At 52.4% G+C, this 57,671-nt stretch carries 45 protein-coding genes and 2 tRNA genes (1 of these 47 running past the window's edge); 31 read left to right on the top strand and 16 right to left on the bottom strand.

Annotated elements, in window-relative coordinates:
* From topA to HOL66_16035, 5 genes are all read left to right on the top strand, one after another.
* On the top strand, window positions 1-439 hold the 3' portion of the coding sequence (gene topA, locus HOL66_16055; protein MBT5245748.1) for a type I DNA topoisomerase. Its footprint begins 2,183 nt before the window's first position; only the last 439 of its 2,622 coding nucleotides appear in the window; the start codon falls outside the window, past its left edge; its stop codon occupies window positions 437-439.
* A gap of 81 nt (window positions 440-520) precedes the next feature.
* The gene (gene rnr, locus HOL66_16050) at window positions 521-2,752 is read left to right on the top strand and encodes a ribonuclease R (GenBank protein MBT5245747.1); all 2,232 of its coding nucleotides are present in this window, start codon (window positions 521-523) and stop codon (window positions 2,750-2,752) included.
* Window positions 2,753-2,791: 39 nt separating this feature from the next.
* Window positions 2,792-4,363 (top strand): PDZ domain-containing protein, encoded by a 1,572-nt coding sequence (locus tag HOL66_16045; GenBank protein ID MBT5245746.1) that lies wholly within the window; start codon window positions 2,792-2,794, stop codon window positions 4,361-4,363.
* A 75-nt stretch (window positions 4,364-4,438) separates the two neighbouring features.
* Complete coding sequence (gene rpmG / locus HOL66_16040) at window positions 4,439-4,606, top strand: 50S ribosomal protein L33 (protein MBT5245745.1); 168 nt, start codon at window positions 4,439-4,441, stop codon at window positions 4,604-4,606.
* A gap of 172 nt (window positions 4,607-4,778) precedes the next feature.
* Window positions 4,779-5,144: a response regulator gene (locus HOL66_16035; protein MBT5245744.1), complete on the top strand. Its 366-nt coding sequence runs from the start codon at window positions 4,779-4,781 to the stop codon at window positions 5,142-5,144.
* A 5-nt stretch (window positions 5,145-5,149) separates the two neighbouring features.
* Here HOL66_16035 and HOL66_16030 read toward each other — a convergent pair whose 3' ends face one another.
* On the bottom strand, window positions 5,150-5,896 hold the full coding sequence (locus HOL66_16030) for a Crp/Fnr family transcriptional regulator (GenBank protein ID MBT5245743.1): 747 nt from the start codon (window positions 5,894-5,896) through the stop codon (window positions 5,150-5,152).
* A 141-nt stretch (window positions 5,897-6,037) separates the two neighbouring features.
* Here HOL66_16030 and HOL66_16025 point away from each other — a divergent pair, with 141 nt between their 5' ends.
* On the top strand, window positions 6,038-7,006 hold the full coding sequence (locus HOL66_16025; protein MBT5245742.1) for a glycosyltransferase family 2 protein: 969 nt from the start codon (window positions 6,038-6,040) through the stop codon (window positions 7,004-7,006).
* A gap of 78 nt (window positions 7,007-7,084) precedes the next feature.
* Here the strand turns inward: HOL66_16025 and ggt are convergent, their stop codons facing one another.
* Together ggt and HOL66_16015 are read right to left on the bottom strand one after the other, a co-directional pair.
* Window positions 7,085-8,644 carry a gamma-glutamyltransferase gene (gene ggt, locus HOL66_16020; GenBank protein ID MBT5245741.1) on the bottom strand — a complete coding sequence of 520 codons (1,560 nt, stop codon included), beginning with the start codon at window positions 8,642-8,644 and terminating at the stop codon, window positions 7,085-7,087.
* Window positions 8,641-11,439, bottom strand: coding sequence for a PAS domain S-box protein (locus tag HOL66_16015; GenBank protein MBT5245740.1), 2,799 nt, complete (start codon window positions 11,437-11,439; stop codon window positions 8,641-8,643). The genes ggt and HOL66_16015 overlap by 4 nt, the downstream gene beginning before the upstream one ends.
* A gap of 239 nt (window positions 11,440-11,678) precedes the next feature.
* On the opposite strand from HOL66_16015, the gene HOL66_16010 reads away from it, so the two are divergent.
* The 7 genes from HOL66_16010 (at window position 11,679) to HOL66_15980 (ending at window position 21,325) form a co-directional block, all read left to right on the top strand.
* Window positions 11,679-12,842, top strand: a complete 1,164-nt coding sequence (locus tag HOL66_16010) for a PDZ domain-containing protein (GenBank protein MBT5245739.1) — start codon at window positions 11,679-11,681, stop codon at window positions 12,840-12,842.
* Window positions 12,839-14,830: a M1 family peptidase gene (locus tag HOL66_16005; protein MBT5245738.1), complete on the top strand. Its 1,992-nt coding sequence runs from the start codon at window positions 12,839-12,841 to the stop codon at window positions 14,828-14,830. The genes HOL66_16010 and HOL66_16005 overlap by 4 nt, the downstream gene beginning before the upstream one ends.
* Before the next feature lie 399 nt (window positions 14,831-15,229).
* A complete protein-coding gene (locus HOL66_16000) occupies window positions 15,230-15,847 on the top strand; it encodes a hypothetical protein (GenBank protein ID MBT5245737.1) in 618 nt (205 codons plus the stop codon).
* Between the two features lie 100 nt (window positions 15,848-15,947).
* On the top strand, window positions 15,948-17,099 hold the full coding sequence (locus HOL66_15995) for an ATP phosphoribosyltransferase regulatory subunit (GenBank protein MBT5245736.1): 1,152 nt from the start codon (window positions 15,948-15,950) through the stop codon (window positions 17,097-17,099).
* A 30-nt stretch (window positions 17,100-17,129) separates the two neighbouring features.
* A complete protein-coding gene (locus tag HOL66_15990; GenBank protein MBT5245735.1) occupies window positions 17,130-18,422 on the top strand; it encodes an adenylosuccinate synthase in 1,293 nt (430 codons plus the stop codon).
* Between the two features lie 168 nt (window positions 18,423-18,590).
* A complete protein-coding gene (locus HOL66_15985) occupies window positions 18,591-20,639 on the top strand; it encodes a hypothetical protein (protein ID MBT5245734.1) in 2,049 nt (682 codons plus the stop codon).
* Window positions 20,640-20,644: 5 nt separating this feature from the next.
* Complete coding sequence (locus tag HOL66_15980; GenBank protein MBT5245733.1) at window positions 20,645-21,325, top strand: hypothetical protein; 681 nt, start codon at window positions 20,645-20,647, stop codon at window positions 21,323-21,325.
* Window positions 21,326-21,351: 26 nt separating this feature from the next.
* On the opposite strand, the gene rpoH is transcribed toward HOL66_15980, so the two are convergent.
* Both rpoH and HOL66_15970 read right to left on the bottom strand, forming a co-directional pair.
* Entirely contained in the window at window positions 21,352-22,242 is an 891-nt protein-coding gene (gene rpoH / locus HOL66_15975) for an RNA polymerase sigma factor RpoH (GenBank protein MBT5245732.1), read from the bottom strand.
* Between the two features lie 121 nt (window positions 22,243-22,363).
* Window positions 22,364-23,359, bottom strand: a complete 996-nt coding sequence (locus HOL66_15970) for an RluA family pseudouridine synthase (protein MBT5245731.1) — start codon at window positions 23,357-23,359, stop codon at window positions 22,364-22,366.
* A 19-nt stretch (window positions 23,360-23,378) separates the two neighbouring features.
* On the opposite strand from HOL66_15970, the gene HOL66_15965 reads away from it, so the two are divergent.
* The 7 genes from HOL66_15965 (at window position 23,379) to HOL66_15935 (ending at window position 26,862) form a co-directional block, all read left to right on the top strand.
* The gene (locus tag HOL66_15965) at window positions 23,379-23,753 is read left to right on the top strand and encodes a hypothetical protein (GenBank protein MBT5245730.1); all 375 of its coding nucleotides are present in this window, start codon (window positions 23,379-23,381) and stop codon (window positions 23,751-23,753) included.
* Window positions 23,750-24,190 carry a M67 family metallopeptidase gene (locus HOL66_15960; GenBank protein MBT5245729.1) on the top strand — a complete coding sequence of 147 codons (441 nt, stop codon included), beginning with the start codon at window positions 23,750-23,752 and terminating at the stop codon, window positions 24,188-24,190. The genes HOL66_15965 and HOL66_15960 overlap by 4 nt, the downstream gene beginning before the upstream one ends.
* Window positions 24,187-25,221: a low specificity L-threonine aldolase gene (locus HOL66_15955; GenBank protein MBT5245728.1), complete on the top strand. Its 1,035-nt coding sequence runs from the start codon at window positions 24,187-24,189 to the stop codon at window positions 25,219-25,221. The genes HOL66_15960 and HOL66_15955 overlap by 4 nt, the downstream gene beginning before the upstream one ends.
* Before the next feature lie 73 nt (window positions 25,222-25,294).
* A tRNA-Glu gene (locus HOL66_15950) sits at window positions 25,295-25,370 on the top strand.
* A gap of 84 nt (window positions 25,371-25,454) precedes the next feature.
* Complete coding sequence (locus HOL66_15945) at window positions 25,455-25,976, top strand: hypothetical protein (protein ID MBT5245727.1); 522 nt, start codon at window positions 25,455-25,457, stop codon at window positions 25,974-25,976.
* Between the two features lie 173 nt (window positions 25,977-26,149).
* A complete protein-coding gene (locus HOL66_15940; GenBank protein ID MBT5245726.1) occupies window positions 26,150-26,650 on the top strand; it encodes a hypothetical protein in 501 nt (166 codons plus the stop codon).
* Between the two features lie 144 nt (window positions 26,651-26,794).
* Window positions 26,795-26,862 (top strand) — tRNA-Glu (locus HOL66_15935).
* A 142-nt stretch (window positions 26,863-27,004) separates the two neighbouring features.
* On the opposite strand, the gene HOL66_15930 is transcribed toward HOL66_15935, so the two are convergent.
* On the bottom strand, window positions 27,005-27,817 hold the full coding sequence (locus HOL66_15930; protein MBT5245725.1) for an MBL fold metallo-hydrolase: 813 nt from the start codon (window positions 27,815-27,817) through the stop codon (window positions 27,005-27,007).
* A gap of 494 nt (window positions 27,818-28,311) precedes the next feature.
* Here HOL66_15930 and HOL66_15925 point away from each other — a divergent pair, with 494 nt between their 5' ends.
* Complete coding sequence (locus tag HOL66_15925; GenBank protein ID MBT5245724.1) at window positions 28,312-28,701, top strand: hypothetical protein; 390 nt, start codon at window positions 28,312-28,314, stop codon at window positions 28,699-28,701.
* A gap of 563 nt (window positions 28,702-29,264) precedes the next feature.
* Here the strand turns inward: HOL66_15925 and glpB are convergent.
* The 6 genes from glpB to HOL66_15895 all read right to left on the bottom strand — a co-directional run bounded on the left by glpB (window position 29,265) and on the right by HOL66_15895 (window position 37,370).
* Entirely contained in the window at window positions 29,265-30,551 is a 1,287-nt protein-coding gene (gene glpB / locus HOL66_15920; GenBank protein ID MBT5245723.1) for a glycerol-3-phosphate dehydrogenase subunit GlpB, read from the bottom strand.
* A complete protein-coding gene (gene glpA, locus HOL66_15915) occupies window positions 30,548-32,149 on the bottom strand; it encodes an anaerobic glycerol-3-phosphate dehydrogenase subunit A (protein MBT5245722.1) in 1,602 nt (533 codons plus the stop codon). Before glpA ends, glpB begins: the two co-directional genes overlap by 4 nt.
* Window positions 32,146-33,438 carry a (Fe-S)-binding protein gene (locus HOL66_15910; GenBank protein ID MBT5245721.1) on the bottom strand — a complete coding sequence of 431 codons (1,293 nt, stop codon included), beginning with the start codon at window positions 33,436-33,438 and terminating at the stop codon, window positions 32,146-32,148. Before HOL66_15910 ends, glpA begins: the two co-directional genes overlap by 4 nt.
* A gap of 16 nt (window positions 33,439-33,454) precedes the next feature.
* A complete protein-coding gene (gene glpK / locus HOL66_15905) occupies window positions 33,455-34,948 on the bottom strand; it encodes a glycerol kinase GlpK (GenBank protein ID MBT5245720.1) in 1,494 nt (497 codons plus the stop codon).
* 43 nt (window positions 34,949-34,991) lie between these two features.
* Complete coding sequence (glpD, locus tag HOL66_15900) at window positions 34,992-36,497, bottom strand: glycerol-3-phosphate dehydrogenase (protein MBT5245719.1); 1,506 nt, start codon at window positions 36,495-36,497, stop codon at window positions 34,992-34,994.
* Between the two features lie 102 nt (window positions 36,498-36,599).
* Window positions 36,600-37,370 (bottom strand): DeoR/GlpR transcriptional regulator, encoded by a 771-nt coding sequence (locus tag HOL66_15895; protein MBT5245718.1) that lies wholly within the window; start codon window positions 37,368-37,370, stop codon window positions 36,600-36,602.
* A 163-nt stretch (window positions 37,371-37,533) separates the two neighbouring features.
* On the opposite strand from HOL66_15895, the gene HOL66_15890 reads away from it, so the two are divergent.
* From HOL66_15890 to HOL66_15860, 7 genes are all read left to right on the top strand, one after another.
* Window positions 37,534-39,270 (top strand): carbohydrate ABC transporter substrate-binding protein, encoded by a 1,737-nt coding sequence (locus tag HOL66_15890; protein ID MBT5245717.1) that lies wholly within the window; start codon window positions 37,534-37,536, stop codon window positions 39,268-39,270.
* Between the two features lie 162 nt (window positions 39,271-39,432).
* On the top strand, window positions 39,433-40,494 hold the full coding sequence (locus HOL66_15885) for an ABC transporter ATP-binding protein (GenBank protein MBT5245716.1): 1,062 nt from the start codon (window positions 39,433-39,435) through the stop codon (window positions 40,492-40,494).
* 11 nt (window positions 40,495-40,505) lie between these two features.
* A complete protein-coding gene (locus HOL66_15880) occupies window positions 40,506-41,573 on the top strand; it encodes an ABC transporter ATP-binding protein (protein MBT5245715.1) in 1,068 nt (355 codons plus the stop codon).
* 7 nt (window positions 41,574-41,580) lie between these two features.
* Window positions 41,581-42,447, top strand: a complete 867-nt coding sequence (locus HOL66_15875; protein ID MBT5245714.1) for a sugar ABC transporter permease — start codon at window positions 41,581-41,583, stop codon at window positions 42,445-42,447.
* A complete protein-coding gene (locus HOL66_15870) occupies window positions 42,447-43,244 on the top strand; it encodes a carbohydrate ABC transporter permease (protein ID MBT5245713.1) in 798 nt (265 codons plus the stop codon). The genes HOL66_15875 and HOL66_15870 overlap by 1 nt, the downstream gene beginning before the upstream one ends.
* Before the next feature lie 16 nt (window positions 43,245-43,260).
* The gene (locus tag HOL66_15865) at window positions 43,261-43,542 is read left to right on the top strand and encodes a DUF2160 domain-containing protein (GenBank protein ID MBT5245712.1); all 282 of its coding nucleotides are present in this window, start codon (window positions 43,261-43,263) and stop codon (window positions 43,540-43,542) included.
* Window positions 43,543-43,664: 122 nt separating this feature from the next.
* Window positions 43,665-44,342 (top strand): glutathione S-transferase, encoded by a 678-nt coding sequence (locus HOL66_15860; protein ID MBT5245711.1) that lies wholly within the window; start codon window positions 43,665-43,667, stop codon window positions 44,340-44,342.
* A gap of 430 nt (window positions 44,343-44,772) precedes the next feature.
* On the opposite strand, the gene HOL66_15855 is transcribed toward HOL66_15860, so the two are convergent.
* Window positions 44,773-45,591 carry a sel1 repeat family protein gene (locus HOL66_15855; protein MBT5245710.1) on the bottom strand — a complete coding sequence of 273 codons (819 nt, stop codon included), beginning with the start codon at window positions 45,589-45,591 and terminating at the stop codon, window positions 44,773-44,775.
* A 312-nt stretch (window positions 45,592-45,903) separates the two neighbouring features.
* Between HOL66_15855 and HOL66_15850 the strand changes: the two genes are divergently transcribed.
* On the top strand, window positions 45,904-47,052 hold the full coding sequence (locus tag HOL66_15850) for an aminopeptidase P family protein (protein MBT5245709.1): 1,149 nt from the start codon (window positions 45,904-45,906) through the stop codon (window positions 47,050-47,052).
* 3 nt (window positions 47,053-47,055) lie between these two features.
* Here the strand turns inward: HOL66_15850 and HOL66_15845 are convergent, their stop codons facing one another.
* Genes HOL66_15845 through HOL66_15835 form a run of 3 tightly spaced genes read right to left on the bottom strand, consistent with a single transcriptional unit; the run spans window position 47,056 to window position 55,694 of the window.
* A complete protein-coding gene (locus tag HOL66_15845) occupies window positions 47,056-48,102 on the bottom strand; it encodes a response regulator (GenBank protein MBT5245708.1) in 1,047 nt (348 codons plus the stop codon).
* A 2-nt stretch (window positions 48,103-48,104) separates the two neighbouring features.
* The gene (locus tag HOL66_15840; GenBank protein MBT5245707.1) at window positions 48,105-48,539 is read right to left on the bottom strand and encodes a response regulator; all 435 of its coding nucleotides are present in this window, start codon (window positions 48,537-48,539) and stop codon (window positions 48,105-48,107) included.
* A 45-nt stretch (window positions 48,540-48,584) separates the two neighbouring features.
* Window positions 48,585-55,694 carry a transporter substrate-binding domain-containing protein gene (locus HOL66_15835; protein MBT5245706.1) on the bottom strand — a complete coding sequence of 2,370 codons (7,110 nt, stop codon included), beginning with the start codon at window positions 55,692-55,694 and terminating at the stop codon, window positions 48,585-48,587.
* A 342-nt stretch (window positions 55,695-56,036) separates the two neighbouring features.
* Here HOL66_15835 and HOL66_15830 point away from each other — a divergent pair, with 342 nt between their 5' ends.
* On the top strand, window positions 56,037-57,110 hold the full coding sequence (locus HOL66_15830) for a sugar ABC transporter substrate-binding protein (GenBank protein ID MBT5245705.1): 1,074 nt from the start codon (window positions 56,037-56,039) through the stop codon (window positions 57,108-57,110).
* Between the two features lie 9 nt (window positions 57,111-57,119).
* Entirely contained in the window at window positions 57,120-57,524 is a 405-nt protein-coding gene (locus HOL66_15825) for a hypothetical protein (GenBank protein ID MBT5245704.1), read from the top strand.
* The last annotated feature ends 147 nt before the right edge of the window (window positions 57,525-57,671 follow it).

Here is a 57,671-nt window from a genome sequence, read left to right as displayed (position 1 = left end):
AACCGGCGACATGATCCAGGCCGGACTCGGGCGTTTTGGGCCTTATCTGAAATACAGCGGGCTTTTCCTGTCTCTTAAAGGCGATGATGACGTCCTCACCATCGGCATCAACCGGGCCATTGACCTGATTGAGGCTGCGCCGAAGAAAGACCCGCCCAAGGTGCTTGGCGATCATCCAAAAAGTAAAAAACCGGTGAGCATCAAAAGTGGGCGCTGGGGACCGTTTGTCTCCCACGGTATGGTCCGCGCTAATATTCCCAAGGGCACCGATGCCGATACCTTAAGCCTTGAGGACGCCATCGCCCTTGTTGATGCCAAGGCCGCAAACGGCAAAGGCGGCAAGAAGAAGGCGGCAGCAAAAAAGAAACCTGCCAAAAAGAAGGCTGCGAAAAAGAAAGCTCCTGAAAAAGACGCCGCCGCCAGATCGGATCAGGTTTGATCAATCCGGAACTGCCCTGAAGGCTGAGCAACGTTGACCAAAAAACCAAAAACGCAATCGCCCTTTCCGAGCCGCGAAGAGATCCTGAAATTTATCGAGGAAACACCGGGCCGGGTTGGCAAACGCGAAATTGCCCGTGCCTTCCGGCTCGACACCGCCCAAAAAATGCAACTTAAAAAGCTGCTCAAGGAAATGAAAGAAGACGGCCAGGTTCAGCGCAATCCGGGCCGCCGCTACACCGAACCGGGAAGCCTGCCGCCGGTCACCGTCGTTGTTATTATTGGCCCTGACACGGATGGCGAAATTCGCGCCAAACCCATGACCTGGGATGAAGAGACCCCACCACCGGCCATCTACATGGCCCCCGAACGTCGTGGCAGCCCTGCCCTTGCCCCCGGTGACCGGGTTCTCGCCCGGCTCGCCCGCGGTGAGGATAAATCCTATGAAGGCCGGACAATTCGCCGCATTGGTGCAGCTGCTGAAAAAATTCTGGGTATCTACACCCTCGTCGAAGGACAGGGCCGGTTGAAATCAACCAGCCGCAAAGCCAAGGGCGATTATTTTATCGCCAGGGGTGATAGCCTGGACGCCCGGGAGGGTGATCTGGTGCGTTGCGAAATCCTGCCCGGTCGCCGCACCGGACTGCGGCTGGCCAAGGTGCTGGAACGACTGGACACCGAAGGCAAAGCCACATCCATTAGCCTGATCGCCATCCATGACCATGACATTCCCTATGACTTTTCCAGCCAGGCGCTTGATCTTGCCGACGCCGCCAAGGCCGCGCCGCTAGGCAAACGCGAAGACTTGCGTGATATCCCGCTCGTCACCATTGACGGGGCCGACGCCCGCGACTTCGACGACGCCGTCTTTGCCGAGCCCGACACGGACAAAAAGAATGCCGACGGCTGGCACCTGATTGTCGCCATCGCCGATGTCGCCTGGTACGTCAGACCCGGTGATGCATTAGACATTGGTGCTTACGAGCGCAGCAATTCGGTCTACTTCCCGGACCGGGTCGTTCCCATGCTGCCAGAGGCCTTGTCCAATGGCTGGTGCTCACTGGTCCCGGGTGAAGATCGCCCGTGCATGGCAGCCCACATGTGGATCAACGCCGCAGGCGAACTGACCAAACACCGCTTTGTTCGCGCCTTGATGCGTTCACATGCGCGACTGACCTATGAACAGGTCCAGGCAGCCCGTGACGGTCATGCCGATGACAACACGGCTCCCTTGGCACAGAATGTCATAGCGCCCCTGTACGGGGCTTATGAGGTCCTGAACAAGGCCCGACACAAGCGTGGCGTCCTGGAACTGGACTTGCCCGAACGGCGCATCGTCATCGGCACGGACGGCAAGGTCGAACGGGTCGACATGCGTGAACGCTTTGACAGCCACAAGCTGATTGAGGAATTCATGGTCACCGCCAATGTCGCGGCAGCCGAAACGCTGGAGAAAAAACGCCAACCCTGCATGTACCGAATTCACGACGAACCTTCCATGGAGAAAATGGAAAGTCTGCGCCAGTTCCTGGACAGCCTGTCTATTCGCCTGGCCAAGGGACAGGTGATCAGGGCCGAGGTTTTCAACCGGATTCTGGAAAAGGTCAAAGACACGCCCAATGCCTCGCTGGTCAACGATGTGGTCTTAAGAAGCCAGAGTCAGGCCGAATACAATCCAGAAAACATTGGCCATTTCGGGTTAGCGCTCAGGCGTTACTGTCACTTCACCTCGCCAATCAGGCGCTACGCTGATCTGTTGGTGCATCGGGCGCTGATCAGTGGTCTGGCTCTGGGCGATGGCGGTCTTGCAGATGACACCCGCGACTTCGCACGAATGGGTGAAAGCCTTTCTAAAAATGAACGCCGGGCGGCCGCGGCGGAACGTAGTTCCGTCGACAGGTTCTGCGCCTTGTTTCTGGCCGAAAAAGTCGGCTCTATTTTTCCCGGCAGGGTCAATGGCGTTACCCGCTTCGGTCTTTTTATCACCCTTGATGATAGCGGCGCAGATGGGCTTGTGCCCATGCGCTCCTTACCCGACGATTATTATATTCATGACGAAACCCGGCATCTGTTACGGGGACGGCGCTCCAAAAGGGTTTTCCGTCTTGGCGACAAAGTCGATGTCATGTTGATGGAAGCCGATCCGGTGACCGGTTCGATGATCATGCAGGTCATCGATGGAGAAGCCCTGCAAAGCCCTAAAAGGGCGACGGCACGCGCCAGGGGCCCGTCTTCAAAAAAACCAAAAAAAACCGTAAAAAAATCAAAATCAAAATCCCGGGCCGGGCGCAGAAAAGCACGAACAAAACATTGAACCTTGGTATAACGGTCAGAATCGGGGAAACTTGATGCTATGAACGTAGATAAGCGCAATCTGCCGGGTGTTCTCATTGTTCTGGTGACATTGCTTGTCGCCGCTTGTGCGCCTCAACGTCCACCACTTACATCCGACGATGACTACCCCTTACCGGCCGCGAAAGAGGTTTTCACCGCCGGTTATGAGAGCATCAGGGAACGTTACATCGAGGTCGTAGCCGTGAGCCAGTTTGCCATGGAGGGCCTGCACGGGTTGGGATCGATTGATCCGGCCATCACCGTCGAAACGGATGATGGTGAAGTCATCGTCAAGTTTTCCGGCAACCTTACCAAGCGGATTGCGGCCCCCGCCGGTGATGATGCTGAAGGGTGGGCCGAATTAACTGTTCACATTACGGCCCTTGGCCGTCAGCAATCGACGGAAATGAGAAAGGCCAGTGCGGAAAAAATATACGAAGCTGTCTTCGATGGCATTCTTTCAAACCTGGACATCTATTCACGCTACGCCGGCTCAAGGGAAGCTAAAAGGAATCGCGCCAAGCGCAGCGGTTTTGGCGGCATTGGCGTGCGTTTTCGCATTATTAAAAACCTCCCACAAGTTATCTTTGTGATGCCCGATACACCGGCCCTGAAAGCTGGCATCTTGAAAGGCGACCGCATCACCCACGCCGATGGCAAGGTGTTAGACGGCCTGAAACAGGCACAGGTTTCTGAACAATTGCGTGGCCCTATTCATTCGGAAATCACCCTTCAAATTGAGCGCAAAGGGGAAAACGCGCCACTTATTGTTAAACTTGATCGCGCCCACATTGTCCCCGACACCGTGTCTTACGGCCATAAGAACGGCATCGTTTATCTTAAAATCAGTACCTTTAACCAACGCACGGCGCGGAACCTTTTGAACAAACTGAAGAAAGCCCGCACCAATTTAGGCGACGACATCAAGGGAATTGTTCTCGACATGCGCGGCAATCCGGGCGGATTGTTGAAGCAGTCAATTCAAGTCGCCGATTTGTTCCTGGCCCAGGGTCGTATATCGGAAACCCGTGGCCGCCATCCTGACAGCCTGCAATCCTATGACGCAGGCGGCCGTGACATGGCATACGGTCGCCCGGTTGTCGTTCTGGTCGATGGGAAATCCGCTTCGGCGGCAGAGGTTGCGGCGGCAGCCTTGCAAGACAGGGGTCGCGCCGTCGTCATTGGCACGTCATCATTCGGCAAAGGTACCGTGCAGACGGTTATCAGGTTACCCAATGAGGGGGAGATTACCCTGACCTGGTCCCGCCTTATTGCCCCTTCCGGATTCGTCCTGCATGGTCTTGGCGTCTATCCAACCATCTGCACCAGCAGCATTGATGGCAACAGGATTGACGGTGAGGCCATTATCGCCCGGGCTTTAAGTGAAAGAATCAAAACCGCCGCCGTCATGGAAGGCTGGCGCAGGACGAGCTTCCAGGAGAAAGAGCAGCGTCAGGAATTGCGTGCTTTCTGCCCGCCTGAACGCCGTAAATTACAACTTGATAGCAAGGTCGCTGAAGCACTGTTAAACAGTAAGGCCCTGTACGCCCGGACCTTGAATTTATCAGCATCCGCAGCGGCGGCGCGCTAGACCTTGACAAGGTTCATGCGCACTGTATTGTGCGCCGCCTGATAACACCTTGATTTATCTGTTCGGAACAAAACGATGGCAAAGCCCAATACTATCCTGATCAAATTGGTTAGCACCGCTGATACCGGGTTCTATTACGTGACCAAAAAGAACCCCCGCAACCAGACTGAAAAGATGGAATTTCGTAAATACGATCCCGTCGTGCGCAAGCATGTGATTTTCAAAGAAGCCAAGATTAAATAATCTGCATTAATACCTTTGATGTAGGGGGTTTTGCCGCTTTTCGCAGGGTTTGACACGGCTATTGGAATCATCCATCATAAAATTGTGCTCTTTCGTTAAAGTACACGTTTGAAGATGTTTTCGTTCATTAACAACGAAAAAAAATCGCCTGAAATCAGGAAACTTTGCTGATATGTCCAAGACCATTCTTATCGTTGAAGATAACGAATTGAATATGAAGCTCTTCAATGATCTTCTTCAAGCTCATGGATATGGAACGGTACAAACAACGGATGGTCGCGAAGCAATTGGACTTGCCCGTGAACATCATCCTGACCTGATTTTGATGGATATTCAGTTACCTGAAATTTCCGGCCTGGAAATCACCAAAATGCTAAAAGCCGATGATGACCTGAAAAACATCCCGGTTGTCGCCGTTACCGCCTTCGCCATGAAAGGTGATGAAGAAAAAATACTTGAGGGCGGCTGTGAGGGCTACATCGCCAAGCCGATTTCAGTTCCCAAATTCCTGGAAACCATTTCTTCCTTCCTGGGCTGAGTTTCTTACTCGCCGCGAACCTCTTCGACCATATCACGCAAACGATGAACGTCCTTGATATGAAGGGCTGTACCCTTTTTCTCGACGATTCCCCGACGCGCCAAGTCGTTCATCACCCGGGCAACGGTTTCACGGGTCGTACTGACCCGGCTGGCGATATCGTTATGTACCGGCACCGGATCAATAATTGCTAACGGTATATCCTCATCAATGTCGCCAACCAGTCGCAACAAATCGGCATGAACCCGGTTATTGGCGCCGAGGGTGCTCAGGTCCATGATTCGCTGGTTGGCGCCACGCAGTAATTTCGACAAATGCGCCATCACCAGTAGAGCCAGCTTTGGATGGGTTTCCAGTGTCTCCAGGAAAAACTTTTGTGGCAGGGAGCCGATCAGGGATTCCGATATTGAAATCACCCTGGCCGAGCGCGGCTCGCTGTCAATTGCGGACAATTCACCGAAGTAACTACCTTCATACAATTCATCAAGGGTGATACCGCGTCCGGAAAAGGAATAATTAACAATACGGACTTTCCCCCGGACAACGAAGAAGACATCTCGTGAAGGGCTTTCCCTGTCAATAATCTGTTGATGGGGTGCGAATAAACGCCAGCGGCAACGTTGTTCAACGCTCGCCAGTTCATCCTTGCTCAAGGCAGCAAAAAGCTCGACGCCCCTGAGACTCTGTTCATTGGCTTCATCCACGTCGCTGTTCCCACTCGAAAATCCAACAATTTTACGTGTTTGGCCCATATTACAGATATTTCCACCCTTCAACGGATATTCTTGTTATTCGTTTATAAGGACACATACTGTCAACTCCCTGACCGACTTGCACCCGGCTGGTCCGGCGTCTATCTTGAGCGCGAGAATATTTAAACGATGGGCGCCTCCATGAGCGATATAAACGAAACCAACATTGCCGTTGTCATCCCCTGCTTCCGGGAAACCAGGCGAATTCTTGATGTCATCAAGTCACTTGGTGCAGAAGTCAGCCGGATTATCGTTATTGACGACGCCTGCCCCGAAAACACCGGGGAGTACGTCAAAAACAATTGCAAGGACCCCCGAGTGGAAGTCCTGATCCACGACGTCAATACAGGTGTCGGCGGGGCAACCATGAGCGGCTACAGGCGGGCCATTGAGGCAGGGGCTGAAATCATCGTCAAGGTTGATGGCGATGGGCAAATGGACCCTTCTCTAATTTCCGATCTGGTCGCCCCGCTGCTTGATGGTGTTGCCGACTACGCCAAAGGCAACCGGTTTTATAACCTGGATGGCCTGTCTGATATGCCGCGAGTGCGAATTTTTGGCAATCTGGTGCTATCCTTTGCCTCGAAAGTTTCAAGCGGTTACTGGAATGTGTTCGATCCGACAAATGGATTTACCGCCATTCATATCGACGCTGCCCGGCGTTTGCCCTTCGATAAGATCGATAACGGATTTTTCTTTGAGTCCGATATGCTGTTTCGCCTGAACATGATGCGGGGTGTTGTCATCGATATCCCCATGCCTGCCAGATACGGCGATGAAGAAAGCAGCCTTAAAATACACAACGTTATCGTGAGTTTTGCGGCAAGACATTACGTCAATGCGGTCAAAAGAATTTTCTATAATTACTTCATTCGCGATTTCGGGATCGCCTCGATCGAACTTGTGCTTGGCAAGTTACTGTTGTTATTTGGTGTGGTTTACGGGATTTACTCATGGACTGAGAGCGCCGAAACCGGAATTCCGGCCACTGCCGGCACTGTTATTCTGGCTGCCCTGCCTATCATATTGGGCTCTCAGATGTTGATCGCGTTTCTTAATTTCGACACCAAAAACGTTCCCTCAAAACCGCTTAACCACCGGGCTCCTTAATCGTTCTTTAGAAAAATCGGGTATTTCCAACAGCCTGTGACAGAGGTCACAGATCGTATTAAATGCCACTTCAAAAAATTAAGCCCTAAGACAGATACCGCCGCGACGAGGATCACCTGCGCCCTCCAGGTGACCCGCTACGGGTTCATAATGGGCAGCATGCACGCCACCAAAAAACATGTTGCGTTCACCCCAGGCTTTGACGTTGCTTACTTGCCCCTGCAAGGAGGCCAGTTCGGCTTCGTCAAAACCGTCCTCAACGCTCAACAGTCCCTTCTCAAAATGAAGTCTCGGGCTTTCAATGGCCTCGCACAATGGCATTCTGAAATCGATCAGGTTGATGATCACCTGTAAAATGGCGGTACGGATACGATTTGAACCACCTGAGCCCAGCGCCGTTATTTCGCCGTTCCTGCCTTCAATCAGGCTTGGCGTCATCATTGAACACATGCGGATATCCTCCGGCCACTGATTGAAACCATGGGGATTGATATCTTCTTCGCCCAGCATGTTGTTCATCATGATGCCGGTATCCGGCACGATATAGGCTGAACCTTCACCATTGGACAAGGTCAGGGAAGCCGCATTTCCAGCGTTGTCGATAACACTGATTTGGGTGGTGCCGCGATGTGCTTTTGGCCGGCCAAGGATGCGTTTGCGATAGCTTTCCAAAAAGCCGGGGTCAAGCAGGGTATCGGCCGCCCCTTGCCCCAAATTCTGATGCAGGTTGCTTTCGATCCTGGCTTCATTCGTTAGCATCATGGCGCTGATTAATTTTTGAAGATGGTGCTGACTGCCAAACTTTTCATTCCTAAAGGCGTCTTCACCTAACAAGGCCAAGGCGAAGGCGATCAGAATCCCCCCCGTTGAGGGTGGTGGATTGGTCAAGATTCTGGCATCAGCGTAAGATAATTCAAGAGGTTGGCGGCGCTCTAACTGATAACACTCCATATCATCGCGGCGAAGGTATCCGCCGCCCTGGGCGCTATCAGTCGCCAGGGCAGCGGCTATTTCACCCCGGTAAAACAGGTCTTCACCTTCGCGCGCAAGGCTATCAAGGGTATCGGCAAAATCCGGGAATGCCAGCGTATCGCCTTCCCGGGCCAATTCTCCCGGTTGGTTCGGTGAGCCATAGGCGTTCAAACAGGTTTCATTGGAAATATAAATTTTTTCAACAACAGTAGAAATATAAGCCTGAAGACGATTGATGCGGACACCACCCTTTGCCAGTTCAATGGCCGGCTCGACGATTTTGGCGATCGGCATTTTGCCAAGGTCTTTATGAACCTCAAACAGCCCCTTGACGACACCGGGAGTGGCCAAAGTGCCCATGCCAATGTGGAATTCCTGCTCGGCCTGACCGAAGTCGGCAATGATCGGGAAGAAATCAATCTCCCCCCCGGTGTCACGATGGCGTGGGGTTTGGGCAAAAAAATCATAAAGCAGCGGCTTGCCACCGCAAGGGTGAGCAAGTAAAAATCCACCGCCGCCCAGGGAAGCCAAAACCGGCTCTGCTACACAAGCCGTACAAAGCGCCGCCAGAACCGCATCGAAGGCATTGCCGCCTTCTTTCAGCACGACCTGCCCCGCCTTCGCCGTTGCCTCGTGGCCAGCGGCAATAACGCCCTTTGATGTCATCCCTTGCCAACCCGGTGGGCAGGAAACCGCAAAGTGGCAACGGTTCCGACCTTGATTTTGCTTTCAAGGCTGAGCGTTCCCCCATGCATTTCCATCAAGCCCTTGCTCAAGGGTAAACCCAAGCCGGTGCCTTCTTTCGGTTTTGCCAGACTGTTGTTTATCTGACCAAATTCGGTCATCACTTTTTTAATATCCGCCTTCTTGATGCCCATTCCGTTATCGCTGATACGGATCGCCATATCGCCATTTTTTTCCACTTTTGCGGAAATTTTCACATCACCACCCTTAGGCGTGAACTTGATGGCGTTTGATAAAATATTCAGGACAACCTGTAAAAAGCGTCTCTCATCGCCATAAAGTGACGGCAATGTTCCGGGGATGATCTTGGTAAGGCTGACCCCGCCCTCCACTGCCCGGTTTTTAACGAGACGCAGGGCGCGGTCCATGACGGGGCTAACACTAAACCGGCTTTCATTCATTTCGGAGGCGCCCGCCTCGATCTTGGAAATATCGAGAATATCATTAATCAACTGCAGCAAATGAATACCCGAATCGTGAATGTTGCCCAGGTATTCGATGTAACGGGGTTGTTCAATAGGGCCGAACAACTGTGTACGCATGGCGTCTGAAAACCCGATGATGGCATTTAAGGGGGTCCGTAATTCGTGGCTCATACCAGCAAGGAAATCCGATTTCGCCCGATTGGCAACTTCCGCCTGATCACGGGCTCTGCGTAATTCTTCCTCACTTTGACGCAGTTCCGTAATATCGGTCAGCAAAATCAGGATGCCGCCGTCGCTGGTCGGGTATTCAATAACATTCACCCAACGTCCATTATTCAGGGGCTGCTCATATCGCATATTTTCTTTTTTGTGACCCGCCAATCTTTCATTCAGCCACTTTTCGGACGAATCATCGGCGAATATGAATATCCGGCTTCTTGAAACAAGGCGACAAAGTTCCTTAAACCTCAAGCCTGGCACAAGTTTGTCTGCGATGGGTGAGAATATTTCCCGATAACGGCTGTTACACATCACCATCTGATCATCGTTATCAAAAAGAATAAGGGCATCGGATATCCCTTCGATGGCATCGTTCAATTGCCGTTGTGCACTGGCCGCACTTGTTTCGGCATCGACCTGGGTTGTGATGTTAGAACCGGTGCCCCGGTAACCGGTAAACTTCCCCTTCTCATCGAAGGCTGGTTTGCCACTGACGCGTATATGCAAGACGTGTCCATCGGGATGTTTGTGGGCGTACTCAAAATCCCTGAAGGGGCGATGGTTTTCCAGATCATCGACATGTTGCAGCCATTTTTCGCCGTCCAAGTTCTCGACCCCATCAACAACAACGGCCAGCCGGGTTTTCCCAAGTAATTTTTTTGGGTCAATATTAAGCACAGAGAGAATTGTGTCGGAAAAGCGCGTGTAGCGAAAATTTTCATCCGTTTCCCACTGCCAGTCCGTAGCGGCATCAGCCATGTCGCGCAGACGTTGCTCACTGACCTTAAGGGCCGCCATTGTCCGCTTGCGTTCCTCTACCTCCTCGCGAAGTTGCCGGGTTCTTTCGTGGATACGCAGTTCGAGTTCATCATGGGATTTGCGAAGACTTTCCTCGACCCGTTTCAAATCGGTAATATCGGTCTGGATACCTACAATGCCGCCATCAGAGGTCCGGCGTTCACGGACGCTTATCCATTTGCCGTTACTCAACTTGAATTCATACGATCTTTTTAAACTCCTGCGATATGCCGTCCGCTCCTTGAGATAAACTTCACCCGGCCTCCAATCCTCATCGATGACCTTTTGTTTGACGTCAAACCTGTTGAGGGCCTCGTATTCCATTCCCGGCTTTATCATTTCAGGAGAATATTGATAAATTTCCATCCAGGTCTGATTCCAGCTGACCAGCCGGTCTTCGGAATCATAAATCGAAAAGCCTTCGGAAATGTTATCCAAAGCGTCAGAAATAACTTTCTCTGCCGCACGTGCGCGCTCTTCACTTTGCTTAATCTGGATTTCTGCCTGCTTGCGCTCTGTAATATCAAAGGCGACCAGCAACAAATGCGGCTGGCCACCAATTTCAATCATTTCACCGGCGATCTGCAAATCCAGGAGGCTGCCTTTCTTGGTCCGTAATTGGGTTTCAAATTGCCGCACCGAGCCTTTCTCGGCCATCTCGTTGAGCAGGCGTTTGCGGTCCTTCGGGTAAGGCCATAAATTCAGTTCACGGGCGGTTTTACCAATAACCTCACGTCGCCTGTATCCCAATGCCTTTAGCCAGGCTTCGTTGACGTTGACGTGACGACCATTTTTCGGCGTCGAAATGGCATACATCCCCGGGGCTGATCGGAAAGCCCGGGAAAACCTGTCTTCGCTTTCACGCAGGGCTAATCCTTCCTGATGAATGGAAACAACTGACGAAATAGTAGCCGTCAAAAGCGCCCCATCGACGTGGTCCCAGGACAGATAGCGGGCATCAACACCGAATGCCCTGATTGATGCTGCCGTCCCTTCGATACCCGCCGGCAAGACGATGACGGGCCAGCCTGCAGCCGCCTTGATGATTTTCCGGCCCTGACTCTTACGACCGGCTTGCCACGGTGCCGAATCAAGAATAATCGCATCAAAGGTCTTCATTTGCAGATGTTCAATGGCGCTTTGCATATCAGGGGCGTACGACAGGCGATAATGATCAACAGCCAGCATCGCCCGAATGGCGCGCCCGTGAGCAGCACTGGCCATCGCCACCAGTATGTGTTGTTTGGTTTTTTCAGGAGCTTTACGCGATTTCAACCGAGTTCTCTCCAGAAGATATAAAACAAGCCCTGATGGAGCCTGAATGAGGATATCTTCATAGAATATGGCTGTCCGTGTCTTTTCGCAACTACACTGAAATATTGACCATTGAAATCCTTATTGTCGCCGCACTTTACGGGTTATGATTGAAGACCATGCATTCAAAGATATTTTCCCTCGCCCAATCTCTCAAATGGCTTTCATTTGTTATATTGCTCATTCAGTCAGGGCACGTCATGGCTGCCGGGCAAAATAAGGGCGGCACGGCCTGTGTTGCACCCGGACACTGGCAATCACCGAAAAACGGTTCAGAAATCAAACAGACAGCCTTACTTAAGGCTATGGCCAAGCGTCCCATTGTGTTGTTAGGGGAAGCCCATACCAGTGCTGAGCATCACCGCTGGCAGCTTCATACTCTGGCTGGTCTGTATGGCCGCAATCCCAATATGGTGCTTGGTTTTGAAGCTTTCCCACGGGCTGTGCAACCGGTTCTTGACCGCTGGATCAGGGGCGAGCTGGACGAGAAAAAATTCATTGAACTCAGCCGCTGGAACGAAGTCTGGCGCTATGACCCGGACATCTACATGCCACTTTTTCACTTTGCCCGTATGCACCGCATTCCTATGCGCGCCCTGAATGTGGAACGAGACCTGATCCGGGCCGTAAGACATCAAGGCTGGGCATCAATTGACACGAAACAGCGCGAAGGCGTCGGCGACCCCTTACCCCCATCGAAGGCTTACAGGGAAAGCCTGGCCGAGGTGTTCCAAATGCATGGCGATGAAAATAACAAGAAGGAAACACCCTTAAGCCCGGCCGATCAAAAAAGGTTTGAAAGCTTTATCGAAGTTCAGACCCTTTGGGACCGGGCAATGGCCGAATCCCTGGCCCATGTCAGAATGGCCGGTGGCGAACCCCTTGTCGTCGCCATTGTCGGGCGCGGCCATGTGGAGTACGGCTTTGGCATTTCCCATCAACTGTCCGATTTGGGGATCGACAATGCGGCCATCCTGCTGCCCTGGGACAAGGAGTTATCTTGCGACCAGTTAAAAAGCCGTGATGGCCTGGCCATTGCTGATGCCGTGTTTGGCGTGGATGGACCCGCAAGGGCTTCAGGGCCTGCCCATCCCTTGCTTGGCGTGCAGATCGAAAACAGCGACAAAGGGATCCGCATCATCAAGGTCGTTGAGGCCAGCGTCGCTGCCGCTGCCGGGCTTGAAGGGGATGATATTATCGTTCAGGCAGCCGGGATGAAAATGACGAAGACGGTGGAACTGGTGACCACGATTCGCGCCATGAACCCGGGCACGTGGCTGCCGCTTGTTATCCTGCGCGATGGCAAACAGCTCGATATTGTCGCCAAATTTCCCCTTCAGAAGAAACTCCCGAAACATCCATGAACTTCCCAGCCGTTTTCTCAACTGCCCTCTTGATGATCTGGCTTTTCGCCGACTTTGCCCAGGCAGGCATCAATACCATTGACCACCAGATGACCCTTCGATTTGACCCCGGGGCACGAGCATTGGAGGTCCGTGACCGTCTGCATATTCAGGGAACCGGCAAAGTTGATTTTCGTCTTGCCGCAAGCATGGTCATCACCGGCGTCAAAGTTGATGAACGCAAGATTGCCCAGATCAGACACGGAAACATCCTGCGTGTTGACCTGGGAGAAGGGTCCAGTCATGTGGTCGACATTGAATATAAGGGGCTTCTTTCAAGAATGACCGAACGATCCGGAGAGAGCGGCCCTGCCCCCCTGATGGCTTCAAAAAATGGCAGCTATCTGGATTCAGGTTCGGGTTGGCATCCGATGGTCCCGGGTATCGCTGCGACTTATCAGCTGACCATGACCCTGCCTGCGCCGCAAAAGGCTATTGTCCCCGGACGTCTGATCAAGGAAGAAACCACAGCCGGCCAATACCGCGCCGTCTTCAAGTCTGAAGTTCCAAGCGAAGGCATCGTTTTGATTGCCGGGCCATTCAGCGTTGAGGAACGTCGCCACGGTGAAATTGTTCTGAGAACCTATTTTGCGCCAGGTCTGGAAAACCTGTCCGCGGGTTACCTGGACTCCACAGCGAATTACATTGATCACTACACAAGGCTAATTGGAGACTATCCCTTTTCATCCTTTTCTATCGTTTCTGGCCCCTTGCCTGTTGGTTTGGGATTTGTCGGCATGACCTATATAGGGGAGCGGGTGTTGCGTCTGCCCTTCATTCGCTTCACCTCGTTAGGTCACGAAGTCCTGCACAACTGGTGGGGAAATGGCGTCCGTGTTGATTACAAAAACGGCAACTGGGCCGAAGGCCTGACCACCTTCATGGCCGATTACGCCTTTTCAGAAAAACGCGAACAGGACAAAGGCAAACAAATGCGAACCGGCTGGTTGCGTGATTATGCAGCCCTGCCGCCAAGGCGCGATCACGCGGTCAGATCATTCATCTCTCGCCGGCACGATGCTGCCCAGATCATTGGCTACAACAAGGTTGCCTTCATTTTCCATATGCTTGAAAGAACAATCGGCAAGCAGAGCTTCTCCCAGGGCATTCGGGATTTCTGGACACGGTACAAATTCAACACCGCAGGCTGGGCCGAAATCCAGGCCATTTTCGAGCAAACATCCGGCCAGAACTTAAGCGCTTTCTTTGCTCAATGGATTGATCGCAGTGGGGCAGCCAGGATCGTTCTTTCAGACATCATCCAATCTGTGGACAGAATATCCTTCACCCTTTCCCAACCTGATCTACCGTACTCTCTGGAAGTGCCAATCCGGCTGCAAACAACAAAGGGTGAAGAAATGTTTCAGGCCGGAATCGATGGAGAAGCCTCGCGCGTTGAACTGCCTTTGTCGGCCCGTCCGCTTTCCATAACCGTTGATCCGGATTTTGATATTTTCCGCAGATTGGGCGCCAGCGAGGCGCCGCCGATCCTGCGTGATACAACTTTGAATACGGATACCACGGTCGTTTTTGCCGGCTCAAACCCGGATATGGAACAAACCGCAAGACAACTTGCGGGCAAAATGCTCGATGGACCGGCCCACTTCGCCGATTATTCCATGACGGCACCCCTTCAGGGGCCGCTGTTGATTATCGGGCCCACTGAAACGGTTACGCAATTTCTGCATGAAAGAAACCTTCCTTCCACCCCCAAAACCCTGCTTGGACGAGGAAGCGCCAGGGCTTGGGCCTGGCGATGGACCGATAGTAATGGAATGGTCAACCCCCTGCTGGTTGTCGAGGCCGCCGATAACAAGGCATTGCAATCCCTGCTCAGACCCCTGCCCCATTACGGGCGACGCGGTTATCTGATCTTTAATGGAGCCAATGTTATTGATGATGGTGTCTGGCCGAGTTCAAGCGGACCGCTTGCCGTTACTTTCGACTAGTGTCCTGCACCAGTCATTCATATCATGAATTACTGGTATCAGCAGGCCACGTATATATTGAATCTCGTGTGATTCAGGCTCTGAAGTATGGCTCAATTAATGAGCCATACTTCAGAACCATCACACTAGGCAGCAATAATCAAGATCGCGAAACCGGCGACAAGACCGGCGACAAGGCCAATGCCAAAGACACCGCCGGGGCGGAAGAATGATATGTTTTGTGTTTTCATTGTCTCTAAAACCATGGTTTTCACCCCAATAGGCTAAGCCGTGAGTGTGACCGGTACTGTTTAACAATTTATTACGCATATTCTGAGTTGACACAGAACCCAAGAGAGCCGGATAATTGAGTCTGCTGCTGGGTTTTTCCACATTTTATGGGTACTTTAGGGCTCTAACATGAGGCGCTTTTCCATTCTTTCGGCTGTCGTTTTTGTTCTCGGCCTGTTCGTTCAGTCCGCCGGGCCCGCCATTGCTCAAGGCTATGGGGAAGGCTTGTTGAACGCCATCGCCTACAAGCCCCTGCCGCAGGGATCCGCTTTCAGTGTCCAGCCACTGGATAATTCGGATCAAAACATGCGGCTGAAAAAAGAATTCGAGCAGATTCTCACCCGCCAAGGGTTTTCGGTCAGCGCCGATGCCCAATTGATTATCACTTTTGAGACTCGCGATGAGCTTGGCGCATACAAAACCCGCGACAGACGCGCGATTCTTGAACTTGACGCCCATGGCGGCCGCGAGGGTGGCGAAGATGCCAGAATGCGGTTCAACCTGTATGACAGCAATAGTGGTGGCATCTTCAACCAGGGTAAGGGCGAAACCTCCGTCATGACCCCCTCGCAGTACCGTTTGGAAGTTTCAATCGACAACCGGACAAACGGCAAACGACACTGGCAGGCATGGTCTGTGGCTAATCTCGGTCAATCAGATGGCGCATCGCTGATCCGGGCGATGATTCCTGAAATGGTTGGAAATATGGGAAAAACAATCACCAGCCGGACCTTTGAGCTTTTTTGATCAATCCCCTCTTTTCTTTTATAATTGCCGTCATCAAGGATTCCGGGTACTAAACCCCGGAGTTTAGCCTTCACATCAATGGCCTCCACAGATCCCGATTATGAATGATTTTTCAGATAAAGCCCTGCTGCCAGCCGGTATGTGCGATGTGCTCCCCCCAGACGCCGAATGTGAGGCGGCGGCGACGGAGCGTCTGATCGCCTGTTTTTCGGCCCATGGCTATGATCGGGTCAAACCGCCTTTAATTGAATTTGAGGAAAGCTTGCTGGACGGAAGCGGGGCGGCAATGTCCGGCCAAACTTTCCGGCTGATGGATCCGGTTTCACAGCGGATGATGGGCGTTCGCGCCGATATGACCCTGCAGGTTGCGCGTATCGCCACCACCCGAATGAAAAATTCACCGCGCCCATTAAGGCTGTGTTACGGGGGGCAGGTCCTCAGAATTAGGGGCACCCAAATGCGACCCGAACGTCAGTTTGGGCAGGTCGGATCGGAGTTGCTCGGCAGCCAGGACCCGCAGGCCGATGCCGAGGTGATTTTGATGGCCGTTGAAGCGTTAAGCGATGTGGGGGTCAAGGACCTGTCCATTGATCTGGCCCTGCCAACACTGGTGCCGGCGCTTTTGGGAAAAATTGATCTTGATGATGAAAGCAGAGACACCTTACGCGTCGCCCTCGACCGAAAGGACGAAGCCGCCGTGGGCGCTTTGTCAAAAAAACTTGGCAAGGCGACAACAGACCAGTTAACAGCCATGCTGAAGGCCACAGGGCCTGCTGATGACGCCCTGGCGGCACTGACCAAACTCAAGTTGCCGAAAGCCGCAGCCAATGAACTCGCGTCGCTGGCACAGGTCGTCGAGAAAATTCGCAGCGCCGCTGCCGATTTAAGCCTGACGGTCGATCCCGTCGAAAGCCGTGGTCTGGAATATCACTCGGGCGTCACTTTCACCATTTTTTCGACTGGTGTTCGTGGTGAACTTGGCGGTGGCGGTCGTTATCTGGCCGGAAGTGAGGATGAACCGGCGACCGGCATGACCCTGTTCATGGACTCCGTTTTGCGCGCCATCGCACCGGCGGAGGCAAAAAAACGCTTATACCTTGCCAGCGGGACCGATAACGCCGAGGGACGCAAATTGCGGGCCGAGGGCTGGATCACAATCGACGGACTGGAAAACGGCGACGATGCAAAGAAAGAGGCAAAGCGCCTTGGCTGTTCTCACTATTTATCTAACGGCAAAGTTCATGCCTGTTAAGCGTCAAAATCTAAAAAGGAATTTCACGACATGGCTAATGTAGTCGTCGTCGGCTCGCAATGGGGCGACGAAGGTAAAGGAAAAATCGTAGACTGGTTGTCGGAGCGCGCCGATGTCGTGGTTCGTTTTCAAGGCGGCCACAATGCCGGTCACACCCTGGTGATCGATGGTGTTACCTACAAGCTGAATATGCTGCCTTCGGGCGTCGTTCGCGGTGGTAAATTATCGATCATTGGCAATGGCGTTGTCATCGATCCGTGGGCCCTGCTTTCGGAAATCGATAATATCAGGAAACAGGGGATCGTCATCGCACCCGAAAACCTTCGCATTGCCGATAATGCGCCTTTGATCCTGCCCTTGCATGGTAATCTGGACAGGGCCCGTGAAGAAGCCCTGGGCAAGGCCAAGATCGGAACCACTGGACGCGGTATTGGACCAGCATATGAAGACAAAGTGGCCAGGCGCGCCATTCGGGTCGGGGATCTTGCCGACCTGGACGTGCTGGGCGATAAAGTCGACAAACTTCTTTTCCATCACAATGCCCTGTTGCGCGGATTGGGACTGACTGAAATTGATCGTGACGAATTGATTGGCAAACTCGAAGCACTGGCCCCCGAACTGCTGATCTATGCCCAGCCTGTATGGAAAGAGCTCGATGAGGCCAGACGATCAGGCAAACGTATTCTTTACGAGGGTGCACAAGGAACGATGCTCGATATCGATCATGGCACCTATCCGTTTGTGACCTCCTCCAATGTCGTCGCAGGGCAAGCCGCCGCCGGTTCCGGACAGGGACCGGGAGCAATCGATTACGTGCTGGGTATAACCAAGGCCTATACGACTCGCGTCGGCAGTGGACCGTTTCCCACCGAACTGGAAGATGAAGTCGGCCAGGGCCTTGGCGAACGCGGTCATGAATTCGGCACCGTCACCGGGCGGCCCCGACGTTGTGGCTGGTTTGACGCCGTGCTTGTCCGCCAGGCGGTCAAGGTTAACGGCATCAATGGTATCGCCCTGACCAAGATCGACGTGCTTGATGGCATGGACGAGTTAAAAGTCTGCACCGGCTACCTGATCGATGGTGAAGTCTATGATCACATGCCCGCCTCGACTGTTAAGCAGCATAAGGTCGAAGCCATCTATGAAAGCATGGAAGGATGGTTCGAAAGCACGGAAGGTGCCCGCTCATGGGCTGAACTTCCGGCCACGGCGATTAAATATGTCCGCCGAATCGAAGAATTGATCGGCGCCCCGGTCGCCCTGCTTTCAACAAGTCCCGAACGTGAAGATTCCATCCTTGTTCATGATCCGTTCGCAGACTAGGGCATCGTAACCGATTCCAAATACTGCAATTTTGCCAACATGGTTAACAAATTGGCTAAAATTTTAATATTTCATTGTAAATCAAGGGCATAATCGCTAAAATCCATGTCTGAAATTGGAATGGTCAACCAGAAGGTTTGACCCCCGGTTTCTTGTTTGGAAAAAACGATGGCTATCTCGCCCCAAGAAAATGGTGCAGGTGACCAGTCGGCCGGAGGAACCGGCCCGGTCCTTATCAACGACCAGTTTTTGGTCGATGTGAACACCCCGATCAGTGAACTCGATATGCCTTCGGCAAAGGCGTATGCGGTTCGTGATCGTCGAAATCAGGAAATTGAGCTGTTTGCCTTGATAGCCACACCGGGAATGCCAACCCGTATGGATGTCCTGCAAAAGTTAAACAACGAGAGCCATCACGGGCTCATGACAGCCGTCGCCTGGGATACTGCCTTTTGGCCACCGATCAATCAGCATACCAGCATTATTATATATGAACGTCCGCTCGGTGGCAGTGTCGCACTTGCGATCGAAAGAGGAGAGTTCAAGGCAAATGAATATGAAATTCAGGACACCTTTATTGAGCCCATCTACAAAGCCATAAAAGACATGGAGTTGAAGGAAATCAATCATCGTGAAATTCGCGTTGAAAACCTGTTCTTCATGGACAAGGGACGTACAGAGGTTGTCCTTGGCGATTGTGTTACCTGTCCACCCGGATTCGACCAGCCATTAATTTACGAACCGATCGAGCGCGGCATGGCTTCCCCCGGTGGCCGGGGAAGTGGTTCCTTAAGTGACGACCTGTATGCCATGGGAGTGACGATTGTCTCTCTTATACTTGGCAAAAACATCATCGAACACAAGACACCTGATGATCTGTTTAAGGAAAAAATTGAGCACGGCTCCTATAGCGCATTGTGCGGCAAGCGGCGCATTCCGGTTACCGTTATTGAACCCCTGCGTGGTGTCCTTAGCGACGATCCGGGCGACCGCTGGGGTGTTGAAGAAATGAACCTGTGGATGGAAGGCAAGCGACAAACACCGATGCAGCGCAAGCCGGCGCTAAAATCCGAAACACCCTACATATTCATGGAAATTGAATACCGTAACGCAAAGAGCCTCGCACATTCCTTTACCCAGAACGTCAAGGAAGGCGCGGCAGCGATCAAGGATGAAAAGCTTGAAACCTGGTTGAGACGTAATCTCGAAGAAGGCGATCTCGCCGATTCCATCAATGCCATTGCCGCGGCCGCAGAACTTCATGAAAATACTTTCAGGGGTATGGACGACTATGTCGTTACCAAAGCCTCCATCCTTATGGATCCCGAAGGGCCCATTCGCTACAAGGGTTTAGCTTTCATGCCCGAAGGCTACGGGCCGGCCCTGGCGGTAGAACTGCTTCGCCGTAACTCCATGCAAACAGCGGCCGAGGTCATCAACCATGGCATTACCGAAATCTGGTATAGCGCACCTTGCGAAAAAATTCGCGACGAGGCTTCAATAGAATTTCAGAGCGTTTTCGCCAGATTGAAAACAATCCTGCAAATCGAGGGCCCCGGTTTCGGGATTGAAAGATGCCTGTACGACTTAAACGCTTCGCTGGCCTGTCAAAGCCCACTGATAGCAGAGCTTGGTATTATCAACATTGAAGACTTACTGCCCGCCCTTGATGACATCGCTGATCGTACGGACAAAAAATTACGTCCCCTGGACCGGCATGTAACCGCCTTTATCGCAGCCCGCTTCAAGGAACGCATTGAGCCCCACCTTAGTGCGCTGGCCGAACCAAAAGATTCTTCATTTATGATCGGCCTGCTGAGCTTGTTGGCTTACTTGCAATGGAAGCTGAAGGCAGAGCCCGTGTACGCCCTGACCAGTTGGATCGGTAGCCTTCTTGGCCCCGCCATTAACACTTATTTCAGTCGCTCGACACGTCATGATATTGAACAGGAAATGCCGCGAGTCGTCCGTCAGGGAAGCCTGCCGGAACTTTTTGATCTGATCGACAACGCCGAAAAGCGGCGTCAGGACATGTTCAAGTATGACGAAGCCCGCTTTGAATACAGCACCGCTGAAGAAGAAATTCAGGAGATCGAAGCCGGAGAGTTATCATCCCCCGAAGCGGCCCAGGAAGTCGGCCAGAAATATGCTTCTATAACGTCGATCGTTCTGACGATGATCTTTATTTCAATCATGGTCTTAGGCGAGTTTTGGTAAAACCCATGGCCAATAAACCACAACCAGCGCCTCAGAAGGGCAATTTTAAACAAGGACAGTTAACCCTATGGCTATCTGTCGGATTTGTTGTGCTTGTGATTATGTCGCTGCCGACGGTGATGATCATATTCTTTGGATTACTGCCGACGATCGTCTCAGCCATTATCGACAGAACGCCCAAAAAGAACGCCACCTTCTGCATCGGCAGCATCAATCTTTGTGGTGTTTTCCCTTACATGATGGACCTGTGGCTTGGCGACAACACCATGGAAGGGGCAATGCGTATTCTTACCGACGTGTTCTCCCTGATTGTCATGTATGGTGCGGCTGCCTTTGGCTGGATGATCTTTCAATCATTACCGCCCGTCGTTGCCACGTTTGTTACGGTGATTGCCCAAAGCCGGGTTTCCAGTCTTCGTTCAACCCAACGGCAGCTGATTGACGAATGGGGTGATGATGTGGGGACGCCACAGGAAGTCCTGGATATGCGCGATCAACTTGGCGAAGAAGCGATTGAAGCCGCTGCCAACGCTGATCCAAACGCTGCCCCGGCCAGCACCGGCAATGCCGATACCGATGCCCTGCTAGATGGCATCGACAGTTTGCTTGGAGGCAATGGGAAACCGTCAAGTGCGCCACCCAGCTCGCCACCGGCTGCGGCGGGGACACCGCCAAAGACGGTTTAACCCGGATATGCTCTAACTTCCCCTTATCAACAGTTATATTGCTGATGGATAACGGCGCTTCTAACCGATTTCTTGACCTTCTCAAAAGCCCGCACTTCGATCTGGCGAACCCGCTCTCTGGAAATTCCATACTGCTGGCTTAATTCTTCGAGCGTTGTCGGATTGTCTTTGAGACGGCGTTCTTCAAGAATATGGGATTCCCGACCACTCAATCCTTCAAGGGCGCCGGCAAGCAATTCGCGGCGCTGGCCAAGAATCTCGTTTTCGGCGTAAACCTCTTCCTGGCTGTCGTTATCATCTTTCAGCCAATCCTGCCATTGTCCTTCACCATCGCCATCAAGGCTTAGTGGCGCGTTCAGTGAATGATCTGCCCCGGCCATACGTCGGTTCATGTTTATCACTTCGGTTTCTGAAACTTTCAAACGGGTGGCGATTTCGGTGGTGTGCTCGGGCGTCATGTCGCCTTCTTCAAATGCCTGAATCCGGCCTTTAAGCTTACGCAGGTTAAAGAATAATTTCTTCTGTGCCGCTGTCGTTCCCATTTTCACCAGTGACCATGAATGCAGGATGTATTCCTGAATGGCCGCCCGGATCCACCACATGGCGTAGGTAGAAAGGCGAAAACCCTTTTCAGGGTCAAAACGGTTGATGGCCTGCATCATGCCGACGTTGCCTTCAGAAATCAGCTCGCCAACCGGCAATCCGTATCCGCGATAACCCATGGCAATTTTCGCGACAAGCCTGAGATGGCTGGTGACAAGCCGATGGGCGGCGTCATTGTCGGCGAAGTCGCGCCATTTTCTGGACAGGCGACCTTCCTCTTCAAACTCGAGCATCGGGAATTGTCTGATTTCCTGAAGATAGCGGCTTAAATTGCCTTCGGGGGTGGTATCAAAATTGAGTGATAAAGAACCCATTTTTCTTCTCCTTAAACTTTTTTATTCCCTCAAGTTCAAGGCAAAAATAACCTGAACCGCACATCATCCCCATAATGTGCGATCACAATACCCGACGAATTTGCTCAAGTATAGAAAAAAATTAAATGGCCTTCAATTTTTCTATCAATCTATTGAAATACTTTGGTAATTCTCCTTCAAAGCGAAGGGGGTCTTCCCCCTGTTTAGGGATAAAACCAAGTAATTTAGCATGTAATATTTGATGATCTATGGCGTCTATTTCCGCCAGCAATTCGGTGCTCAGACCGCGCCGCCCGGCCTTGCCCCCACCCCCGTATAATGGATCGGCCACAACCGGGTGGCCAAGCCAGGCCATGTGAACCCTGATCTGGTGGGTGCGCCCGGTAGCCAGGCGACATTCAACCAGGCTGATGGCCCCGCCGTAGGATTTAAGAACCTTAAAGCGGGTCAGCGCCGTTTTGCCGCCGCTCTTTACGACAGCCATTTTCTTGCGATTGGCCGAACTGCGCCCGATATTTCCCGAAATCTCGCCTTGCGTGGGCTTTGGTATCCCCCAGACCAGGGCATAGTAGGCGCGTTCAACAGACCTGTCGGAGAATTGCTCGCTTAACAGATGATGGGCGGCGTCATTCTTGGCGACAACCATCAAGCCGCTGGTTCCCTTATCCAGCCGGTGGACGATGCCTGGCCTTTCTACACCGCCAATCCCCGACAAGCCGCCACCCCCGGTGTCACGGGCATGACCAAGCAGGGCGTTAACAAGAGTGCCGTCAGGACTGCCCGGGGCCGGATGAACGACAAGGCCCGCCGGTTTGTCGATGACGATGACGTCTTCGTCCTCGTAGACAATGTCCAGCGGGATAGACTGGGGCCGGGGAATGGCGGCGATGGCAGGGGGCACATGGACGCTCACAACCTGCGCCTCCTGCACTTTCACGGACGGATCCAGGAGCGTTTTTTCACCCAGGCCGACCCGGCCTTCTTCGATTAAGGCCTTGATGCGGGTGCGCGATAAATCCGGCAACTCATTTGCAAGAAATTTATCAAGACGGCAGCCGGTCTTGCCGGGAGGCACCGTAACGGTGTAAGTGGTTGCTGGATTTTCTTCTGTCATCATTGGAAGACTGTACAGGATTATGCAGGCACTCAAGGGTTTAGTCGTCGGATTGACCATTCTTATTATCGTCGCCATGACGGTCATCGCTTACGGACTCTATCGTAAAGCGGATGAACCGGACTTCAAGTTCTTCTCCTTTGGCGGCGAAAAAGCCCCGCAGGAGGCCGGCCAGCCCGCCATTGTTCCAGGCCCGGCAGCCCAGCCCGGGGGCCTGCCAAAGGCCTTCGGCGAGGTCATGCTCTCCCTGCCCGAAGGCTGCGTTATTGCCAGTGTCACGGGTGACGGTGCCCGCATGTTCCTGAAAATCGGCCCCGTCGGGGGTACCTGCGAGCGCGTCATCGTCGTTGACGCCAGCAACGGCGCTTTGCTGGGAACCCTTAAGGTCACCCCATGATTTCAATCGCCAACGCCTTGATGGCCGAAATCACCACGGCAGCCGAAGCGGCCTATCCCGATGAATGTTGCGGCCTGTTATCAGGATTTGGCGAAGCCGATAAAACCCTGACCATTACCGGAGTCCATACCAGTGACAACGTTACCGATGGAACAGCGCGGGACCGCTTCGAGGTTGACCCGAAAATCCGTTTCGATGTGATGCGTGAACTGGAAGGCGGTCCAGAGCGGATTGTCGGCCATTATCATTCCCATCCCGATCACCCGGCGCAGCCATCCGAATACGACTTGAAAATGGCCTTCGAGCCTGATCTGCTGTGGTTTATTGTCGCCGTTGACGAGGGCCGGGCGACCGAAACGACGGCCCACAGGGTTGACGCGGACGCTACTGCCTTCCATGAAATACCGATAACCACCGACCTTAAGGACCCGTCATGAACTTCTGTAGCGATAACGTCACCTGCGCCTGCCCGGAAATTGCCGCCGCCGTTATGGCCGCCAATGATGGTGCGGCCATGCCTTACGGCGCAGATGCCACCACCGGCACGGTCGAGCAAACCATCGCTGATCTGTTCGAGACCACGGCTGATGTTTTCCTGGTCGCTACCGGAACCGCCGCCAACGTTCTTGCCCTGTCCGTACTGGCCCCGCCATACGGCAGTATCTATTGCCACCCCGAAGCCCATATTGAAGTCGATGAATGCGGCGGGCCTGAATTTTATACCGGCGGTGCTAAACTGGTGCAGCTGCCCGACAGGAACGGCAAAATCACTGCGTCCGATTTGGCCGATGCCTTAAAGGACGAGCACGGCGATGTGCACCACGTCAAACCCACCGCCGTCAGCCTGTCGCAAACGTCAGAAACTGGTGCCGTCTACACCCTTGATGAAATCACGGCGATCACAGCCGTTGCCCACGAACACGGCCTGAAAGTCCACATGGACGGGGCGCGTCTGGCCAATTCCGTCGCCGCCCTGGGCTGTACCCCTGCAGAAATGACCGTCAAGGCGGGCATCGATGTGTTGTCATTCGGGGCGTCCAAAAACGGCGCTTTTGCGGCAGAGGCCGTCGTCATGTTCACACCCGGTCTGGCCGATGAATTCGCCTACCGGCGCAAGCGCGGCGGCCACCTGTTTTCAAAAATGCGCTTTCTGGCCATCCAGTTCGAAACCTATCTGAAAGACGGCCTGTGGCTGAAAATGGCGGGCCACGCCAATGACTGCATGAAAACCCTGGCCCAGGGCTTAAGCGAGATCGGCGATGTGGAATTGCTGTTTCCAACCAATGCCAACATGCTTTTCGCCCGCCTGCCCAACACCATGATCGAAGGCCTGCGAAGCGCCGGCTTCGCTTTCTATGACTGGCCGGCCGAGGAGCGCTCGATCATTCGCCTGATCACCGCCTTCAACACGGACAAGGCCGACACCGAAGCCTTCGTCGCCGAAGCCCGCAGACTTTCCAACCAGTAAGCCATAAGACCTAAAAGACCTTGCCCGACTTCCGGCAAGCCTGATATTGATAAACCCATTGCCACAGCCCATGGTCCCCTTCGTCTAGAGGCCTAGGACACCGGCCTCTCACGCCGGCAACACGGGTTCGAATCCCGTAGGGGACGCCAATTTGGGAACTTTGGGAATTTTTTGGGAACTTTTTAATAATGGGATTAGCCATATTAAATTTACCTAAGCTGTGAATATAATTAATGGCAAGTGACGCTCCTTTTCAACTCGGCGCTCAAATGGTCTTGGAAGACTGTCGAGAAGCCTTGCGCCTTTTGGAGGAGCAGCCCTCAGGAACCACTTGGCGAGTCCAGTGGTCTGCATGCTGCACCCTTCTCCGAACTGTTCGAAATGTCCTTTTTGAAGTGGATATTAAGGATGACACTCATCCGCCCGAGTTAGTAAAAGAAGTTCAATCATTTCGAGATGGAATGAAGGCCAGCGAGCCTGAGCCCAAAATCTATTGGGGCTTTATCGCTGAGAGCGCGAATATCATTCTTCATGAATACGATCTACATGCAGGGCAGGGCATTACAATCCATGTTGGTGCAAACATAGAGGCCGGAGAAGCTCCGCACACTCGATCCTATCCCATTCACGACGGTCCTTTCGAAGGCCAAGATCAACGAGATGTTGTTCGAGAAGCCATTGATTGGTGGGAAAAGCAACTTGAAGAAATAATCATTAAAGCCGCTGCCAGGTCTATTGCTACACTTTTGGATTGAAGGCGTTGATGCTGCATCACTTCCAGGATAATGGCGCCCGTACATGAGCCCCTGCCAAACGAAGCCGGACAAGAAAATAAATATGTATGAATGAGGGCTTTGCCTCTACTTTCAGGAGTGAATTTATGGCAATTTACTGCCGTTAAAATAGCAGCACTGAAAGGAGAGTTCGAATGGCACATAAGCCAGCAAAAAAAGCTTGGGAGTTTTCTATTTCCGCCTTGGTTATAGCCGAATTGACTGCCTTTACCGGCATTTCCATCGACTTGACAAATCACGCGTTGACCTCGAGCGCATATGAATGGAGTGCATTTCAGCGCTCGGGATCACTTATCGTTATTATCGCAATTCTTTTCGCCTATGCTTCTATCCACAATTGGCTCCTCTCGTACAAGGCGCAGATTAATGACTATTTCGAAAGCAACCTCTCCATACTTGGAGAAATCGTCCGGGAGAAAATACATATACCAGAAGATAAATTTGATAAAGTTGTTGAGGATACGGAAAACAAACTCAGAGATGAGTGGAAAGATTTCCAACCATATCTTGGAGATATGCTGAATGCGAGCAAGCGGCTTTTCTATCGGATCGAATTCTTGCTCCTAATCGCCGGAACATTCATTTGGGGATTTGGAGATCTCACACCTTGTCTCTTGAGAATTATTTCTAGTTAGGTCGTCGGTGGGGGTCAATTTATTGCGGCAACAAAGGGAAGTTGATATATACGCCGCGCGCGGCGGGAAAACGCAACGGGAACAATTATTAAATCCGTATGAATTTACGTGAATTCACATGAATTTTGAAGTTCCCAACACCGCAGAATTCTGGGAATTTCCCCCGGCCTCTCACGCCGGCAACACGGGTTCGAATCCCGTAGGGGACGCCAATATTTTCAATGCATTAGCCGCCTATCCGAGCGGCCTCTGTGGTTTTTGTCCAATAATTGTCCAATAAGCACCCCTGAGCAGGGATGAACAGGCGCGTACATAATTCAACCACCCGGCTCGGTTACGTGAACATGGAAACCATTACTCGGAACTAATTTTGTAGCTTTCGCCAATTTTTAGGATGTGAAGTCGGTGGTCGGGGATACCCGCCTCACGCCCAGCTTTAGCGAAGCGAATGGGCGGTTCTTCTATCGGTTCCTTCGTCATCACGATGTTGCCCCAATGCATGGCAACTAGATGATGGATTCTCATATCCTGGGAAATTTGAACTGCCTCTTCCGGATTGATGTGGACGCGTTGGAAAAAATAGTCGGGGTGATATGCCCCTATGGGTAAAAGTCCCACATCAAATGGCCCGTAGATTTGCCCCAGTTCGGCGAAAACCTCTCCGTAAGCGGTATCTCCGGCAAAGAACAATTTGGTTTTTTCCGATTTGATCTTGAATCCACACCAGAGCGATTGGTTGCTGTCCTTCAAGCCGCGCCCCGAACCGTGCACAACGGGCAGTGCACGAACCTCGACGTTGCCGAACACAGAGGTCTGATGCCAATCAAGTTCCTTGACGATTGAAAACCCCAAACCCCGTAGAAGGTCTCCTACTCCCAACGGCACCAGAACCTGCATTTTGTCCTTATTTTGCAATCGGCGGAGGGTCCGCTCGTCAAGATGGTCATAGTGATTGTGAGAAATTAAAAGAATATCGATCGGCGGCAACTGATCTATGCGCAATGCTGGTCCCGAATGCCGCTTCGGTCCAAAAGGTGGGTACGGAGATGCGTATTTGGTCAGAAAGGGGTCGGTCAGAATGGTCAGTCCGCCCTGGCGAACAAGAAATGTGGAATGCCCCAGCCAGGTCACTCCCTCGCCCTCACCCAGAGCATGAAAGCCACTCATTGTTTCTCCTGGGCTTAGAGTCAGTTTGTTCGAGGGCTTCGGCCCGGGCAAGAATGAAGAAATCATCAAACGCCAGATAAATAGTTTCCATTCCCATTGCGTTCCACCCGGCGGGCGCGGGGCTGATCCAGGGGGATTTCTGTATTTTTTCTCTACTGTCCTGTCCGGTGCTGGCAAAGATGTATCCTTGAAAAATAGGGGTGTGATGCCCGTCACTGATAAATATTGGGAACTGTGCTCTTATAATCGAGTCAGGGGCAACCCCCTCCCCATGCGCTTCATGCGCGCCTCTGACATCCCTGTTAAACTCGCCGGGCCTTCGGGTCCGGTTTTTTATATCCCGTGACAGTAGCGCCAATAGCGTCAATAGGTCGTTAAAAACCACCTGGAGCGAATACATCCAGTTGACGAGGCGCTACAACGGGCATAAATCATAAGAAAGGCATTAGTTGTGTTTGGCCCCCCTCTTCTCCTGCCAAAGGAGCCGTTGAGCCATGATCAATATCGCTCCCCTCGATTACGAACGATACCTAGCCTTGGTCGGGCCGTTTCCGCTCACCCAGACGGTGGCGAAGGCCGCGCCTTCGACGACCCATATTGAGGAGCTACCCCAAATAAGCAAGCGGATGGATCTTTGGCATGAGTTTTCAGCGGAAGGAGAACTTGAGAGAGCTAGGCTCGCACAGCAGGGAAGACAAAGGACGATACGACCGCCGGTACACACCGGGCCGGAGGCCGAAGTGGCGTGGAACATGGCGATAGAAACCGCCAGCGACATGAGCATTGGCGGTGAAACGCTAAACACTCCTTCTCTGAGGGTTGCTGCAAACCTCTACCGGCCCGTTATCGATACCCAACCGCCTGCTATCATTGAAACTGCCTGAGAAGGTGGGGATTCGAATGAGGGGAGATTCGACTATATTCACCATGTCAGCCCATGCTGAATATTGGAACAAACAATTGGACATATCTAGCATCATTGGCCGTCTGTTATGTCGGCTTGGGTTTCATGATTTCCAAATTGTTGGGGCCAATTTTGGCTTCAGTAACGATGATAATGTTGAAAAAATTCAATGCCGCCGCTACGAAGTACTCTACTCTCGTCAAGTTTAAGCCACAGAAGTCGCCCGACGTTCACACCGACGAGGCTGTGTAGGAGGCGTTGGTTGTTCTCCATGCCCCGTGACAATAGCGCCAATAGCGTCAATGGACCCGATGTCGGAATGCCCGAGGGAGGCTTTGGCGCACAAATACTAATCCGGAATCAATGTCCACTATCCGGCAGTAAGTAGACATCATTTGGTGTCTGGTTAATAGTCTGCTTATGACCCGAAGCGGACATTTCAGGGAGTAAATTGAATCAATAATGTGGGTTTAAATTTGGAGAATTATCTGGTCACCATTTGACTATGATATGTCGATAAATTTCATTTATTAAATTTTCCGGTCAAGGTTTCCGATTCAGGATATTCGTCACCGCTTCTACCGCTTTATAGGCGCTGGTGATGGCGACGCTGGCGCCGCAACGCTGCCGGACCCAGTCCTGATGCGCCAGTACGACACCGGCGGCGAACAGGCGTTCGCTGACAGGGCGCCCTTCTGCCTTTAGCGGTCGATAGTGGTCATCAACTTCAATGCCTGAGCGATTGATCGGGTGCCCGTTCGGATCGAAATAATCGGGGCTGTGCCAGGCGTTGCGGCATTCCGGTTGGGTTACCGGAATGCCCACCAGAGGTTCGCGAACACAATTGCGATCGGCAGAAAGTCCACCGGACAGGAACCGGCCGGTGGCGAGTATGGCGGCCTGTGAACGAATGACAATCTCGCCAAAACTGTCTTCCAGATAAACAACGACGCCGTCTTCATCGAGGTCAATCCGGTTGGTTTTATGTTGCGGCACCAGCATCAGGCCCTTTGTTGGCAGTATTCCTTCAAACAATTCCCGAAGACGAATGCCCGGCACGGCCGGCGGCATGGTCGGAATTTCGAACAACGTCACATCGATGAGTTCCTCCATATGCGCGTGCACGGCGCTGGAGGCATGAATACCCAGAATAGCTGGAAGACCAACGGCTTTGGCATTGCCGAGAACCGCCTTGAGGCGTTCTGCCAAAAGCTTTCGGTTCGCCGCGACTTCAAGGGCGCGGGCCATGACCTCAGCATAAATCGGCGCACCGCTTTCCATGTCCGGAAAGGTCAGGGTCTCAGCACGAATATCCGGCCAGGAGGGAGAAAGGTTCGCCACCATCTCTTTTGCACTGAAGCCCTGCAAACCCGTGAAATCGACAATCAAAGTTGGTGTTTTGTTTTGCGCGGCTTCGACACCCGCAAGCATGGTTTTCGGGATCGAGAACGTCGGCTTGACGACGCCACCCGGCAATAAGGCCTTCACGTTGGTATCGCCGGGTTGGCTGTAGTCGAGGCCCATATCGCTGAGTGTCTTAATGAACAAAGAATAAGCCTCACGGATTGTCTCATCGCCAATTCGAGACAACGGATGGTTAGGTTCGTTCCGGCGCAACGCCGCCAGACCCTGCCAAGGATCATCCAAAATACTGCCTGCCTCACAACCGAGCAGATCGAGGTAACCGCTGGTGTAGGCAACCGCCCCGGTATTTCCGATCTGCGCCGTCGCAAGGCCACGATCGAGCGCGAATATGCTGGCGGCGAACCCTGCAAGTCCCGAACCGATCACCGTCAACTGGGTGCTGTGATCTCTTAATTGCCGTTTCATGTTGCTGACCCGGACTCGTCGTCCTTTTCAAGGTCGAGTCCCAGAAGCCCACAATGGATGGCCTCCGCCAGTTCCATCTGCGGCATCTGTTTGTCCCACAAGACTGGGCGCACACCCTTAAACCTTTCGGCCACGAAATCGCGCATGTGCTCGTGTCCTTCAATTCCCTCATAGACGCCCCGGTCATAAAGGTATGAAGAAACCCGCGCGGCACAGAACGAGCCCTGACAAGCACCTTTGCCGACGCGTGAACGCAGTGCGATGGCGCGCAGGGTCATATGACTTTCTGCTCCGGGCGCCGTTTCGACTATTTCATCAATCGCCGAGCGCGGCACCATTTCACATTCACACAAGATGGCGTCGCTAGGGTCGTTGCGCTGATACCAGTAGCGTGGCGCATATCCGGGTTCGGTCCAGCGCACGCTGTCACCCGCAGGCAGAGGCTCGCTCGCCGTCTTGCATGGGACATCCTTGCCCATGCGGAACGCCACAAGGTCGCCGGTTTTTTCCGCCATCAGCCGATATGTCGTCAGCTTGCCGCCGACAAGAGAGGCGAAATTGCTCAAGCCCTGATCCTCGTGATTAAAAAGCCTGAAACCGCGGCTCGCTTTGCGGCCGTCGGCTCCCGCCTCCGATGATTGCAGCAGTGGGCGCACGCCGCAAAAGGCGCGGATGAAACGCGTATTTTGCAGACCGGGCAACATGGGAATGCCTTCATTCAGGATATGATCAACCTCATCCACGGTTGGCCGCAATCCTTCAGGGCTATCGACCCTGTCAGATGTCGTCCCCAAAATAGAGACGGTGCCGCCGGGCACCAGAATGTCGCCATCTCCCGGTGAGCGCAGGCGGTTGACGACGCCGTTGGTGATTCGCGAATTGCTGATGATCAGGGTGCCTTTGGCGTACAGAAGATCAACATCCGTGCAGCCTGCCAGTCGAGCCACATTCTTCGCCCAGGCCCCTGTCGCATTGACCACCTGTTTGGCGCGAATGCGCACTCTCTCACCTGAACGAATATCGCGACACAAGGCGCTCTGGATCAATCCATCTTCTATTTCAAATTCAGCGGCCTCTGTGTGAGGCAGGTACTGACTATCTGTCAGTTGTTGAGCATGATTGACGTTTCCAAGTGTGATGTGGAACGGATCAACGGTGGCGTCCGGCACACTGTAGGCGGCGAATATTTTTTCTGACAGGCCGGGTTCCTTTTCCCTGGCTTCGGCGGGGCTTAGCGAGTGACAATCGATGCCCGCCTTGGCGCAGTGTTCGGGGAAATGCTCAGCAAAGTCCGGGTCGTCACCCTCGACGGCGACGAACAGCCCGCCACAATCATCAATACATTCCGGAGCCAGTTTTTTGAGTATGTTACTTTCGATCCGGCATTCGGCGGCGGTCTCCCAGTCCGTCGAGGCGTAACGCCCACCGCTGTGCAGAAGGCCATGATTGCCGCCCGACGCTCCGGCATTCAGGTCTTTGCGTTCAATCAGCAGGCAGTGGAAACCACGCAACGCCAAATCGCGCATGATGCCCGTTCCGGTGACACCACCACCGATGATCAGGACCGCGGTCTCGTATTCTTTATCGAACGTGCTCATGGCAACCCTATTTCCATTAGCTCTGGGCCCAGATACTTGCGTTCGTTTTCACCAAGAATACCGAGCGACAGGCAAATCAGGGTCCAAAAATGGATGACCCGATAGTCGCCACCGTAGACCTCGCCAATGTCGGTAATCTGGGAATGGCAGTTGTGACAGGGGGTGAGAACGTACTCGGCCTGCGTCACCGCAATCTGATCGAACTTGCGTTTGCCATAGGCACGGCGCTGATCGTTCATGCCCGCTTGCAGGAAACCGCCGCCGCCGCCACAACAGTAGTTGGCGCTGCGGCAAGGCTGCATATCGATGACATTGTCCGCCCCAACCAGTGCCCTTGCGACATAACGCAGATCATCGGCCACAGGGTCGCCAATGGATTTGCGAACCAGTTGGCATGGATCCTGGATTGTGAATTTGATATTGCCGGTGTTCCAGTCAGCGTTGACGGGAAGCTTTCCTTCCCTGATCCATTGGGCGTAGTAGCTAATCAGGCTGGCGGCCTCGAAGTTGGCTTCCAAGCCAAAGCGCTCAACCCCGGCCCACATGGTGTAAAAGGAATGACCGCATTCGGTATTGATCCAGACCTTGCAGTCGAGTTCGTTGACGGCATCAACCCGCTGTTTGACCATTTCCTTCCAGGTTTTCTCGTCGCCCGTAAACATGCAAAAGTTTTCCGCCGCCCAGCCTTTTGAGGCATAGGTCCAGTCCGCGCCGACATAGTCGAAAATTTTCCACAAGGGCCCCAGTTCCTCAGGCTCGACAGCCGGTTCCCTTGAATTCTGGTTGACGAAAAAGGTTGCGCCTTTTTTGTCCATAGGGACTTGCAGGTCCTTGAAGCGCGGATCTTCCTGCTGCAATTCTTCAACGGTTTCTTCGATAATTTCGACGAAATCGTCCGGCATCACCCCCATGGCGCTGGTGCTTTGCGACATCATTTGGGCCTCGCAGGATCGCACAATACCTTGTGGCTTCTTTTCCTTCGGCCAAGCCCCGCGGGCGTAGCCGACCAGAATGGAAACGTCGATGTTCATCGGACAGACGTAGGCACAGCGCCGACACATGGTGCAGGTCCAAATCCAAGGTGTGTTGGAAAGTTCCTCGTTCATGCCGAGCATGGCCATTCGGATGAAGCGTCTGGGGTCTATGCCATACAAGCCAGAGGCAGGGCAACCGGACGAACATAATCCGCAGGCGAGACAAGAATCATAGCTGGCGTTGCCGGGAAGAAGCTCATGAGCCTTCGCCATGAAGTCGATCGTCGGGGTCCTGATGTCTTCTTGTGCGCCCATAGTAATTCTTCCGTGGTTAGGTATCACTCAACGTTCGACGAACGGCATCTTTCCATCCGCTGTAACGTTGTTCGCGTTTTCCGGCATCGAGTTCAGGGAGGAAGCGTTGTTCAAGTGCCCAGGTCTTGGCGAAACCCTCAAGGTCGGGGTAGACACCCGCGTGCATCCCGGCAAGGTACGCCGCCCCGAGCGCGGTGGTTTCCTGAACTTGCGGACGGTCGACCGGTGCGCCGAGGATGTCGGAAAGAAATTGCATGGTCCAGTCAGAAGCGGTCATTCCGCCATCGACCCTAAGCACGGTATCAGAACCCGCCCCCGACCAATCGCCTTTCATGGCCTCCAGCAAATCACGGGTTTGAAAGCCCACACTTTCCAAAGCGGCGCGGGCCAATTCCTCAGGGCCTGTACCGCGGGTAATGCCGTAAAGCGCGCCGCGCGCCTCCGCATCCCAATAAGGCGCTCCCATGCCGACGAAAGCGGGCACCAGGAAAACCTCCTGATTGTCGTCAGCTTGCTGGGCCAGTTCACCCGATTGCGCTGCATTATCGATAACCTTCAAACCATCGCGAAGCCACTGCACGGCGGCCCCGGCGATGAAGATAGAACCTTCCAACGCATACGTCGGTTTGCCATTCAGTTGATAGGCAATGGTAGTTAAAAGCCGGTTGGTGGAAGCGACCGGGGTCACGCCGGTATTGAGAACTGCGAAACATCCCGTTCCATAAGTGGACTTCATCATTCCTGGTTTGAAGCAGGCCTGACCAATTGTCGCCGCCTGCTGGTCACCGGCAATGCCGCAAACGGCTATAGGACCGCCGAACAAGTCGGGATCCGTGACGCCGTAGTCGTCCGCACTGTTTTTGACCTCTGGCAACATCGACATCGGCACCCGAATCAGGTCGCACATTTCCTGCGACCAACACCCTTCATGGATATCATAGAGCAAGGTCCGGCTGGCGTTGGTCGCGTCCGTCGCATGGATCTTGCTGCCGCTTAAGCGCCACAGAAGAAAACAATCGATTGTACCGAAGGCCAGTTTGCCGGCCTCCGCTGCAGCGCGAGCGCCATCGACCTTATCGAGTACCCAGGCAGCTTTGGTTCCCGAGAAATAGGGGTCGAGCAAGAGCCCTGTACGGGCGGATGCCATAACCTCGTTTCCCCCGGCTTTTAATTCCTGGCACATTTCTGCGGTGCGCCGGTCCTGCCAGACGATGGCTCGATGCAGAGGTTCACCTGTTTCGCGGTCCCAGATCACCGTCGTTTCACGTTGGTTGGTGATCCCGATGGCGGCGATATCCGCCGCACCGATGCCTGCCTTGGCGATGGCGTCCCGGCATGTCGAAACGGTGGTTTGCCAAATGTCTTCCACTTCGTGTTCGACCCAACCCGATTGGGGAAAGTGCTGTTCAAACTCTTCCTGGGCTACCGCCACCGGCGTTTGGGCGCCATCAAAAACAATCGCACGCGAAGATGTCGTCCCCTGGTCAATGGCAAGAATGTATTCCGGCATTTTGTATCCTCCTGATAGAGACCGTAACTTCGATGAAGAATTATTAGCCTTCCAAGCGACCCCTTAGCCAGGATGAAAGATTTGTTACGTCCTGGCTCTTCATTCTAAGCCCCAGTTTGCTTCGTCGCCAGAGAATGTCCTCAACTGTTTGCGCCCATTCGTTCTCTAATAAGTACTCGACCTCACATTGATAAAGTCCGGCCCCAAAATGCAATCCAAGATCGCCTGGAGTTGTTGCCTCTCCCAGGAGCGTAGTTGTCCGCGTTCCATAGGTGCGTATGAGACGGTCAATTAATTCTGAGGGCAGTGCGGCGTACTTTTTCTCCAATGTTTCTTTCAAAGCGCTGAGCCCATCAATAGGGAAGTCTCCACCAGGCAAGACGGCGCCGCTGGTCCAGGATTGCTTCATCATCGGCAGCCAGGGTTTCAGTTTCCCCAGCACCTCTTCCGCCAGACGCCTGTAGGTCGTTATTTTTCCACCAAAAATATTGAGTACAACAGCGTTTTCCTGATCCCCATCCAGTTCGAGAACGAAATCCCGTGTCGCTTCCTGGGCTTCGGAAGATCCGTCATCGTAAAGCGGTCGGACGCCGGAATAGGACCACACCACGTCTTCCGGCGAAATGGGCTTTGAGAAATACTCACCAATGGCGTCACACAGATATGCGACTTCCTCGTCATCGGCTATCACATCTTCCGGTCGCCCGGAGTAATCCAAATCGGTTGTGCCGACCAACGTGAAATCATGCTCATAGGGGATCGCGAAAATGATCCTTCTGTCCGGGTTCTGGAATATATAAGCACGGTCATGATCAAACATGCGCGGGACAATAATGTGGCTGCCCTTGACCAGACGTATTCTGGAAGTGCTGCTGATGGCAATACGGTCGGAAATAACATGACCGACCCAGGGACCGCTGGCATTAATCAGGACACGGGAGCGTATGGTCGAGCGCACCCCCGTCCGGACATCGTCAACTTCCAGGCGCCATTCCTGACCCTCACGTTTCGCCGAGACGATTTCGTTACGGGTTTTGATGGTCGCTCCCTTATCGGCGGCGGCCATGGCGTTTAATACGACAAGCCGAGCGTCATCGACCCAGCAATCGGAATATTCGAAACCTTTGGTAAAAACCGATTGCAAAGGCCCCCCGACGGGCGAGGTGCGAAGATTGACGAAGTTGGACCCAGGTAAGCGCTCACGCCCCCCCAGGTGGTCATAGAGAAAAAGGCCCAGCCTGATCAACCACGCCGGACGCAGGTCTTTGGCATGGGGCAAAACAAAGCGTAGCGGATGAATGATATGCGGAGCCATGCCCCAAAGAACTTCACGTTCGCGAAGGGACTCACGAACCAAACGAAATTCATAATACTCCAGATAACGCAATCCACCGTGGATAAGCTTTGTCGATGCCGATGAGGTGCCGTTGGCCAGATCATCCTTTTCCGCCAGATAGACGGATAGACCTCGCCCGACAGCGTCACGGGCAATGCCACAGCCGTTGATCCCGCCACCGATAATGGCGATATCGTAAAGGGCTTTGCTCACTTTTCCTCCCGGCACAGCTCATATGGGTGCTTACATTGCGTAATGGGAGAACTTTATTTGAAGAAAAACGAACCGACAACGAAAATAAACGAAGATTATAATTTATATTTCTTCGACGACAATCAGATCGACGTCGTTTTCTTTACATACCGCCGCAAAGGAAGATGGCGGTGGATTGTCCGTGACAAAACTGGAGAGCTGGGAAATGTGGCCAATGCGTACCGGAGCAGAGCGTTCGAACTTCGTGCTGTCGGCAACAAGAATGCAGTGTCGGGCATTTTCGATGATGGCCTGGGCGACTTTAACTTCACGGTAATCATAGTCGAGAATGGAACCATCTTCATCAATGGCAGAGGCGCTCACAATGGCGTAATCCATTTTGAACTGACGAATAAAATCAACCGTTGCCTCGCCGACAACGCCGCCATCTGTCGGACGGACGAGTCCACCAGCGATAATAACTTCGATGTCCGCCGCTCCTTGCAACGTATTGACAACATTAATACTATTCGTGATAACGAGGATGCCGTGTTTGCCTCTCAGGGCATGGGCAACTTGCTCGGTCGTCGTGCCGATGTTAATCATCAACGAGCTGTTGTCGGGTATTAACGAGGCGGCCTTGAGAGCTATGCGTCGCTTCTCGTCTGACGCCAATACCCGCCTGGCCTCATAATCATAATTAGTGACACCGGAAATAAGGACGCCGCCGCCATGAACACGTTGCAGAATTCCCCTGTCACACAGTTCATTTAAATCCTTGCGGATCGTCTGCGGAGTCACATCAAAGTGCTCGGCAAGATCATCGACAATGACCCGCCCCTGATGCCTGGCTCGATCTACGATATCATGTTGGCGATGTGATACAGGCTTCATTGTGTTTCCAGGAGCAGGGCATCCAGTGGTTTCGTCATCCAAAGTAATCAAACCTTATGAAAAACGCAAACCCCAGCATCGAAAAATTTCATTTGACCTTCGTTTTCTTTCGGTTGATAGTTTGTGGGAGATTACACAAAAAACCTATAAAGGGAGAATCTACATGAATGCGCGATTACTCGCCGCTGTAACAGGTGCGGCGTTTCTGATGTCTGCAGGCGTTAGCCAAGCGGGCACCGCAGAAGCAAAAAAATGGGTGGAGAGCGAATTCCAGCCATCGACATTATCCCAAGCCGATCAAATGAAGGAAATGGAGTGGTTTATCAAGGCTGCTGCTCCTTTCAAGGGAATGGAAATCAACGTTCTGTCGGAAACCATTCCGACCCACGAATACGAATCCAAAACCCTGACAAAAGCTTTTGAAGATATCACCGGCATCAAGGTCAATCACCAGCTGCTTGGTGAAGGTGAAGTCGTTCAGGCGGTTCAGACACAGATGCAGACGGGACGTAATCTGTACGATGCCTACATTAACGACTCCGATTTAATTGGTACGCATTCCCGCCTGCAACTAGCCGTCAATCTGACAGACTGGATGGCCGGCGAAGGTAAAACCGTCACTAATCCCATGCTCGACATCGACGATTTCATGGGCAAATCGTTCACCACCGGTCCTGATGGCAAACTCTATCAGTTGCCTGACCAGCAGTTTGCGAACCTCTACTGGTTCCGTAAAGACTGGTTCGACCGTTCAGACCTGAAAAAACAGTTCAAAGCCAGATACGGCTACGATCTTGGCGTTCCGGTCAACTGGTCCGCCTATGAAGACATCGCCGAATTTTTCAGCGTTCACGTTAAGAATATCGATGGAAAACGTATCTACGGGCATATGGATTACGGCAAGCGCGCACCCGACCTGGGTTGGCGCATGACCGATGCCTGGCTGTCGATGGCCGGTGCCGGCTCCAAAGGCCTACCCAACGGCGTCCCCGTCGACGAATGGGGCATCCGCATGGAAGCCGGTTCGTGCAACCCCGTCGGTGCTTCGGTGTCGCGTGGTGGTGCTGCGAACGGACCAGCCGCTGTTTACGCAATCCGCAAATGGGACGAATGGCTTCGCAAGTATGCCCCTCCGGGTGCTGCAAGCTATGACTTCTATCAATCCCTGCCTGCCCTCTCCCAGGGCAATGTTGCCCAGCAGATCTTCTGGTATACCGCCTTTACGGCCTCCATGGTGGCGCCTAAGAGCGACGGCAACAACACGGTCGATGACAGCGGCAAACCGCTGTGGCGCATGGCCCCGTCTCCGCATGGTCCCTACTGGGTCAATGGGCAGAAACTGGGTTATCAGGACGCCGGTTCCTGGACATTATTCAAGTCCACCCCGGTTGATCGCCGCAAGGCTGCCTGGCTGTTCGCACAGTTCGCCGTTTCCAAGACCGTTTCTCTCAAGAAAACCCACGTCGGTCTGACCCCGATCCGCGACAGTGACATCCGTCATAAATCGTTCACGGACCGGGCCCCGAATTTGGGTGGTCTTGTTGAGTTCTATCGTTCTCCCGACCGCGTGCGGTGGTCGCCGACCGGCATTAACGTTCCTGATTATCCCAAGCTGGCCCAGATTTGGTGGCAGCAAATCGGTGACGTGAACTCCGGTGCGTTCACCCCGCAACAAGCCATGGACCGTCTGGCGACAGAGATGGATCTGGTTATGTCCCGTATGCAGGCAGCCGACGAAAAGGCCAATGTCTACGGTGGTTGTGGTCCGCGCCTGAACAAAGAGTCCGACCCGTCGGTCTGGCTCAACAAGCCCGGCTCACCGAAAGCCAAAGTCAACGAGAAGCCGCAGGGCGAAACCATCAACTATGATGAACTCGTCAAACGGTGGAGCAAAAGCTAAGAGCGATATCTTAGCATAGCTCTGGAATTTCCCGGGGGGCGCACCACGCCCTCCGGGTTACTTCCCTAATCAGGTTATTTCATTTACTTTGACGCAATGATGAATTCTTTACCTCTGCCTGACGCCGTATCTAGGCTGGCAGGGGGCGCGGGACCTCTGAGAATGACTTTAGAGCTAAAAAACGTCGTCAAAAGAGTTGGAGCAGATACCCATATCTATGACACCAATCTCACCCTTGAAAGCAATGAGTTTAATATCCTTTTAGGAACGACTCTGGCAGGCAAGACGACCCTGATGCAATTGATGGCGGGTCTGGAAACACCAACATCCGGCGAAGTCTGGTTCAACGGTGCGAACGTCACCGGAACCCCTGTTCAGAAACGCAACGTTTCTTTTGTTCATCAGCAATTTATCAACTATCCCCTTTTTAACGTATTTGAAAATATCGCCTCTCCCCTGCGGGTCGCCCGCTTTTCAATAAAGGAAATCGAAGAGCGAGTCGGCAACGTCGCAGGCCTTTTAAAGCTGACAGCCATGCTGGGTCGTAAGCCGAGCGAACTTTCCGGCGGCCAGCAACAACGCACGGCCTTGGCGCGCGCCCTGGTCAAGGACGCCGATCTGGTGCTGCTTGATGAGCCGCTGGCAAACCTGGATTACAAACTGCGCGAGGAACTGCGCGACGAGCTACCCAAGATGTTCCAGGATCGCGAGTGCACGGTTGTATATGCCACAACGGAGCCGTCCGAGGCCCTGCTGTTGGGCGGACACACCGCAACCTTGAACGAAGGCCGCGTTACACAGTTTGGCAAAACGCCGGAGGTCTATCGTCAGCCTACCGATCTACTGACGGCGCAGGTGTTCTCGGACCCCCCCATCAATGCAGTCGAGGTCCAGCTTTCAAACGGTCGTTTTATTCTCAACGATCAGGTCAGTTGGCCCGCCTCAGGCATAAACCTAGTCGACGGCGCTTACCGTATGGCCATTCGCCCGCATTACGTGACCCTGAACCCGGCCCCGGATAAAGACGTAAAACTGCAAGGCCGGGTGCTGGTTGCCGAACTCAGCGGGTCGGAAAGTGTCGTCCACTTTGACGTTGGCGGCTCCTCATGGGTGTCCCAGTCTCCGGGCATTCGAACTATTAAAGTCGGCCATACGATGGAATTCCACCTCGACAGCAGCCAGTGCCTGTACTTTGGCGAAAACAATCAGTTTGTTGCGGGGTAGGGGGGCTTAAGATGTCAAAAATCAGCTTGAAAAATCTCCGCCACAGTTACATGGAGCAACCGTCCTGCGATGCCGATTGGGCATTGAAGGAAATGAGTTTTGACTGGTCGGATGGCGGAGCCTATGCGCTCCTGGGCCCGTCCGGTTGCGGCAAGACAACATTGCTCAATATTATTTCCGGTCTCGTGAAACCAACCCAGGGCGAAGTCTGGTTTGGCGATGATGAGGTTTCCGACCTGTCGGCGGATCAGAGAAATATAGCCCAGGTTTTCCAGTTCCCCGTCGTCTATGACACCATGACCGTCTACGACAATCTGGCCTTCCCCCTGCGCAATCGCGGCGTGGCTAAGGCCGAGGTCGACAGCAAGGTTCGTGAAATCGCCGAGATGCTGGATTTGAGCGAAACCCTGATGACACGGGCCGCCGGACTGACGGCTGACGGCAAACAGAAAATTTCACTTGGACGCGGCCTTGTGCGTTCCGACGTTAACGCAATCCTGTTCGATGAGCCGCTGACCGTCATTGACCCGCATCTGAAATGGATTTTGCGATCCAAGCTCAAGGAGTTGCATCAGCAAATCGGCAACACCATGATTTATGTGACCCATGACCAGACGGAGGCCCTGACCATCGCCGACCAGGTCGTTGTCATGCAGGATGGTGAGGTCGTCCAGATTGGCACGCCGGTCGAGCTTTTCGAGCGCCCGCAACATACCTTCGTCGGCCACTTCATTGGTTCTCCCGGCATGAACCTGCTGTCCTGCGCGATTGAGAATGGACAGCCTGTTTATGGCGGTGGATCCATTGAAACGACTCACAAGGTCGACATCAAGGACCCGGCCGCCAAACTGGAAATCGGCATTCGTCCCGAGTTCATCAGTTTCGCCGAATCCGGTGTTGCTGTCAGCGTCGAAAAAATCAGCGACGCCGGGCGTTTCAATATCGTTGAGACCCGCCATGGTGAAGATGTCATCAAGCTGCTGGTGCCCGATGGTTCCTCTGTTCCCTCGGAAAATGCTTTTTTGAAGTTCAACCCGGATCATACACGTGTGTACGCCAACGACTGGATGGTTTCCTGAGGTTCATATGAATAACAAAACCACAAATCAGAAGGCCTGGTTCTTCGTTCTTCCGGTCATCGTTCTTGTCGCCTTCAACGCCATCATCCCGTTGATGACCGTCGTCAATTATTCGGTGCAGGAAACCTTCGGCAACAATGTTTTCTTCTGGGAAGGCGTTAAGTGGTTCGAGGAGGTTTTGAATTCTGATCGCTTCCACGATTCACTCGGTCGGCAGTTGACGTTCACCGGCATTATCCTCGCAATAGAAATCCCCTTGGGTGTCGCCATCGCCCTGACCATGCCCAAGAAAGGTATGTGGGTTTCCGTTTGTCTTGTCTTCATGGCGATGCCGCTGTTGATCCCCTGGAACGTCGTCGGCGCGATGTGGAATATTTTTGCCCTACCCGATATCGGTCTGCTTGGTCACGGTCTCAACGCCATGGGCTTCAATTACGACTATACCCAGCAACCGCTTTCGGCCTGGTTCACAATCATCCTGATGGATGTTTGGCACTGGACGTCACTGGTCGTGCTGTTGGCCTATGCGGGCCTGCGTTCAATCCCGGATGACTATTATCAGGCCGCCAAGATTGATGGCGCCAGCTCCTGGGCCGTGTTCCGTCATATTCAATTGCCGAAAATGAAACGGGTTTTGACCATCGCCGTCCTGCTTCGTTTCATGGACAGTTTCATGATTTACACCGAGCCCTTCGTGTTGACCGGCGGCGGCCCCGGAAACTCAACGACCTTCCTGTCGATTGACCTGGTGAAAGTAGCGCTGGGTCAGTTTGATCTGGGTCCTGCAGCCGCCATGTCGTTGATCTACTTCCTGATCGTCCTGCTGGTCAGTTGGGTGTTCTACACATTGATGATGAAAAACGAGAGCCAGTGATGAAAAAGAAGAGCATCGTTCCCGTCATTTATATCGTCTGCCTGATGTTGCCGATTTACTGGCTGGTAAAAATGTCGTTCATGACCACTAACGAGATTCTCGGCACCTTCTCGTTGTGGCCCCGTGAATTTACACTGGAAAACTACGTCAAGATTTTCACCGACCCGACCTGGTACAACGGCTACTTCAATTCCCTTACCTATGTCGGCATCAACACCGTGATTTCTGTTAGCGCCGCCCTTCCTGCGGCTTACGCCTTTTCGCGGTTCAACTTTTTGGGCGACAAGCATTTGTTCTTCTGGCTGCTGACCAACAGGATGGCCCCGCCTGCTGTTTTCGCCCTACCGTTTTTCCAGCTCTACTCGGCGGTCAACCTGTTCGACACCCCCTTGGCTGTCGCCCTGGCCCACTGCCTGTTCAACATCCCGCTCGCCGTGTGGATATTGGAAGGCTTTATGTCGGGCGTACCGAAGGAACTGGATGAAACGGCTTACGTCGATGGATATTCCTTCTGGCGCTTCTTCACACGCATCTTCATCCCGACGATCGCCGCCGGTATCGGTGTCACCATGTTCTTCTGTTTCATGTTCTCGTGGGTCGAATTGCTGTTGGCAAAAACGCTGACGTCCGTCGCCGCCAAGCCGATTGCCGCCACCATGACCCGAACGGCCAGTACGTCGGGCTATGAACTGGGATTGTTGGCGGCTGCCGGAACCCTGACAATTATACCGGGTGCTTTCGTGATCTACTTTGTCCGTAACTACATCGCCAAGGGATTCGCCCTCGGGCGCGTATAGAAAGGGAGGACGAAAAATGGGTTTATCCTGGATGGCGTGGACCTGGCCGACGGCGGCTTTTTTCATCTTCGTTGCTTGCGCCATCAGCCTGATGGGCTTCCTGGAGTGGCGACGCCCCGGTGGCGCACCGCGTCACGGCATCCTGACGCTGGACACCACACGCGGCGACCGCCTGTTCATCACATTGCTTGGCAGCGCCTTTATTTTTCTGATTTGGCTAGCCCTGATGGGAACACCCCTTTGGGGTGCGTTGATAATTTCCATCGCCTATGGTATCGCCGTGTTTCGCTGGGTATAGAATTGTCCACTAATTGAAGTATTATCGAATTTATATCCAGTCCTCTGTATGCCCACCTTGCAGCACTTCAATTTGGTATAAAAATGGACTAGATGACATCAGAAGCGACTGCAGCGACAAGCATGAAAGATACCCAGCTTCCCATTCTTTATTCCTTTAGGCGCTGCCCTTACGCTATGCGGGCGAGGCTGGCGCTGAGCATCAGTGGCCAAAAATGCATTCTCAGAGAAATTGTCTTGCGGGACAAGCCAAAGGAAATGCGCGATGTGTCGGCCAAGGCGACTGTTCCCGTTCTGGTGTTACCAGATGGCAGCGTTCTGGAAGAAAGTCTGGATATCATGTTGTGGGCCTTGGAAAAGCACGACCCGCAACATTGGCTTTCCCCAAAAATCGGCAGCCTAGATGACATGAAAGAAGTGATGGCCTGCAATGATGGCGCTTTCAAAGATCATTTGGACCGCTACAAATACGCGACCCGATACGATCCAGGAACCGACCCGATTTACCACCGTGGCGAAGGAACTGTTTTCTTAAAATTCCTGGAGGAACGGCTAGGGTGTCATCGGCAGTTATTCGGCGACAAACCGGCTTTGGCAGACTTTGCCCTCTTTCCTTTCGTTCGTCAGTTCGCCAACACCGACCGGGATTGGTTCGACAAACAACCCTTTCCGCATTTGCAGAAATGGCTCTCGGATCATCTGGCTTCTGACTTGTTTTCCGGCATTATGATAAAATGGTCCATCTGGACCCCTGATGCTGCTGATGTTCTCTTTCCGGATGTTGCATCGGAACCCCGTTAAATAGGGACATGGGCCTTAATCCATTGCCACGCCCCAATTATGTCCGCTTTTCTACGGTAAGCAGACGTCAAAAACACAAAATCAAGTTTCAGGAATTAAATGTCTGCTTTTCTACGCTAAGCAGAAGTCAAAATCGAAAAATCCAGTTTCCGGAATTTAATGTCCACTATTAGGGGGTAAAGCGGACATTGATTTGGGCCTGTTATTTGGTCTGTTTTATGACCCAAAGGGGACATGGCCTGCACATGGGGTTCCCGCAGCATGTCTTCCCCTAGGTTACCAACATAACACTTGAAAGTTTCTCAATCATGCTGGACCGCCTTATTCCTAAATCTTAATTTGTTTGGAATAAACCTTTAAGCTGATTGCAACAGTATAATCGGTAAGCATAGAATTGAACTTTGGTTATTTGCAATAAAGAGACTTAGCTTCAGCATTCCTCTTTCAAGATATTTGCGGCCTTGGTCAGTTGCTCATAGGTTTCTTTCAGGGCGTATAGTTGGCCGGAACACAGGCTTCCGTTCCAGTTCAGGCCGATGCACTCTTTCAACAAGGCGGCATTCTTTTCCATCATGCCCGAAAGCTGGTGAAGTGATTTGCCTGCTTCGCCGCACTCCCCTTTCACGTTCCTGGACATTGTCTTGCTTTCTGCAAACGTCTTTATCTTGGCATTATCCTTAAGTACCGCCAATCCCATACCCTTGGCGCGGTTGATATCCTTCTGCGACATACGTTTCATGAGTTGTTTCCTGGCAGCCCTGACTTCCTTTATTTTCTTGGCGGCTTTGTTGAACAGAACCAGAGCCTTGACGTCATCATTAACGACACCAAAACCGTCCCTGTACATCTTGCCAAGAGCAAATTGTGCTTGCAGGTGCCCCTGTAAGGAGGCTTCCGTCAGCCATTTGACGGCTTTTTTGTATTGAGACTTTGTCACGGCCAAATTGCGGAAAATCACCCCAAGATCATATTGGGCAGGAGCCCAGCCCTTTGTTGCGGCCTTGTGTATCCAGGTCGTGCCTATAACGACGTCCGCCTCCACCCCGTTTCCATGACGATACATCTGACCGAGGATATTCTGCGCCCGGGCATCTCCTTTTTTTGCCAGTGGGGCTAGTTCTTTAAAAGCAGTGGCGTAATCATGGTTATCATAGGCAACCCGACCACTGTCATAATCTGCATAGGCCTTGGTCTCGTAATAAGTTATGAGCAACAAGGTCGCGATAAAAATAATTCTAAAGTTAATCACAATCGAACCTTTCTCCTCCAAACAGGGACATGTGCCTTCTATATAAAAAATTAATAACGAAATTCTCATCAATTGTGAATGGGACATATCTGTTTGGGGTCAATTGCTGATGAAAAGCTTCATTCCATGGATGTCTGTTCTACCCCTGACACCAGACCAGATTTCTGCAACCGCGGATATCGGGTATTCAAGCTTCACAATTTTCTAAACCAGTAATTTTTGCACATTGAAGCGATACAATCTCGTTGGGGACGCCACTTCATTTATTTGCTAGGTTTTAAACCGTCACTTGAAGGGGGAACCCGAGGCATCATGTTTTCGCACAGGATGGAGACGTTGCGGGGTGAGTTGGCCGAGCGCGATATCGATGTGGCGCTGATCACCGATGACGACAGCGTCTACTACTTCACCGGCTACTATGACTATCTGCACATGGATTTTGGCCGGCCGACGATCCTTGTTGTGCCGAAGGATGGTGACAGCCTGCTTGTCACCCCAAGCATGGAAATGGACATGGCCGGAGAGGCCGCCCGGGTTGAGCGTATCGCCGTCTGGAACGACGGCATGGGCGATGAATGGCGGGCCGAACTGCCGGGCGCCCTTGAAGGCGCCGGGCGGGTCGCCATCGAGCCCACCCTGATGCCGGCGCTGGTCAGGGATTACGTCCAATCGCTCGTTTCAAAAGAAACCCTGGATGACATCACACCGCTTGTCGCCGACATGCGGATGATCAAGTCAGCTGAAGAACTGCAACTGGCCCGTCACGCAGGCCAGGTCGCCATGGCGATGATGGACGCCGGGCGGGCGGCCCTGGGTGATGGTGTGGCGGAATTTGAGGTGGCCTTGGCGACGAACGCGGCGGGAACCCGTAAGGCGGCTGAACTTCTAGACGCCCACTATGACGACACCTGCATGTCACCAAACACCCACTTCCTGCAAATCATGAGCTCGGGAAAGGAGATCACCAAACCCCATCACCGCGCCTCGACCCGCATCATCAGGCGCGGCGAACCGGTCTTCCTTTGTTTTTGCGGAATGACCAATTTTCACCGCTTCAAACTGGGCTTTGACCGGACGTTCTGGATCGGCGAAGTGCCAAACGACGAGCAGGCCCAGGTCTATCAGGTCGCGGTTGATAGTCAGGCGGCGGCGCTAAAGGTCTTACGCCCCGGTATCGCCGCCCAGGATGTCCACGCCGCCTACGCCGCCGTTATTGAAGGGGCCGGATACGACTACCCGTTCCGCTGCGGACGGGCCACCGGGTACAGTTTTCTGGAAAAGCCGGAACTTGTTTTCGGGGATGAAACGATCTTACGCCCCGGCATGGTGCTGGCCGTTGACGGATCGGTCAGTGTGGCAAAAACCTTCCGTGCGCAGGTGGGCGACAGCTTTATTGTCACCGAAGACGGTTACGAGCAAATCACAAATCATGCGAAAGCGCTGCCCGACATGATTATTTAAGGATCAGCAAACGCCGGTGCATTCAACCACTTCGATGGAACCCTTGCCCTTGACTTCGACCTGACCCAATGAGCGGCCTTCGCATTCATCCTGAACCTGCATCCAGGAATCGAGGGTCATGGCCACCGTTCCAGGCTGCCCCAGACCGGCCATGCGGGCAGCCATGTTGACGGTGTCGCCCCAAACATCGAACTGGTATTTCTCGTCACCGACGATGCCCGCCACCACAGGTCCTGAGTGAACGCCGACACGAACTTCCCAACCGTTATCCAGGGTTTTTGTCGCCTCGACCATGTCGTGGCCGCACTTCACAGCCGAGAGCAGGGGCTGGTAATTTTGCAGGGTCAATCCGGCGCTGGCCATGAACTCGTCGCCAATGGTCTTGATTTTCTCCATTTGATAGCGATTGGTGATTTCCTCGAACTTGACAAACAGTTCCTGCAAACTGCCGACCACTTCCTCCGCTGTATGGCTGGAGCAAAATGTCGTGAAGCTGACAATATCGCAAAACAGGATCGCCGCGTTGTCGTAGCTGCGCGGCACGACCTTGCCGGTTGCCTTAAGCTCGCTTGCGGCAGATGAAGGCAGGATAACGTTGAGCAGCTGATCGGATTTTTTCTTTTCTATTTTGATCTGGCTTAAGTGATTGCTTTCCATGTCGCGCAGCCGCTTCTTTTCAAGGCTGGCGTTAACCCGGGCGCGCAACATGACCGGGTTAAAAGGCTTTGCCAAATAATCTTCGGCGCCAAGCTCGATACTTTTGACGATACTGTCCATTGCCTCGACACCGGAAATCATAATTACCGGAATATCGCGAAGCCGCATATCCGACTTGATGGTTTCAAGGGCGGCAAGACCATCCATTTCGGGCATTTCGATGTCCATCAACACCAGGTCAAAGTCACTACCGCGAAGGGTTTCAAGAGCTTCCGCGCCATTGCTCGCCGTCGTCACATTGCTGAAACCCTCTTTATCGAGATGCCGGGTTAACAGCTTCAGATTGAATTCCTCATCGTCCACGGTGAGGATTTTCGGGCCATCAGTACTCACGCTTAACGTCCTTTCAGCAATTCCGGATCAATGACCGAGGATGCCAGGGCCAACATGATCCGCTTTTCCAAATTCGTCTTTGACACCGGTTTTGTAAGAAATCCGTTTATGCCCAACTGAATGGATTTATGGATACTATCTTCGTCAGAATGCCCCGTCAGAATCAACACCGGAACATTGGGATTGCTTATTGTCTTGTCATTTCGCAGCAGACGGACAAACCCGAAACCGTCCATGTTTGGCATTTCCAGGTCGCAGATAATTACGTCAAAGCCTTTTCTTGACTGGCGCACCTTGTTCATTCCATCAGCGCCATCTTCGGCATCAACGACGTTCTTGACGCCCAGTTCAAAAAGCATGCGCGCGATCAGTTTACGAATAAACGGTTCATCATCGATAACCAGGACATCCAGACTGCCTAGAGCTTCCGCGTTCATTTAAATCTTCTCCCGTTTTTCAACCTGCGTTCCAATATACACGCATCATAACGCTTCAATATAGTTCATAACGTCCGTCATCGAAGGTTCTAGACCGGGCATCAGGCTATCGATAGTCTCCCAGTCTTCTGCCTTGCCAGCTTTTTCAAGTTCGGCACAAAGATCGGCAAGGGTGTGAGCGCCGACGGAACGTGATGATGATTTAAGTTTATGGCCGGACGCACCAATGATTTTCGCATCACGGGCTGAAAAGGCATCCTGAATTTCCTTGACGATGGCGAGTGAGGGCTCGCCGAAATCGCCAAGGATCTCCTTGAAGGTTTCATCATCGTCACCAAAGATATCTTTCAGGGCGCGATCATCAATGGCCGGACCGTCGGAAGGCGCTTGCTCACTGGAAACTTCCGGTTCTGACACATCCTCGGGTTCTGCAGTTTCCTGCACTTCGGGTTCTTCTGACACCTCTTGTTCTTCTGACAATTCCAGTTCTTCGACGCCCGCCGTCGCAGATGCCGGCATCCACTTGGCCAGTGTCTTCTTGAGCTTGTCCATCTCCAGCGGTTTGGACAAATAGTCATCCATACCGGCATCCAGGCAGCGATCAACCTCACCTTGCAGGGCATTGGCGGTGATCGCGACAATCGGGATGCGCTCTTCGTCCCCGGCCTCCGCTTCCAACTTGCGGATCGCACCGGTAAATTCGTAACCATCCATTTCCGGCATATGACAATCTGTAAGAACAACCGCGTAGGAACCGCTTTTCCAGGCTTCCAAGCCCTGGGCACCATCATCAGCAATCTCGCAAGCGTAGCCCAGAACACCCAACTGACGGCGGATTACATCCTGATTGGTGACGTTGTCTTCGGCGATCAGAATAAGCTGACCTGCCGCCTTCGCCTCGTCAATCGTCGGCGCTTTTTTCTGGGCTCCCTTTAATATACCCTCGTCGTTATCGATATCAGGACTGGCCCTGCCGGCGGCCATGGCGACCCCGCGCAGAAAGGCAGAACGACGTAAGGGATAACTTTGGACAATAACCTTGTCGGGCAGCACCATCCCTCTTTTGGCTTTTCTATCGTCGGTGAGCAGCACATAGCGAAGGTTTTTGTTATCGCCCCTTAACGTCGATATCAGCTTCTTCTGTTCTTCCGCACCCAAGGTAGAACCGAGCACGAGAATATCGAAAGACGCACCTTCCCCGGAAGCCGTTGCCAATATTTCCTCAATATCAGAAATATTGTCGGTCATGGTGGCTTCGGAACCATAATGATTGAGGTAACCACCAATGAACGTGCGGGCATCAGGGTCCTCAATAGTTGCCAAAATCTTGAGGCCTGAAAGATCGTAACTATCTGATGTTCCGGGTACCTTTTCAGCAACCTCGAAGGGGATCGAAATCTTGAATGTCGATCCTTCTCCGGGGGTGCTTTTGACATCAATTTTACCCTTCATGATATCGGTCAGGTTTTTGCAAATTGAAAGCCCCAGTCCGGTACCGCCGAAACGGCGGGTGGTCGAACTTTCCGCCTGTGTGAAGGGTTTAAAGAGGTTCGAGACACCGCTTTTTGACATACCGATACCATTATCGATAATCGAGAAGTCTATGATGACATTTTTCTTGTCGCGTTTCTTGCCCAGATCTGCACGGATAATCACCTTGCCTGGCTTATCGGGTTTGGACTCGGTGAACTTGACGGCGTTACCGGCAAGATTAAACAAAACCTGGCGCAGGCGCACCTGGTCACACAGCAGCCAGGATGGAATTTCCGGATCAATGTAGATGATCAGGCGGATACTCTTGGGAACCGCGTTGGGTAACAAGGTTTCTGAAACCCCTTCAATCACATCGCCAATCGACACAGGGATCAGCTCAAGGTCCAGCTTGCCGGCTTCGATTTTCGAGAAGTCGAGAATATCATTGATAATTTGCAGCAAGGAGAAGGCGCTATCACGAACGGTGCGCATCATTTGATGCTGATCGGGGTCGAGCTTGGTTTCACGCAGCAAGTCGATCATGCCGACGACACCGTTCATGGGGGTGCGGATTTCATGGCTCATGGCGGCCAGGAAGGATGATTTGGCCTTGGTTGCCGATTCCGCTTTTTCCTTCGAAACCATAAGTTCGACTTCCATGCGCTTACGCTCAGTGATGTCGTAAAACCAGATCAGGGCGGCTCTGCGTTCCTGGTATTCAATTGGGTTAATCGACATCAGGGTCCAGATGTCGCGGCCATAACTTCCGATGACCAATTGTTCAACATTGACAAAACCTTCCCCGCTATCGAGGGCTGCTTGATGCTCATCCCTTTTCTTGCCCTTGGGGATGAAACTTTCGGTCTTGATTGTGCCAATTTCCGTTTCCGGTATTCCTATCATTTCCAGAAACTGCGCGTTGGCAAACGTCACGGTGCCGTCTTCATCCGAACCATCGTCTAGTGATATTGCAACAGCTACCGGGCTATCCTCCAGAATATGCCGGACTTGCTGCTCACTTTTCTTCAATGCATTTTCTTGGCGCTTGCGTTCGGTCACATCGGTTAAAACAACGACAGCCCCGCCGCCTTCGATTGGGGCTTTCCGCAGGCTGATAATTCGTTTGTCCGCGTTAATCGACAACTCGCTATCGACGACCTGATCGCTTAATAGTCCCAGTCGTTGTTTCCTGACCAGACCATCGGTATTACCCTTACCGTAATCGCCCCTGGCGGCATGCGCTTTAATGACATCGCTCACCTTTGCGCCAATCTGGATGATGTCGCCCGGAATTTCGACCAGTTCCCGGTAACGGTTGTTAAACAGGACATATTGCATGTCACCATCCAGCATAAAAATGCCATCGGTCATGGTGTCCATCGCCAAACGTAAATGCGCTTCTTTCTCGGCAACTTCCGCTGTGCGCTCTTCGACCTTGCGCTCAAGTTCGTCGCGGGCCTTGCTCAGTGAGCGATTTGCACTTCGCCCGACCCAGGTCGTTAGGCCGGTTAAAATCAAAGCCATAGTGACGGTGACGCCAAGCACGATTAACACCGTGTTGCGGATGGTAAAATACGAATTGAGAGCTTCATCGACATCGACTTCCGTCGTCATGCCAAGGCTAAGATCTTCATCCCACAACCACGCCCCCATCACCGGTACGCCCCGGTAATCCCTGTATCCCAAGACATTCATGCCGTTATTTCCAGCTGTTGCCTGGGCCGCCATCATGGTCAAGGGCAAGCCCTTCAAGTCCGTTGGCAAGGGATGACCTTCCAGAAGATTGCCGCCGGGATCACCAACCCGAACCCTCATTATTGAATGCTCATATTCACCTATAAGACCAATTTGTTGCAGATCACCGGCAAACCGGCTTTCGGACATCAGCCCACCCTGCTGATCGAAGGTATAGGTCTCTCCCGATAGGCCCATTCGCCCCAACTGGATAATGCGGGAAAATTCACCCGTTGGATCAAGGCGCATTGCCATTGCTGCGATCACTTTTTTACCGGAAAGGTCCATAACCGGTGCAACAAGGAACATTGTTGCGGAATTTTTTGCGCCGCTAAATTGTATATCAGAAGCAATCGGAGGGATCAGGACGGTTTGTCCTTTGAAAACCTTATCAAAAAGCAGCCTCTTCTGTTTGTAAATAAGATTGGGTGTTCCGATATTCTCATCTCGCATGGAAGCAAGGGAAATACCATCAGGCGCGATAACGAAGAAGCCTGTGTCGCCGATCTTCTTTTTTTCAAATTGAAGCAGGTTTCTGATTTGAAATAGTTCGCCGCTTTTGAGTAAATCGTTCTGGTTTCTGGGTACTTGCAAAAGATTTCGGACCAGCGTGCGCGGCCCAAAAGATTCCGTAATGGTCAACAGGTCGGTTTTTTTGCGATCCACCCACAAAATCAGGGCTTCGTGGGTGCTGCGCAGAATCGTTTGCAAGGAATAGCCGATGTCCTGACGGGTTCGATCCTCGACGCTTTTCACCGTATACCAGGCCGACAGTACGACGACACAAAGGAAAATTCCGATCAACAAAAGCCCCAAGCCCTTGAGTTCTTTTGACTGATATATGCGGCCACTTTCTTTGCCCTCGAGAATGCGCATGGCAAAAACCATAGCCATCAACAAGACGATCATGGCTACAATGCCGATGCCTGTCTGCAGGATTATATCCTCGTCAATGGCATCCTTTTTTTCAGCCTGAGGAATTGCCATACTGGCAATCCAGCGATCACGAATTTCGCGCTTGTCTTTCTCAGGCAACGCCTCCAGTGCCTTGCTGAGGATCGATGCCAACTCCGGCCAATCCTTGCGCACACCGATGTGCTGAATATCGTTCTTGTAGCTTGTCGGGGACGCTACCTTGAGATTAAGCAATCCCTGTTCCCCGATCAGATAACTGCCAACCGCCAGGTTGCTGACAAAAGCGTCCGCCCTGCCGAAGGAAACCGCCTCCAGTGCATCCTTGGTCGAAGCGACAACCAGCAATTTGATTTGCGGATGATCCTTCTCAAGCAACTTCTGGGTTATGAAGTTTTCCTCGACGGCTACCGTGCGGCCATGCAGGTCTTCAAGCGAGGAGATCGAATTGTCATCATTGCGGGCAAAAATGACCCTGGGGAATGACAAGTAAGGTTCAGTAAAGGCGACAAGTTTTTCACGCTCGGCACTGTGGGCGATGGTCGGAAGTAGATCGATTTTTTCCAGATTCGAGATGCCGTTTAGTGCCTCGGCCCAGCTTATCGGAACAAATTCAATTTCAAGCCCGACGTTTTTAAGTATGGTCTTGACGTAATCAAGCGCCATACCCTTGGGCTTAGCCTTGTCCATGAAATGGAAAGGCGGCCAGGTGCCGACCATGACACGGACGGTCTTGTGATCCTTTAGCCACGCAGCTTCTTTTTCTGTTAAGGGTAATTCCTTCTTGTCCGTCTCTTTATTTGACGTTCCCACCCATTTTTGAAGAATAGCCCGGCTTTCTTCCTGGCCGATATCGTCCAGTGCTTTTTGCAGGATGCCGGACAGGATCGGCCAGTCCTTGCGAACGCCAACGGCCAAAACAGAACCGGACTTGTTTAACCGTCCATGCGGCTTGAGGCCCAGCATCACTTCTTTTTCCATGATGTAGGAAGCAACCGCCCGGTTGCCGCCGTAAGCATCGGCCTCACCGCGGGAAACCGCGTCCAGGGCGGCGCGTGTGTCTGGATATTCCTTGATGGTGATGTTCGGAAAATTGTTTTGAAAATATTTTACATTGCCGAAGCCTTTTTCAAGGGCAATGGTTTTACCGTTCAGATCAGCTTCAGTCTCAAAGAAATCTCCGTCCTTGGGGCCGATGATGACATGGGGAATCGTTAGATACGGTTTGGTGAAATTATAGATTTTCCGCCGGGAATCACTTGGCGAAAGATCAAGAAGTGCGTCAATTTTGCCCTCTTTTAAATCCGTCAGATGCCCCTTCCATGGGCCGGGCTTGAGCCTAAGACGTCCGCCGAGCCTTTTGTTGATAGCCTCGACAAAAGACGGACTGATCCCGCTTTTGATACCGTTATCATCGACGAAACTAAACGGCGGCCAATCGCTCATCATGCCGACCTGAATTTCCGCATTGAGGTCTAGCCAATGACGCTCCTCGACAGTCAGGTTAATTATGCCTTGGGAAAGTTCCCGGGCTTGCTTGGGGTTAAGCCACTTTTTCTCCAGTGTCGCCAGTTCGCCCCGGGTCAGGGCGTTCATGCCCTTTTGGATAATCGAGAACAGTACGAGACGGTCCTTGGGTATGGCGATCCTGAAAGAACTGCTTTCGTCAACTTTCGCGTCGCTGACTTTAAGCCCCGTAACCCCGCTTTCCCGCAAGGCATTTCTATAGCCAATTAGTTGCCCGATGTGGGCGTCAATTTCATCCAGCGCCAGCATCCGCAAGGCTTCATTGTCGCTGTCGACTTCAATCAATTGCCCTTCGCCTACATTTGCCCTGGTATCAGCGGTCACGGCTATCCCCTTAAGGACGGTTACTTTTTTACCTTTCAGATCAGCCCTGCTCCTGATCTCACGATTATCCTTTCGTGTAACCAGGACAAGGGGATCGTAAGCATAGGGTTTGGTGTACAGAACTTTCTTTTCACGCTCTGGTGTTCGTGAAAAAGTGAACACCCCATCAACATTTCCTGCCAGGGCACTGTCGACGACTTCGTTCCATTTGCTAAAAAATTCAGGGACGATTCTTGTCCCCAGTTTCTTGTTTAGCAGCGCCATCAAGTCAGCATTCAAGCCGCTGTAATTCCCGTTTTTATCGACAATATCGACAGGAGAAAAGAAATCGGTAACGGCGAAACGCAGGAATGGATGAACGGCGAGCCAATCTTCCTCTTCGCGTGTTAATTCAACAGTATCGACAGCCTTTCGATAAAAACGATCCGCAGGATTACGCAACCAGAATTTGTCAAATTCGGCCAATTTGGTAAATGGCAGGGAAGCAAATCCTTCGTTTATTTTCTTGAGAAGTTCCGTGTTTCCCTTCTTGACGCCCGCGTAGACAAAATTGCTGAGCAGTTCATCCGAGCTGCGGGCAATATCCCTGCTCACACCCAACTGGTCCAGCAATAATTCAAAGGTTGGCGTTTCCCAGACCGCATAGTCAATATCACCTTTCATCAAGGCCGAAATCATCGCCTTGTGTCCAGTTGGTGCCTTGATCTGCAGCTCAGGATATTGTTTTTTCAGGAAATCTTCCTGAAAGCTTCCGGCGAACGTTCCTGCTGTACCTTTTTGCAGGCCGGTTTTCAGAAATTCCTTTTCTTTCAGGTTCAGGAAATAGACAGCGGTCTTGATTTCATGAATGGGTTCTGAATAATCCAGCCATTGTTCGCGTTCATCATTTTTGAAAAGGCCGAAGTGAACGTCAATACCACCCGTCTTCACCCCTTGAAAAATTCCATCCATGGATATTGGAACAAACTCGACGGGAATTCCCGTCTTCTCGCTCCACAAAGTCCATATATCGATCAACAGCCCTCTGGGTTGTCCATCAAGACCGACAAACGAGAACGGTGCATATTCACTTGCAACACCAATCGTTACAGTTTTTTCCTGGGCATTAACAATACTGGGGGCGAATAGAAACGACACCGCAAACAGGAAAATGACCGAAGAAAAAACCTTCCTGATTATTTTCAAGCACACTCTCCTGGTTTCAGGCCGTTCAAATAAATATCAATCTTGTATATGGTAACGAGACAGGCCATCTTAATACCTTATAAAAGGTGTATAATAATTATTTTCCAATAGGTTGTTAATCAAATGAACGGCTTTTTCAGGATATTTTTGCTGGCGGGAGGTGTGACTTTAGCCTCTCTTTTTCCAGCATACGGAATTGTCGCAGCCAATGAAACGTCAATTCATACCCATATAAACTCTCTGATCAGCAAGTACTCCAAGGCTGGTAAACCCTTTGCAAACAAGGGCGTGGGAAACCTTTACAAAAAGCAAGGCTTTCGTTGGTATCTTGATTCTTATCCAGTGACGGAACTGTCCGGGGGGTATGTCTGGAAACTTGGGGCTGGCCGCGAGTTCATAGGCCCCCTGAGCAAGTTACCCATCAAGGCACCCTTCAGCGATTACCTGCCCTTGAAGGAAGGCCCTGTTTTGGATGCTTCCAAAACCTACCGAATAGGCTTCGCCTTTCACGGCGCCGCACATCCGTGGCTTATCAGCCTTGCCGATACGGCGGTCTATGAGGTTAACCTGCATCCTAATGTCCGCATCGATGTCCGTGACGCCGGTTTCGATGACAGAAAAATGGGCCGTTTCATTGATGACTGGATTGATAGCAAGTACGACGCCATCATCTTGTGGCCGGTACGCGAAGCGCCCATGGGCCCACCTGTGGACCGGGCCATTGACGCCGGGATTCCGGTGGTCAGTCTGGACAGGAGGACGTCTTCTCAAAATATCAGTTCCGAAGTGCTGGGAAATTTCTACGCTAACGGCTTGCAGCAGGGGTTGTTGCTAAACCACATGACAGGCGGCAAGGGAAAGATGATCCTGAATCGCAAGGCGCTGGGGAGCACGGCGGATTCAATGCGAACAGGTGCTTTTCTTGAGGCCATCGGCGATCAGAATTACCAAATTCTGGAATCATTCCACACCAATAGCCAACGGGCATTGGCGGTGAAATCAACCGCCCAGGCCCTTAAAGGACATTCCGATATAGACATCGTCTTCAACACCGGTGGCGAAGAAGCGTTGGGTGCACTGGATGCCGTTAAACAGGCTAAGCGCCTTAACAGCGCACCCGGCGGTAAAAAAATCATCTTCCTGGCCAATGACGATTCCAAGGCAACTGTCGAAGAAGTGCGTAAGGGAAATATAGAGGTGGTGGTTCCCTATACACCTTTCCTTGGCGGGCTTGGCGTGCGCGTCGCCCTGATGCATATCGGTTACAAGGAAGGCCTGATCAAGACAAAGCCAGAGAAACAGATTATCACCCCTAACCTGCCGATGATCACGCGGGAAAGGATGAACATTGATGGAATCCAGACCGTCACCCCCGATGAATGGCCATACGCTTACGGACCCGCTCCACAGCAATAATCCAATAAAATGATGTCTAATGATGATGCAGAAGCTGGCCATCCGCTTGCATCTACAGACATGATGGCTAATAATCTTTGGCACGTAATTTTTTCTGACCAACCGCAGGTTCAGGTACTATTTTTGGGGGTATTTTTCATGCGTATTCTTTTGACAGCTTTGCTATTGACGTCATTCATGCCACTTGCGATGAGCTCTTCTTTCGCCAAAACACCGTGTAAGGCTGAAATAGAAAAGGCCAGTGCCATTTATAATAATATCCGGCAAAAAGCTCTAAACACTCAAAAGAAGGGGATGGTCAAGGATGTTGACATCCTGATGAAAAAAGCCCGCAAAGCTCTCGAAGAGGGTGATGAGAAGACCTGTCATAATCATACTAAAAAGATCATAACCAAGAGCAAAAAAATTAAATAAACCGGCGCTCCTGCTGGTCGATTTGTTCTACATCCCTAACTTGTCGGCGATGCGGTGCCACGTCATGACCGCCGGCATGAACCAGGGGTGCCCCCCATAAAGCGGGCGACCCTCGAAGGGCAAATTATCGAACGCCGTCTCGGCCCC

The sequence above is a fragment of the Rhodospirillaceae bacterium genome, assembly GCA_018662005.1.
Classification (GTDB): Bacteria; Pseudomonadota; Alphaproteobacteria; order Rhodospirillales; family JABHCV01; genus JACNJU01.
The sequence above is the reverse complement of the archived record's forward strand: the minus strand, read 5'-3'. Positions and strand labels throughout refer to the sequence as shown.

Bases quoted from the DNA above. Each gene is read 5' to 3' on its own strand.
- rpmG (MBT5245745.1), top strand. From the start codon at position 4,439: ATGGCAAAGCCCAATACTATCCTGATCAAATTGGTTAGCACCGCTGAT.
- HOL66_15965 (MBT5245730.1), top strand. From the start codon at position 23,379: ATGCAGGCACTCAAGGGTTTAGTCGTCGGATTGACCATTCTTATTATC.
- HOL66_15980 (MBT5245733.1), top strand. From the start codon at position 20,645: ATGGCCAATAAACCACAACCAGCGCCTCAGAAGGGCAATTTTAAACAA.
- HOL66_15955 (MBT5245728.1), top strand. From the start codon at position 24,187: ATGAACTTCTGTAGCGATAACGTCACCTGCGCCTGCCCGGAAATTGCC.
- HOL66_15890 (MBT5245717.1), top strand. From the start codon at position 37,534: ATGAATGCGCGATTACTCGCCGCTGTAACAGGTGCGGCGTTTCTGATG.
- HOL66_15925 (MBT5245724.1), top strand. From the start codon at position 28,312: ATGATCAATATCGCTCCCCTCGATTACGAACGATACCTAGCCTTGGTC.
- glpK (MBT5245720.1), bottom strand. From the start codon at position 34,948: ATGCCGGAATACATTCTTGCCATTGACCAGGGGACGACATCTTCGCGT.
- HOL66_15940 (MBT5245726.1), top strand. From the start codon at position 26,150: ATGGCACATAAGCCAGCAAAAAAAGCTTGGGAGTTTTCTATTTCCGCC.
- HOL66_15930 (MBT5245725.1), bottom strand. From the start codon at position 27,817: ATGAGTGGCTTTCATGCTCTGGGTGAGGGCGAGGGAGTGACCTGGCTG.
- HOL66_15995 (MBT5245736.1), top strand. From the start codon at position 15,948: ATGAATGATTTTTCAGATAAAGCCCTGCTGCCAGCCGGTATGTGCGAT.
- HOL66_15865 (MBT5245712.1), top strand. From the start codon at position 43,261: ATGGGTTTATCCTGGATGGCGTGGACCTGGCCGACGGCGGCTTTTTTC.
- HOL66_16025 (MBT5245742.1), top strand. From the start codon at position 6,038: ATGAGCGATATAAACGAAACCAACATTGCCGTTGTCATCCCCTGCTTC.
- HOL66_16045 (MBT5245746.1), top strand. From the start codon at position 2,792: ATGAACGTAGATAAGCGCAATCTGCCGGGTGTTCTCATTGTTCTGGTG.
- HOL66_15825 (MBT5245704.1), top strand. From the start codon at position 57,120: ATGATGTCTAATGATGATGCAGAAGCTGGCCATCCGCTTGCATCTACA.
- HOL66_15985 (MBT5245734.1), top strand. From the start codon at position 18,591: ATGGCTATCTCGCCCCAAGAAAATGGTGCAGGTGACCAGTCGGCCGGA.
- HOL66_15860 (MBT5245711.1), top strand. From the start codon at position 43,665: ATGAAAGATACCCAGCTTCCCATTCTTTATTCCTTTAGGCGCTGCCCT.
- HOL66_16030 (MBT5245743.1), bottom strand. From the start codon at position 5,896: ATGGGCCAAACACGTAAAATTGTTGGATTTTCGAGTGGGAACAGCGAC.
- rpoH (MBT5245732.1), bottom strand. From the start codon at position 22,242: ATGGGTTCTTTATCACTCAATTTTGATACCACCCCCGAAGGCAATTTA.
- HOL66_15885 (MBT5245716.1), top strand. From the start codon at position 39,433: ATGACTTTAGAGCTAAAAAACGTCGTCAAAAGAGTTGGAGCAGATACC.
- HOL66_15875 (MBT5245714.1), top strand. From the start codon at position 41,581: ATGAATAACAAAACCACAAATCAGAAGGCCTGGTTCTTCGTTCTTCCG.
- HOL66_16010 (MBT5245739.1), top strand. From the start codon at position 11,679: ATGGCTGCCGGGCAAAATAAGGGCGGCACGGCCTGTGTTGCACCCGGA.
- glpB (MBT5245723.1), bottom strand. From the start codon at position 30,551: ATGAAACGGCAATTAAGAGATCACAGCACCCAGTTGACGGTGATCGGT.
- HOL66_15910 (MBT5245721.1), bottom strand. From the start codon at position 33,438: ATGGGCGCACAAGAAGACATCAGGACCCCGACGATCGACTTCATGGCG.
- HOL66_16000 (MBT5245737.1), top strand. From the start codon at position 15,230: ATGAGGCGCTTTTCCATTCTTTCGGCTGTCGTTTTTGTTCTCGGCCTG.
- HOL66_16035 (MBT5245744.1), top strand. From the start codon at position 4,779: ATGTCCAAGACCATTCTTATCGTTGAAGATAACGAATTGAATATGAAG.
- HOL66_15870 (MBT5245713.1), top strand. From the start codon at position 42,447: ATGAAAAAGAAGAGCATCGTTCCCGTCATTTATATCGTCTGCCTGATG.
- HOL66_15970 (MBT5245731.1), bottom strand. From the start codon at position 23,359: ATGATGACAGAAGAAAATCCAGCAACCACTTACACCGTTACGGTGCCT.
- HOL66_16005 (MBT5245738.1), top strand. From the start codon at position 12,839: ATGAACTTCCCAGCCGTTTTCTCAACTGCCCTCTTGATGATCTGGCTT.
- HOL66_15895 (MBT5245718.1), bottom strand. From the start codon at position 37,370: ATGAAGCCTGTATCACATCGCCAACATGATATCGTAGATCGAGCCAGG.
- HOL66_15990 (MBT5245735.1), top strand. From the start codon at position 17,130: ATGGCTAATGTAGTCGTCGTCGGCTCGCAATGGGGCGACGAAGGTAAA.
- HOL66_15880 (MBT5245715.1), top strand. From the start codon at position 40,506: ATGTCAAAAATCAGCTTGAAAAATCTCCGCCACAGTTACATGGAGCAA.
- HOL66_15960 (MBT5245729.1), top strand. From the start codon at position 23,750: ATGATTTCAATCGCCAACGCCTTGATGGCCGAAATCACCACGGCAGCC.
- HOL66_15840 (MBT5245707.1), bottom strand. From the start codon at position 48,539: ATGAACGCGGAAGCTCTAGGCAGTCTGGATGTCCTGGTTATCGATGAT.
- HOL66_15850 (MBT5245709.1), top strand. From the start codon at position 45,904: ATGTTTTCGCACAGGATGGAGACGTTGCGGGGTGAGTTGGCCGAGCGC.
- ggt (MBT5245741.1), bottom strand. From the start codon at position 8,644: ATGACATCAAAGGGCGTTATTGCCGCTGGCCACGAGGCAACGGCGAAG.
- glpA (MBT5245722.1), bottom strand. From the start codon at position 32,149: ATGAGCACGTTCGATAAAGAATACGAGACCGCGGTCCTGATCATCGGT.
- HOL66_15945 (MBT5245727.1), top strand. From the start codon at position 25,455: ATGGCAAGTGACGCTCCTTTTCAACTCGGCGCTCAAATGGTCTTGGAA.